The organism is Catenulispora sp. EB89 (assembly GCF_041261445.1).
Classification (GTDB): domain Bacteria; phylum Actinomycetota; class Actinomycetes; order Streptomycetales; family Catenulisporaceae; genus Catenulispora.
Genome location: NZ_JBGCCU010000028.1, coordinates 113352 through 159645, shown reverse-complemented (window position 1 = coordinate 159645; position 46294 = coordinate 113352). Strand labels below are relative to the sequence as shown.

Sequence of the window (46294 nt, the reverse complement as noted above, 5' to 3'; positions counted from 1 at the left end):
GCATGCAGTACCGACCCGGACTCCTGGCCGGACTCCTCGCCAAGACTGGACTTGATCCACTACCCCCGTAACACCCGCAGCGAGAACTCTCTAGCTAGCGCAATCTGGCCGACCTCCTGGGGCCCCGATCACCTCGGTGGCGCGGCTCGTCCCGGTGCCACGGTCTGGTCGGGTCTGGGGCCGCCGGCGAGTCGGTGAGGAGCGCGGTGCCGGTGGCGGAAGGAAGGTCTCCGGGCTGGCGGCGAGTCGGCGAGGAGCGCGGTGCCGGTCGCGGAAGGGAAGGCCTCGGGGCTGGCGGCGAGTCGGTGAGGAGCGCGGTGCCGGCGGCGGAAGGGAAAGTCTCCGGGCTCGCGGCAGCCTGAGGGGGATGCGGTACCGGTAGCGAGCGGGGATGGCGTCGGCGCGTGTGGTCGGCGGCGGATCGGAAGGGTTCTGGCGCCGGCGGCGGACTTAGTGGCCGGTAGCGGATAGTCGACCAGTAGATGGCCTCGTAGGTGCGCGCGGCACACCGTCGCTGGGGTGGGCGTGGGTGCCGGAGGCGATTAGGAGAGGTCCCAGGGTTGGCGGTGGTCGCCGGGACCGGGCCGCCGGGAGCGCTTTGGCGCTGGTTGGCGCTTTCTGGAGGAGCTGGCGGAGCAGGGCTGCGGCTCGCATAGGCTCGGGTTCGTGGCGAAGATCCTGATCACGGGTATGTCGGGTACCGGTAAGTCGACTGCTTTGGAGCGTCTTCGGTTGCGTGGGCATACGACTGTTGATACTGACTCGGAGGTTTGGAGTCGGTGGGTGCGGCTTCCTGATGGCTCCAGTGACTGGATCTGGCGGGAGCAGGCGATCCGCGAGTTGCTGAGTGGGCATCGGGATGGGCACCTGTTCGTTGCCGGGTGCAAGACGAATCAGGGCGGCTTCTATCCGTTGTTCGACCAGGTTGTTTTGTTCAGTGCGCCTGCGGATGTGATCTTGGCTCGTGTTGGTGCGCGGACCACCAATCCTTATGGCAAGCGGGACGATGAGCGCGATGCGATCCTCGGGCATCTGGAGACGGTCGAGCCGTTGTTGCGTGCGACGGCTACTGCCGAGATCGATACGACGGTGCCTGTCGAGCGTGTCGTGCAGCGGTTGGAGGAGCTAGCCGCTGAGCAGTAGGCGGGACTTAGTGTGTGAGCTATGGAGCTTCGCGGTGCTAATCCGTTGACGTGTCTGGGGCTTGCCGAGCTTCGGACTCGGACCAGCATGAAGTGGCGGAAGTATCCGGAGGATGTGCTGCCTTTGTGGGTGGCGGAGATGGATGTGCCGACGCCGGAGCCGGTTGCGGAGGCGCTGATTGGTGCTGTGCGGCGGGGGGATACCGGCTATCCGTTGGGGGACTCGTATGCGGAGGCTTTGGGGGAGTTCGCTGTGCGGCGGTGGGGGTGGGGTGGGGTTGTGCCGGGGCGGGCGGCTTTGGTGCCGGACGTGATGCTCGGGGTTGTGGAGATGTTGAGGTTGGTGACGGGGCCGGGGGATCCGGTGGTGGTGAACAGTCCCGTGTATCCGCCGTTCTTTGACTTCGTGGCGCATATGGACCGTGAGGTTGTTGAGGCGCCGTTGGGGGCGGATGGGCGGCTCGACTTCGGGGCGGTGGAGTCTGCGTTTGCGGCGATGGCTGCGCGGGGGCGGCGAGGGGCTTATCTGCTGTGCAATCCGCAGAATCCGACGGGTACGGTGCATACGCGCGAGGAGTTGGAGCGGGTTGCGGGGTTGGCGGCGGAGTTCGGGGTGCGGGTCGTCGCCGACGAGATTCATGCGCCACTGGTTGCGGCGGGGGAGAGGTTCACGCCGTACCTGAGTGTGGCGGGTGCCGAGGATGGGTTGTCGCTCATGTCGGCGTCGAAGGGGTGGAATCTGGCGGGGCTGAAGGCGGCCGTGGCGATTGCGGGGCCTGCGTCGGCGGCGGATTTGGCGCGGATGCCGGAGGAGGTCGGGCATGGGCCGAGTCATCTGGGCGTGATCGCGCACGTTGCGGCGCTGCGTGAGGGTGGGGAGTGGCTGGACGCGCTGCTTGCCGGGCTTGATGAGAACCGGGCGTTGCTGGGGCGGCTGTTGGCCGAGCACTTGCCGGGCGTCGCGTGGCGGCCGGGGGTGGGGACGTACTTGCAGTGGCTGGATTGTCGGGGCCTGGAGTTGGGTGACGATCCGGCGGGGGTCTTCCTCGAACGGGGGCGGGTGGCGGTGAACTCGGGGATTCCGTTCGGGACGGGTGGTGCGGGGCATGTGCGGATCAACATCGCGACGTCGCCGGCGATCTTGACGGAGGCGGTGGAGAGGATGGCAGCCGCGGTGAGTGGGGCCGAATGATGAAGCGGTTATTGCTGGGCTGCGTGCTGGAAGGCCTCGTAGGCGCTGGTGTCGAAGAGTACGAAGCGGACTTCGTCGACGTCGGTGGTCGCGGCGCGGACCGTGGCGATCGCGATGCGTGCGGCGTCGGCGATGGGCCAGCTGAAGATGCCCGTGGAGATGGCGGGGAAGGCGACGGTCTTTGCGCCGAGGGTGTCGGCGACGTGCAGTGAGTTCGTGTGGCAGGCGGCCAAGAGTGCGGAGCGGTCCTCGTCGCGGGAGTAGACCGGGCCGACGGTGTGGATGACCCAGCGTGCGGGGAGGCGGCCGGCGGTGGTGGCGACGGCTTCGCCGGTGGCCAGGCCGCGGCCGTAGTGGGACGCGCGTAGGGCACGGCACGCTTCGAGGATCTCCGGGCCGCCCGCACGGTGGATGGCTCCGTCGACTCCGCCGCCGCCGAGGAGGGAGGAGTTGGCCGCGTTCACGATCGCGTCCACGTTCTGCTGGGTGATGTCGCCGCGGAGCAGGGTGATGCGGGGAGTGGACATGGCGCGATGCTGCCAAGGGGGACCGGGGGTCGCAACCGGATAGCGGAAACTGGCCGGGCGGATGGGACGGGATGGGTCAGGCAGATGCTTCGCCAGCCGGCCCGCCGCGGAAGGTTGGTGATTGGCGGCGGACGTGTGGCTGCACGGCGGACCGACGAGCTGGCTATGAACCCACGGCCAGCCAACCGACTACAAGCTCAAAGAAGAAGAAACCCACATGCTGGCCGGGTGCTCGTTCCGAGCCACCCACAGGAAAGGCTGCTGATCCTGCTTCTCCGGATCAGCCCCCTCCTCCCAGGGGAAACGTCCCTCGCGGTCCGGCCACACCGCCTGCAGCATCGGCCACGGCGGGGTCTGGAAGAAGTCCAGTCCGGCGCCGAACATGGCCGGGTACCAGCTCGGGTGCACCGGGCGGGTGGCGACTTCGTAGCCTTCGATCACGTCCAGGCGGCGCTTCTCCGGGCCGAGTGCGCGGCCGTCGAGGACCTGTTGCGCGATCTTTGAGACCAGCGCCATCGAGTTCTCCACCGGCAGTCCTGCCATGCAGACGTCGTAGCCGCCGTGGGTGTGCCACATTCCGATCGAGTAGGCCCAGTCCGGCGTGTCATAGCCGGTCACGCCCATGGTGTGCCAGCCGTACTCGCGGACGTTGCGCGCGATCTCGCGGTCGCGGAGGTCCCACTGCGCCTCGTCGGCGATGGCGGGCTGGCACAGCAGGCAGCGGCACGGAGTCGGTTCTATGTCCACGTGCTGAAGGTTACCGGCTGTCAGGCCCTTGCGGGGTGGGGTCGGTACAGGGGCTGGAGTCGGGGGCGGAGGCGGGGTCTGGGTGGCCGGGGCCGAGGTTGCCGGGGCCGTCGATCAGGACCTGCAGGGCACGTTCCAGGACGCCGAACATGTCCGGTTCCGGGTCGGCGATCCAGCGCTGCTGGGCTGCCATCAGTGCCCCTATGACGCTGCCGGCCAGGACGCGGACCTCCAGTTCGTCGCGGGAGCGGTTCAGTCGTTCGGCGAAGAGGTCGGCGATCATGTCCGTGGTGGTGAACATGTGGTCCAGGGTGCGGGCCCGGACTTCGGGGATGGTGTACGCCAGGCGGGCCCGTTCGAGGGCTTCGGCCTGGTCCTCGGCGGGGATCTGGAGCATGGCTTCGTGGACGGAGGCGCGGAACGCCTCCAGGATCGGCAGCTCCGGCGGTTGGGCGCGGAACGTCGCCTCGAGCAGCGGGTCGTAGTCGTCCTGGAGGATCAGGTCCTCCTTGGTCGGGAAGTACCGGTACAGCGTGCTCGGCGAGACGTCGGCCGCTGCGGCGATCTGCTCCATGGTGGTGGCGCTGTAGCCCGCTTCGCGGAAGAGGCGGAGCGCGTGCCGCTGGATGGCGGCACGCGTCCGGGCTTTTTTGCGCTCCCGCAGTCCCGTCGGGGCTGCGACGGGAGCAGCTGCGGCCGGGGCTTGGTCAGTCTGCGGCATTGAGGAGATCACCCGTCGATTCTGCTGCCTCCGCCCGCTGCTGGGGCAGCCGGGCCTTGCGAGGAAGCTGGGTGGCGGCCAGGACGCCGACGACGGCGAAGCCCGCGCTGACCCACATCGTCATGCTCGTGGCGTGCACCAGGGCCGAGCGCACCGACTCCAGCAGCGAGGGCGAGTGCAGCTGCGCCGCCACCGCGACGCCGCCGCCGGCGCTGCGCGTGGCCGCGGCGGCCACCGGGGCCGGCAGGTGTGAGGCGGCCGGGGCCAGGTGGCTGCGGTACTGGCTGTTCAGGACCGTGCCCAGGATCGCCACCGCGCAGGTGCCGCCGATCTGGCGGATGGTCATCAGCAGCGCGGAGCCGACGCCGGCGCGTTCGGCGCTGAGCTCGTCCAGGGCCGCGTTCATGGTGATCGGCATCGCCAGGCCGACGCCGACGCCGCCGAGGGTGAGCCAGAAGGCGACGAAGCCGTAGCCGTCGTGGACGCCGGTCGAGGTGCCGATCATCAGGGCGACGGCCAGCAGGATGAACCCGGCGCCGATCAGCGGTCCGGAGCCGACCTTCTTCAGGAACGGCTGCCCGATCCGGACGCCGGCCATCAGGCCCGCGATCAGCGGCAGCAGCCGCAGGCCCGTGCCGAGCGCGTCGGCGCCCTCGACGGCCTGGTAGAACTGCGGCAGCGTGAACATCAGGCCGAACAGCGCGAAGCTGACGATCGTCGACAGGATCGTGCCCCAGGTGAAGCCGCGGGCGCGGAACAGCTCCAGGTCGATCAGCGTCTGCCTGGGGCTGCGCTGGAGCTGGACGAAGCCGGCCAGCACCACCAGGCCGCCGAGCAGCGGGACCAGTGCCTGCGCCGAGGCCCAGCCGGTGTCCCCGGCCTTGATCAGGCCGTAGGTGATGGCGGCCAGGCCGACCGCGGAGGCGGCCAGGCCCGGCAGGTCGATGCGCGGCTTGCGCTCCGCGCGGGACTCCGGGACCAGCCACACCACCGCGGCCAGGGCGATCACCACGACCGGCAGGTTGATCAGGAAGACCGAGCCCCACCAGTAGTGGTCCAGCAGCCAGCCGCCCAGGATCGGGCCGAGCGGGATGCCGAGCATGTTGGCGGTGGCCCAGATGCCCATGGCGCGCGGCCGCTCCTCGGGCGTGAAGATCACGGTCAGCACGCTCATGCTCAGCGGGATCAGCATCGCCGCGCCCACGCCGAGCACCGCGCGCCAGACGATCAGCTCGCCGGCCGAGGAGGCGAAGGCGCAGAAGCCGGAGGCCACGCCGAACGCGGTCAGCGCGATCACCAGCATCCGCTTGCGGCCGAACCGGTCGCCGAGCAGGCCGCCGGGCAGCAGCGCGATGGCCATGGCCAGGTTGTAGGAGTTCGCGAACCACTGGAGCTGGCTGGTCGAGGCCTTGAGCGAGGTGGACAGCGTCGGCAGCGCGACGTTGAGCACCGTCAGGTCCAGGCCCACGACCAGCAGGCTCAGCGCCAGGCCGCCGAGCGCCCACCATTTGCGGCGCTCCGCCCCCGACGGCGGCCTCGCCTCCCCCTGCGCCGACTCGATCATGATAGCCCCCTTCTCTTGAGAGTAACCTCGAAATGGAAGTTACTCTCAGAATCTGCCGGGGGCAAGATGGCGCGCGGTCAGCCGCCGAAGAACTCCAGGGCCGAGGCGAGTGGCTTGCGGGCCAGGTCGGGGACTTCGCAGTCGGCGGTCGGGTAGCCGACGGGGAAGAGGATGTAGGGACGCTCCGTGGAGGGGCGCTGCAAGATGTCGGTGAGGAACGCCATGGGGTTGGGCGTGTGGGTCAGCGTCGCCAGGCCCATGGTGTGCAGGGCGGCGATGAACAGGCCACAGGCGATGCCGACGCTTTCGTTGACGTAGTAGTTCTTGCGCAGCCGGCCGTCCGGCATCGGCGTGCTCTTCTCGGCGAAGGCCACGACGATCCAGGGGACGATGTCGAGGTAGGACTTGTCGGAGTCCGTCTCCAGCGGGCCGAGGGCTTCGCGCCAGGCTTCGGGGAGGCGGCCGCCTTCGTAGTTGATGCGCTCTTCTTGTTCGGCCGCTTCGCGGATGCGGTGGCGGAGCGTGGGGTCGCCGACGGCGACGAACTTCCAGGGCTGCTGGTGGGCGCCGGAGGGCGCGGTGTTGGCGGCGGCCACGGCCAGTTCGATCATCTCGGCGGGGACCGGGTCGGAGGAGAAGAAACGGACGCTGCGGCGGGCGTGCAGGTGTTCGTGGAACTGCGTGCCGCGTCGTATGGCCTCGGCCTGGTCGAGGCGTTCGGGGCTGTACGGCAGGAACGGATGCGTGTGGCTCCGTGTGCTGGCTGTCATGCTGCTCAGGGTAGGCGCGGGGTGTGGCTGGAATCACGTGGTCCGGCGGGCTCTGATTGAGGAACGGCGGTCCTGAGTGAGGTACAGCTGAGGCTATGAACGATGTCGAAGCCGGCGGGACCGAGCCGCCGCTGCACGTGTTCCGTACCCGGGTCTGGTTCGACGAGCTCGACAAGGTCGGAGTTCTGCACAACGCGCGCTATGCGGTGCACGCCGAGCGGGCCCTGAGTACCTGGTACGAGAGCGTTCCGGAGCTGATCGAGGGTCCGGACATGCGGCACCTGGTGAAGGCCTACGAGATCGAGTTCCGGGTTCCGGTCGCCGAGGTCGGCGAGCTGGACGTGGAGCTGCGGGTGGTGAAGATCGGGACGACGAGCTGCGTGTACGAGTTCCGGTTCGTCGGGGACGGCGGGGTGGTGCACGCGGTCGGACGGCGGACGATCGTGCGGACCGGGGCGGATCGGCGGCCGGTGCCGTGGTCAGACGGGTTCCGGCGGATTCACGAGCGCGGAGTTGAGTAGGAGAGTAGAGCGCAGAGTCGAGCTTCAGCCGCGGTGCAGGACGCGGATGCGTGACGGGTCGGCCGGGTCGCGGTCCACGACCTGCACCGGCGGCCAGGCCCACTGCCAGACGCTGATGCCCGGCGCGCGGGAGAACTGGATGCGGCCGCGCGTGCCCTCGACGGAGACGTGCGGGAAGGCTGCTGCGATGCTCTTCCGGTCGGAGCCGTGCGAGCGCAGGATCTCGGCAAGGACGGCGACGGTGTCGTAGCCCTCGAAGGCGACGAACGAGGGTGGTCCGGCCAGCCGCTCGCGGAGTGCGGCGTCGACGCGTTCGCCCAACGGAGTGAAGCGCTCGGGCAGGTAGCTCAGGAACGGGATCGCGGTGCCGTCGGCGCCGAGCTGTTCGGCCCACTCGGTGAACTCCGGCTGGCCTGCGGGAGCGCCGATGAGGACGTCGGCCAGGCGCGGGTCGGCGCGGACCGCCTTGACGATCGGCACGGCCGGGTCCGGTGTGGCGACGAGCAGCAGGAGGGCCGTCGCGCCGTGGTCCACGAGCGCATCGCAGACCGCGGCGAAGCCGGTGGTGATGTCGATCTCGACGAGGTCGGCGCCGCGTGACGCCAGGTGCTCGCGCAGGATGCGGGTGCCGGATTGCCAGTAGACGGTCGGCTGGGCCGCGACGGCGACGCGGGTGTGGCCGGCGGCGAGGAGGAAGTCGGCGTAGACCTGCCAGCAGTGGGACTGTGCCGGGGCGATGCGGGCGACCCAGTCGGTCGGCTGCTCGGTGAGAGTGTCGAGGACCGCTGAGGAGCAGAGGAACGGTACCGCGAGGGCGTCGGCGCGTGCGGCGGCGGAGCGTGCCACGACGCTGTGATACTCGCCGACTATGGCGGCCGCGCCGAGGTCGGTGAGCTCGTCGACGGCTGCCGCGGCTTTGGCGGGATCGGCGGCGGTGTCGCGGACCAGCAGCTCGATGGGGATGCCGCTGTCGCCGGCGGCCAGTTCGAGGCCGGTGAGCAGGTGCCGGCCCGCCTCCACCCAACCGGGCCGGGACAAGGGGACCAGGGCGCCGACGCGGACGGGTGCGTTCATGGGCTGATCGTATTCGCGGTCGGGTGGTCGGATCCAAGGCCACTGGCCCGGCAATGGCCTGATGGCCTGATGGCCCGATGACCCCATGGCCCGATGGCTCGCGGCGCTTCGAGGCAGAGCACGGCAAAACAAACAGTGCCGCCGCCGATCCGAAGATCAGCGGCGGCACCGTGTCGCACGCGTCGTATCAGCGCTCAGCTCAGCGAGTAAGGCGCCAGCTCCGAAGGCAGTTCCGAAGCCGAAGCCCGGTCCAGCAGGAACAGGCTCCGCCCGCGTCCGCGCGCCCCGGCGGCCGGGATCTGTACCGGTCCGGCGCCGGACAGCGCCAGATGGGTGACCTTCGCCTTCTCCGCGCCGGCCGCGACCACCCAGACCTCGGCGGCGGCCTGGATCGAGGGCAGGGTCAGCGAGACCCGCAGCGGCGGCGGTTTCGGCGAGTTGTGCACGCCGACGGTGCTGCGCTTGTCCTCGTACAGGGCCGGGTGGCCCGGGAAGAGGGAGGCGATGTGGCCGTCCGGGCCCATGCCGAGCATCAGGACGTCGAAGGCCGGGACGTCGTCGCCCTCGCGGGCGAAGTCGGCCAGGGTCGACGCGTACTGCTCCGCCGCCTCCTCCGGGGTGAAGCCCGCCTTGTCGGCGGCGGCCATCGCGTGGATGTTCGCCTCCGGCAGCAGGCCCTCGGCGACCAGGCCGTCCAGCAGCGCCTCGCGGGCCTGGGTCTCGTTGCGCTCCGGGTCGCCGCTGGGCAGGAACCGCTCGTCGCCCCACCACAGCTGGACCCGGGACCAGTCCACGGCGCCGCGCGCCGGGGAGGCCGCGACCGCCGCCAGGGTCTTGATGCCGACGGTGCCGCCGGTCAGGACGACGTGCGCGGCGCCGCGGAGCGCCTGCACGTCGACCAGCCGGGTGATCAGCCGCGCCGCCACAGCCTGCGCCAGGACCTCGGCGTCGCGGTGGACGATGACCTCCGGAGTGGCGCTCATGGCGCGTCGTCCAGCGGCTTGTCGATCGCCTCGTTCTGCAGCTGCTCCTCGCGCTCGACCGACTCCTTGGGCAGCTCGCCCAGCGGACCCTTGTCGGGCTCGGCGGTCATCGTGATCGTCGACTTCTTCGGCGGGGTCGGCTGCATCTTGTCGATCGCCGCCGCGTCGTGCTCGGTGACGTGCCGCAGCACCTCCTCGTACGTCTCGTCGACGTCCAGGCGGCGCAGCTCCTCGGTGAGCAGGTCGGCCAGCTCGCGGCGCTTGAGCGCGACGTGCCGGTCCGGCTGGTCGGGCATGGAGAGCACGGCCAGCATCCCGTCGGGGCGGGTCAGGCTGATCTCGCCCTTGTCGGTGCCCAGGTGCACGCCGGTGATGCCGGGACCGGTGTCCGTGGACAGCGTCACCGGCACGCCCAGGCGCCAGCCCAGCCAGACCGCCAGCAGCGTCGAGGACGCGTTGTCGACCTCGGCGGTGACCTTGACGGTCTTCACCGTGGACGGCATCTGGTCCAGCGCCGCGGCCAGCATGGAGCGCCACGGGGTGCAGCGGGTCCAGGCCAGGTCGGTGTCGCCGGGGGAGTAGCCGCGCAGCCGGTCCGCGACCGGGACCGGGGTGTGGGTGCCGGAGGCGTCGGTGATCCGGCGCATCGCCAGCTTGCCCAGCGCGGACTCGGCCGGGTCCGTCGGCGACTCCGAGGGCCACCAGGTGACCACCGGGGTGTCCGGCAGCAGCAGCGGCAGCACGACGGCGTCGGCGTGCGAGGCCAGCTCGCCGTTGAGCCGCATCACCACGGCCTCGCCCGGGCCCATCTCGTCGCCGACCCGCACCTCGGCGTCCAGCCCGGAGAAGGGCTGCTCCGGGTGCGGTATCACGACCAGGATGCGCGAGGGGTGCGCGCGCGAGGCCTCGCGCGCGGCCCGCAGGGCGTAGTAGTGGTGCCGCTCGTCGGTCTCGATCACCAGGGTCAGGACCGCGCCGGTGGTGGCCGCCCCGGCCTCCTTGCGGATGTCGATCAGGGCGTTGGCGATCTTCGCCGAGGTGGTGGAATCCAGGTGCTTGATCATGGCCGCCGCCAGCTCCGTCCGTCCTTCGCGAGCATCTCGTCCGCCTTGGCCGGACCCCAGGTGCCCGAGGTGTACTGCTCCGGCTTGCCGTGTTCGGTCCAGTACGCCTCGATCGGGTCCAGGACCTCCCAGCCCAGCTCGACCTCCGCCACCCGCGGGAACAGCGGGGCGTCGCCGAGCAGGACGTCCAGGATCAGCCGCTCGTAGGCCTCCGGGGAGGACTCGGTGAACGCCTCGCCGTAAGCGAAGTCCATGTTCACGTCGCGCACCTCCATGGAGGTGCCCGGGACCTTGGAGCCGAAGCGGACCGTCACACCCTCGTCCGGCTGCACCCGGATCACCAGGGCGTTCTGCCCCAGCTCCTCGGTCTGGGTCGGGGTGAAGGGCAGGAACGGCGAGCGCTTGAACACCACCGCGATCTCGGTGACGCGGCGGCCCAGGCGCTTGCCGGTGCGCAGGTAGAACGGCACGCCGGCCCAGCGGCGGGTGTTCACCTCCAGCTTCACCGCGGCGTAGGTGTCGGTGGTGGAGTCCGGCGAGATGCCGTCCTCCTCCAGGTACCCGACCACCTTCTCGCCGCCCTGCCAGCCGGCCGCGTACTGCCCGCGGACCGTGTAGGTGTCCAGGTCGTCCGGGAGCCGGATGGCCGAGAGCACCTTGGTCTTCTCCGCGGCGATGGCGTCGGCGTCGAAGGACACCGGCTCCTCCATCGCGGTCAGCGCCAGCAGCTGCAGCAGGTGGTTCTGGATGACGTCGCGCGCCGCGCCGATGCCGTCGTAGTACCCGGCCCGGCCGCCGATGCCGATGTCCTCGGCCATCGTGATCTGGACGTGGTCCACGTGGTCCCGGCTCCAGATCGGCTCGAACATCTCGTTGGCGAACCGCAGCGCCAGGATGTTCTGGACCGTCTCCTTGCCCAGGTAGTGGTCGATCCGGAAGACCGACTTGGGCGGGAACACCGAGTCCACGATGGCGTTCAGCTCGCGGGCCGAGGTCAGGTCGTGGCCGAACGGCTTCTCGATGATGACCCGGCGCCAGGAGCCCTCCGGGCCCTGGTCCAGGCCGACCTCGTGCAGCTGCTCGACCACGCCGGGGAAGAACTTCGGCGGGACCGACAGGTAGAACGCGTGGTTGCCGTTGGTGCCGCGCTCGGCGTCCAGCTTGTCGATGGTGTCCTTGAGCTCCTGGAAGGCCTGCTTGTCGCCGAACTCGCCGGAGACGAAGCGGAAGCCCTCGGAGAGCTGGCGCCAGACCTCTTCGCGGTACGGGGTCCGCGCGTGCTCCTTGACCGCCAGGTGGACCTCTTCGGCGAAGTCCTGGTCGGCCCAGTCCCGGCGGGCGAACCCGACCAGGGCGAAGCCCGGGGGCAGCAGCCCCCGGTTCGCCAGGTCGTAGATCGCCGGCATCAGCTTCTTGCGGGACAGGTCGCCGGTGACGCCGAACATCACCAGGCCGCAGGGCCCGGCGATGCGCGGCAGGCGGCGGTCGGCGGCGTCGCGCAGCGGGTTCGCCGTGCCGTCGGCGGCCTGCTCGTGCGAGAGCAGCGCCTTCTCGGCCTGGGAGAGCTGGTAGCCCTGGTGGCTGTTGCCCTTGTCACTCACCGGAGCTTGTCCAATTCGCCCTGGACCGAGTCGAGGAGTTCCTTCCAGGAGACCTCGAACTTGTCGACGCCCTCGTCCTCCAGCAGCTGGACGACGTCGTCGTAGGAGACGCCGGCCGCGGCCAGGTCCTCAAGGACCTTGTGGGACTCGGCGTAGTGCGCGCGGATCGAGTCCTCGGACGGCTTGCCGTGGTCGGCCTCGGCGTCCAGCGTCGCCTCCGGCATGGTGTTCACCACGCCGCGGGTGATCAGGTCGTCCACGTACATGGTGTCCACGTACGCCGGGTCCTTCACACCGGTGGAGGCCCACAGCGGACGCTGCGGCTTGGCGCCGGCGGCGGCCAGCGCGGTCCAGCGGTCCGAGGAGAAGACCTCCTCGTAGGCCTCGAAGGCCAGGCGGGCGTTCGCGACGCCGGCCTTGCCCTTGAGCTCGGTCTTCCCGAGCTTCTCGAGGCGCTTGTCGATCTCGGTGTCGACCCGGCTCACGAAGAACGACGCGACCGAGGCGATCTTGCCCAGGTCGTGGCCGTTCGCCTTGGCCTGCTCGATCCCGGCCAGGAAGGCCTCCATCACCGCGCGGTAGCGCTCCAGCGAGAAGATCAGCGTCACGTTCACGCTGATGCCGGCGCCGAGCACCGCGGTGATGGCCGGCAGGCCCTCGCGGGTCGCCGGGATCTTGATGAACAGGTTCTCCCGGTCCACCAGCCACCACAGCTGCTTGGCCTCGGCCACGGTCGGCGCGGTCTGGTGCGCCAGCCGCGGGTCGACCTCGATCGAGACCCGGCCGTCCTGCAGGTCGGAGGCGTCGTAGGCGGGGCGCAGCACGTCGGCCGCGGCCCGCACGTCGGCGGTGGTGATCATGCGGATCGCCTCGTCGACGGTGACCCCGCGCACCGCGAGGTCCGTGAGCTGCTCGGTGTAGACCTCGGAACCGACGATGGCCTTCTGGAAGATCGTCGGGTTGGTGGTCACGCCGACCACGTTCTTCTCGGCCATCAGCGAGGCCAGGTTGCCGGACTGCAGGCGCGCGCGGGACAGGTCGTCCAGCCAGATCGCGACTCCGGCTCCGGACAGCGTGTCCAGATTCTTGTTCGTCATCTCGTCTTCTCCCTCTTCACTCAAAAATCAAGCGCCTGCGGCGGCCAGGGATTCCCGGGCCGCGGCCTCGACGGCCTCGGCCGTGATGCCGAACTCGCGGTACAGGGTCTTGTAGTCCGCGGAGGCACCGAAGTGCTCCAGCGAGACGCTGCGGCCGGCGTCGCCGACGTACTGCGCCCAGCCGGCACCGACGCCCGCCTCGACCGAGACGCGGGCCTTCACGGCGGTCGGCAGGACCGACTCCTTGTAGGCGGCGTCCTGCTCTTCAAACCACTCGGTGGAGGGCATCGAGACCACGCGGGTCGGGATGCCGTCGGCCTCCAGCGCCTCGCGGGCCTGGATCGCCAGCTGCACCTCCGAGCCGGTGCCGATCAGGATCACCTTCGGCGCGCCGCCGCTGGCCTCGGCCAAGACGTAGCCGCCCTTGGCGGTGCCCTCGATCGCGTCCAGCGAGGAGTTCAGCGCCTCGTGGTCGTAGGTCGGGATGCCCTGGCGGGTCAGCGCGATGCCGACCGGGCCGTGGTCGTCGGTGCCGGTGTGCTTCTCCATCAGGGCCTTCCAGGCGCCGACGGTCTCGTTGGCGTCGCCCGGGCGGACCACGGTCATGCCCGGGATCAGCCGCAGCGCGGCGACGTGCTCGACCGGCTGGTGGGTCGGGCCGTCCTCGCCCAGGCCGATCGAGTCGTGCGTCCAGACGTAGGTGACCGGCAGCTTCATCAGCGCGGCCAGGCGCACGGCCGGGCGCATGTAGTCGGAGAACACCAGGAAGGTGCCGCCGAACGGCAGGGTGTTGCCGTGCACCGCGATGCCGTTGAGGATCGAGCCCATCGCGTGCTCGCGGATGCCGAAGTGCAGGATGCGGCCGTAGGGGCTGGACTCGCCGAACTCGGTCTCGCCGTAGACCGCGGGCAGGAACGACTTGCCGCCCTTGATCGTGGTCAGGTTCGACTCCGCGAGGTCGGCCGAGCCGCCCCACAGCTCCGGCACCGACTCGGCGATCGCCTGGATGACGGCCTCCGACGCCTTGCGGGTCGGGACGTCCTTGCCCGGCTCGAAGGTCGGGAGCTTCTCGGCCCAGCCGGCCGGCAGCTCGCGCTTGGCGATGCGGTCGAACTCGCTGGCGCGCTCCGGGCTCTTGCCGCGCCAGGCGGCGAACTCGGCGTCCCAGGCCTTGTGCTCGGCCGCGCCGCGCTCGCCGACCTTCCGGACGTGCGCCAGGACGTCGGCCGGGACGTCGAAGGTCTTGTCCGGGTCCATGCCCATGACCTTCTTGGTGGCCGCGACCTCGGCCTCGCCGAGCGCGGCGCCGTGCGCCTTGCCGGAGTTCTGCAGGTTCGGGGCCGGCCAGCCGATGATGGTGCGCAGCCGGATGATCGAGGGGCGCTCGGTCTCCGCCTCGGCCGCCAGCAGGGCCTGGTGCAGTTCCTCGACGTTCTCGTGGTACTCGCCGCCGGCCAGCCAGTCCACGTGCTGCACGTGCCAGCCGTAGGCCTCGTAGCGGTGCAGCACGTCCTCGCCGAAGGCCACCTTGGTGTCGCCCTCGATGGAGATGTGGTTGTCGTCGTAGACCACCACGAGGTTGCCGAGCTTCTGGTGGCCGGCGATCGAGGAGGCCTCGGAGGTGACGCCCTCCTCCAGGTCGCCGTCGGAGGCGAAGACGTAGATCTTGTGGTCGAACGGAGAGGTGCCGGCCGCGGCGTCCGGGTCGAACAGGCCCCGCTCGTAGCGCGCCGCCATCGCCATGCCGACCGCGTTGGACAGGCCCTGGCCCAGCGGGCCGGTGGTGATCTCGATGCCCTTGGTGTGGCCGTACTCCGGGTGGCCGGGGGTGAGCGAGCCCCACTGGCGGAAGTGCTTGAGGTCCTCCAGCTCCAGGCCGAGGCCCGCGTAGTACAGCTGGATGTACTGGGTGAGCGAGGAGTGGCCGCAGGAGAGCACGAAACGGTCCCGGCCGACCCAGAGCGGGTCGGCCGGGTCGAAGCGAAGGTGCCGCTGGAAGAGCAGGTAGGCCGCCGGGGCCAGGGACATCGCGGTACCGGGGTGGCCGTTACCGGTGTTCTGGACCGCGTCCATGGCCAGGGCTCGGACGGTGTCCACAGCGCGCTTGTCCAAGTCGGTCCACTCGAACGGGGTTGCGGTGCTTGCGGTGCTCACCGGAAGCGCTCCTTCGCAGTTCACGCGCCGAGGCCCCACGCTCGGGTACAGCCGGTGGGACCCCTGCGCAACATGATTCAGATCTCGTTTCGCCAGCCTACTCGGACCTCAGAGGCATCGCGTTCCCAGTCAGCAGGTGGACGCGTACGCCCGGGCTAACCCTTAGTGAACAGCAGTGGTGGAGTCCTCATATACCTGCGCGGCGTATTTGATCTACGACGGTTGGACGACTCAATGCGCGATAAGGCGACCCGGCGCAAAAGCTGCGAGGGGGACGGTTTAAAGTTGCGTGTTGTCCGAATCAGGTATCCATGGAGGACGGGCTTTTGACCACGGTCGAGACTCCCCCGGCCACGGCTCCGTCCCGGACCGTCACTCCCTCTGTGGAGCCGGTGGGGGCAGACCGCGGCGGGCACACGATGGCGGTCGTCAAGGCCTACGTCGCCCTGACCAAGCCGCGCATCATCGAGCTGCTGCTGGTCACCACCATCCCGGTGATGTTCCTGGCGCTGCGCCACGTGCCGGCGCTGTGGCCGGTGATCGCCGTGACGATCGGCGGCTACCTGTCCGCCGGCAGCGCCAACGCGCTGAACTGCTACGTGGACCGCGACATCGACGCCGAGATGCGCCGCACCCGGCGCCGCCCGGTGCCGGCCGCGTCGGTGACGCCGCGGGACGCTCTGGTGTTCGGGCTCGTGCTCGGCGTGGTGTCCACGCTCTGGCTCGGGTTCGCGGTGAACTGGCTCTCCTCGGGCCTGGCGCTCGCGGCGAACGCTTTCTACGTGCTCGTCTACACGATGGTGCTCAAGCGGCGCACGCCGCAGAACATCGTCTGGGGCGGCGCGGCCGGCTGCTTCCCGGCGCTGATCGGCTGGACCGCGGCGACGGACCGGCTGGCGTGGGCGCCGGTGGTGCTGTTCATGGTCGTGTTCCTGTGGACGCCGCCGCACTTCTGGGCGCTGGCCATCCGCTACCGCGAGGACTACGCGGCGGCGAACGTGCCGATGCTGCCGGTGGTGGCCCCGGCCCGCGAGGTGACCAGGCAGATCGTCTGGTACTCCTACGCGACCGTGGCCTGCTCGCTGCTGCTGTGGCCGATCGGGCACACCGGCCTGGTCTACCCGATCGCGGCGGCCGTGCTCGGCGTGGTGTTCCTGGTCGAGGCGCACCGCCTGGACCTGCGGGCGCGCTCGGGCAAGGACGGCGCGGCGCTGCTGCCGATGCGCCTGTTCCACTTCTCGAACATGTATCTGGCGCTGCTGTTCGTGGCCGCCGCGGTGAGCCCTCTCGTTCACTGAGGGTTCGCTGAGGCACCTGTACCCTTTCCAGGGTGTATCGGCTCACCAACACCACGCAGCACTACGCCTGGGGATCGCCCAGCGCCATCAGCGAACTGCTAGGCCGCGAGCCCTCCGGGCAGCCGGAGGCCGAGCTGTGGATGGGCGCGCACCCGACGGCGCCGTCCCGGATCGACGGCGGTGAGGCCACGCTGCTCGACTTCGTCTCCGCCGACCCGGTGGGGATGCTCGGCCCGCAGGTCGCCGCCAGGTTCAAGAACCGGCTGCCGTTCCTGCTCAAGGTGCTGTCGTCGGCGAAGGCGCTGTCCATCCAGACGCATCCCACGCGCGCGCAGGCCGAGGCCGGCTACGCCGCCGAGCAGGAGCGCGGGCTGGCGGCCGGCGACCCGAACCGCAACTACGCGGACGACTGGCCCAAGCCGGAGATCCTGATGGCGCTCACCGCCTTCGAGGCGCTGGCCGGCTGCCGCACCGCCGAGGACGCCGAGCGCGTGCTCGCCGAGCTGGTCGAGCTGGGCGCCGAGGCGCTGGACCCGGTGCGGGCGGCGCTTGCGGACCGGCCGGAGCCGGCCACCGTGGCCGCCGCCATCGGCCGGCTGCTGGAGTGGCCCGCGGACACCCGCGAGGAGCTGGTGGCGAGCGTCGTCGAGGCCTGTCGGGTCGGGGCGGACAAGGGCGGCGAGCTCGCGGAGGACTTCGCGGCGGTGCTGCGCGTCGCCGAGGACTTCCCGGGCGACATCGGCCTGGTGGCGATGCTGCTGATGAAGCGGGTCGTGCTCAAGCCCGGCGAGGCCGTCTTCCTGGAGGCCGGCGGGCTGCACGCGTACCTGCACGGCACCGGGATCGAGCTGCTCGCCAACTCCGACAACGTGCTGCGCGCCGGGCTGACGCCGAAGCACATCGACGTCGCCGAGCTGCTGCGGGTGATGGACGCCTCGGTGCCGGTCCCGGTGCGGCACGGCACGGCGATCGGCGTGGGGGTCGAGGAGTTCGACACGCCGGCGCCGGAGTTCCGGCTCTACCGCGCGACGCTGGACACCGGCACCACGCTGCGCGTGGAGATCCCCGGCACCGGCCCGCGGATCGTGCTGGCGCTGTCCGGCGAGGTCGAGCTGCGCGGGACCCGGGGGGCGCTGACGCTCACCCAGGGCGAATCGTGCTTCGTGCCGGCGCGGGAGGGGCGGGTCGAGGCTTCGGGGATCGCCGATCTCGTGGTGGCGGCGCCGGGGGTTTAGGGAAAAGTCTCCCGCCCCGAGCAACCCCGCGCTCAGCCCGACCCCTCAAGGACCGGTGACAGAAGATTGAGCCGGTCGGAGGGGACAGCGGATGGCGCGGGGAGATAGGGCGGCCGTCGAGGAGGAACTGGAACAGTTCGTCCGGGGACGGTATCTGGCGTTGCGCCGAACGGCGTACCTGCTGTGCGGGGACTGGCACCGGGCTGAGGACCTTGTTCAGGGAACGCTGATCAAGGTGGTGGTGGCCGCGCGGCGGCGTCGCGTGGAGAGCCTGGACGCCTACTCGCGGCAGGTGCTGCTCCGGCTTTTCCTCGATGAGAACCGCCGACTGTGGCGGCGTCGGGAGAAGTCGTGGGCGGAGCCTGTGGAAGTCGCCGACGGCGCCGACCGCGTCCGCGGGGACAGCGACCTCAAGCTCACGGTGCTCTCCGCGCTCCGTGGCCTCCCGCCCCGGCAGCGGGCGACGGTGGTGCTCCGCTACTGGGAGGACCGCAGCGTCGAGGAGACCGCGGCCCTGCTCGGCATCTCGCAGGGGACGGTGAAGAGCCAGAGCGCCAGGGCCCTGGCCTCGCTGCGCGTGGTGCTCCAGGACGACCGGCTCGGACTCGGCATCGGCTCGGAAGGAGCCACAGCGTGAACGAGAACGAGATCAGGGATGTGCTCGGCGAGGGGATCGGTGCGGAACCGCCGATCGCCGGAGGCCCGGCGGCGGTGTTCGCCGGGGCGCGGGCGCGGGTGGTGCGGACCCGGGCCGTCACCGGCGCGCTGAGCGTGGTGGCGGTGCTCGGTGTCGCGGCCGGGGCGGTGGCGCTCGGCGGGGGATCGGGGGGTGCGGCGAAGGGGAACCGGGACGTGCCGCCCGGGGTGGCCGTGTCGACGCCGAGTGCGAAGCCGTCGAAGGCGCAGCCGGCCACATCCACGCCGACGACGGCCGGTAAGAACGGGGCGTACTACAAGCGCGGCACCGCCAACCCCGCGCCGGTCCCGGGGCCGGGCCGGGTCCTGATGGACGGGCGCTCAGCCGGCGAGATCGTCAAGGGCCTGCTGCCGGCGGGGCTCGTCACGGCGAACCTCGCCGGCCAGGACAGCTACAACCCGGCCCAGCTGGGGGTGCGGGTCGCCATGTCGATGTCGCTCGACGACGGCAGCGGCCGGCTGACCACGGTGTGGGGCGACCTGAACGAGAACCAGCGGTTCCAGTTCGCCGACACGAACTGCGCGACGGAGGAGGCGATCGACTCGAACGTCGACGACTGCCGGTCGTTCCCGCAGCCGGACGGCAGCGTCATTCTCACCTATCTGCGCAGTGACGCCACTGCGGACCCGAGCGGGCCGACCAAGGGCTCGATCTCGAACGCCGCGGTGCGGGCGTTCCCGGACGGTACGGCGGTCGAGCTGTCGGCGGCCAACTACTTCATCCCGCCGAACGGCTCGCAGGCCGGCAGTTCGCCGATCGACCCGACGCGGCAGGAACCCCTGCTGACGCAGGACCAGCTCAAGGCGGTCCTGATGGACGGCCGGTGGGGGCTGACGGTCTCGGCCGAGTTCGCCCAGCAGGCCCGGCGTGACCTGGTGCCTTACGTCGACGAGACCCAGAAGAACTAGCGCGGGAGGAACAAGAGTGCCCGGCCCGCGAGCATCGGGCCGGGCACGTTTGTATGTGTATCAGGCGGCGGAGGCCGCGGCGGTGGCGGCCGGCACGGCCTTGCGCTCCCGCATCGCCAGCAGCACCCGCCACGTCCCGGCCCAGACGATCGCCGCGCCGAACATGTGGATGCCGACCAGCAGCACCGGCAGGTGCGTGAAGTACTGGACGTAGCCGATCACGCCCTGCGCCATCAGGAGCAGGAACAGGTCGCGCACCGCGGTCAGGACGCGGGGGCCGGCGCCGGTCGCCTTCAGCCCGAACCACAGCGCCACGGTCAGGCCCACGACCAGGAAGACCAGGTCGGCGTGCAGCTGCGTGGCGTTGGCGGGGCTGAGCGGGAAGCGCTTGTTGCCCGGGTCGCCGAGCTTGGCGCCGGAGTGCGGGCCGCTGCCGGTGACGATGGTGCCGGCGATGAGCAGCGCGCCGACGCCGGCGGTCAGGACGTAGCCGAGTTGGCGCAGGACGGGCTGCACGGTCGGCGTCGGCGCGGCGTCGTTGGGCTCGCGGCTGCGGACCCACAGGACGTAGGACAGCGCGACCATGCCGAGCGAGACCAGCATGTGCAGGGAGACCCAGATCGGGGCCAGGTGCGTGCGCACCGAGATGCCGCCGATGACCGCCTGCACCACGACGCCGACGAAGAGCGTCCAGGACAACTTGTTCAGCACCGCGCGGCGCGGGTGCCAGCGCATGCACGCGATGATCGCGGCGCCGACCGCCACCGACACCGCGAAGGTCAGCATGCGGTTGGTGAACTCCACGACGCCGTACGCGCCGAGCCGGCTGGTCGGGACCAGGCTGCCGTCGGTGCAGGTGGGCCAGGTCGGGCAGCCCAGGCCGGAGTCGGTGAGGCGGACCGCGCCGCCGGTGACGATGATGCCGATGTTGGCGACCAGGGCCGCGAAGCAGGTCCAGGTGAGGATCGCCGGGGTGGTGCGCCAGGCGATGGCGCGGGCCAGGAGGTTGGCGGGGGCCTTGAGGTTGGCGGGGGCCGGGCTGGCGGGGCGCGCGGCGGCGGCGGCGGCGGTCGCGAGGTCCGTCGCGAGGTCGGCCGGGGCTGCGGCGGTGCTCAGGGTGCCGGTCGTGCCGGTCGTGCCGGTCGTGCCGGTCGTGCCGGACGTGGCGGCGGCAGAGTCGGCGCTGGCACGCTCGGCCTGAGCCGGCACCGTCGCCTCGCCGGCCGGAGCCGCGCTGCCTGCCGCCTCCACCTGGTCGTCGCTGAGCGTGCTGCCGGCCGGGGCGTCCCCGGCGGTCTGCGTCATCGTCCTGCTACTCCCACTTGAAGGTGCGGGCGGCCACCGCGATCGCGGCCACGGCCCACGCGGCGAGGATACCGACGTTCGCCCAGGGCAGCGTGGCGCCGTGCTGGAGCACGTCGCGCAGGCCGTTGGTGAGGGCGCTGATCGGGAGGGCGTCGAGCACGTGGCGGACGCCCGACGGGAACTTGGACAGCGGGATGATCACGCCGCCGCCGGCCAGCAGCAGCAGGAACACGAAGTTCGCCAGGCCCAGCGTGGCCTCGGCGCGCAGCGTGCCGGCCATCAGCATGGCCAGGCCGGCGAAGGTGCCGGTGGCCAGGACGATCAGGACCGCCACCGCCAGCGGGTTGCCGTGCGGCTTCCAGCCCATGGCCAGGGCGATCGCCGAGAGCAGCGCGATCTGGATCACCTCGACGCACAGCACGCACAGCGCCTTGGCCACGATCAGCCCCCAGCGCGGCAGTGGGGTGGCGCCCATGCGCTTGAGCACGCCGTAGCGGCGCTCGAAGCCGGTGGCGATCGCGAGTCCGGTGAACGCCGTCGACAGCACCGCCGCGCCGAACAGGCCCGGGGCGTAGAAGTCGATGCGCTTGCCCGGGCCGGTGGTCGCGACCAGCGACTCCCCGGAGAACAGGACCATCATCAGGGCCGGGATCACTATGGTCAGCAGCAGCTGCTCGGGGTTGCGGAGCATCAGGCGGACCTCGTGCGCGGCCTGCGCGAGGATCATGCGGGGGGCCGGGGCGGCGCCCGGCTTCGGCGTGAAGCTCAGGGCCGCGGCCCGGCGGGCGCCGTTCAGGGCGCCGGTGTCGTCGGCCGTGTCGTCGGCGGAGGCGGTGGTCGTCAACGGAGGTCCCGTCCGGTGAGATCGAGGAAGACGTCTTCGAGGGTACGGCGTCCCACGCTCAGTCCCTGCGGCATCACGTCCTTGGCGGCGCACCACGCGGTCACCTTCGCCAGTGCGGTGGGGGTGATGTCCCCGGCCACGGTGTAGCCGCCGGGCGGCTGCTCGACGGCGGTCAGGCCGGCTGGCAGCGTGGCCAGCAGCCCGGCCAGGTCCAGGCCGGGGGGTGCGGTGAAGCGGATCGCGGTGTCCGCGGTGCCGTTCGCGGCGGCCAGCGCCGCCGGGGTGTCGTGCGCGATCACCCGGCCGGAGTCCACGATCGCCACCGTGTCGGCCAGCCGTTCGGCCTCGTCCAGCAGATGCGTGGTGAGCACCACGGTGACGCCGTCGCGCCGCAGCTGCTCGATCAGCTCCCAGGTGGCGTGCCGGGCCTGCACGTCCAGGCCGGCCGTGGGCTCGTCCAGGAACACCAGCTCCGGCCGCCCGACCACGGCCAGCGCCAGCGAGAGCCGCTGCTGCTGGCCGCCGGACAGCCGCCGGAAGGTGGTGCGGCCGGCCGAGCCCAGGCCCAGGCGCTCGATCAGCGCGTCGGTGTCCAGGGGGTTCGCGTAGAGCTTCGCGGTGTGCTTCAGCATCTCCGCGGCGCGCACGCTGGGATAGATGCCGCCGGACTGCAGCATCACGCCGATCCGCGGCCGCAGCCGCTCGCCCTCGGCGATCGGGTCCAGCCCGAGCACGCGGACGGTGCCGCCGTCGGGACGGCGGTACCCCTCGCAGCACTCGATCGTGGAGGTCTTGCCGGCCCCGTTCGGGCCGAGCACGGCGGTGATGGTCCCGGTCTGCACGCGCAGGTCCAGGCCGTCCACCGCGGTCTTGGCGCCGTACCTCTTGACCAGGCCGGTCACTTCTACGGCTGGTTGTCCCATAGCGGTGATTCTACGAAGCCGACCTCTGGTCCTTCGTGCCGGGTCTTGCTGTTATGTGCGCCACACGCTCTCAGGTCCCGGACGGCTTGATCGGGTTGGACGTCGGCAGGTCGAGCTCCACGACCTCGAACTCCTCCAGCGCGATCAGCTGGACACCCTCCTTCATCTGCTCGAACGCCGCCTTCCGGATGGCGGCCTGCGGGCCGCGCGAGGCCGCGAGCGCGTCCGGGTCGCTGAAAAGGGTGCTGACGCCGGCCATGCCGCGGGCCCGGTCCAGGAGCAGACTGGCGCCCTGGAAGCCGTCGAGGGACTGCAGCCGGGGCAGGCCGATCTCCTTGAAGGCCTCGACGAGCCGGTCGGCCTGGTCCGGGGCGAACGCCATGCGCTGGAGCCGGAAGCCGCCGCTGTCCGCCGAGGCCGGCCGGGTGTAGGCCGCGGCCTCCAGGTTCGTGGTGGTGATCGTCGAGACGAACCGCGCCAGCATGTCCGTGCGCCGGTCGCGGAGCTGCGCGTCGCTGTCCTTGAGGGCCTGTTCGGTCTCCCACCAGGAGCCGGTGAGGATCTTGCCCAGCGCCCGGTCGGCGAAGATCCCGATGCCGTCGAAGCCGGGCTGCTCGGCCATCATCCCCGGGACGGCCTTGGCGATCACGTCCAGGGCCGGGCCGACGTCCGCCGGGTCGCAGGTGATGTAAAGGCTGCGGACGAACATGATCGTCCTCCCATCGTCTTCGCTAATAGCGCAGTCCAGGCCGGGTTCGCACGCAAGCGGGCGTGGGCTGTTCGTGGGAGATCACCGGCTGTTACTGAACCGGTTCATGGAGATCGCTGAACCGGTTCATGGCCGGTGGTCGCTGTAAGGGGCGCGCGTGCTCTCCCGCACCGTGAGCCGGGGCGTGGCGCTCTGCACGTCGCGCACCGAGCCCGGCTCGTCGATCGCGGCCAGCAGCATCGCCGCGACCTGGCCGCCGAGCGCGAACGTGTCGCGGTGCAGCGCGGTGATCCCCGGGTGCACGATGCGGGTGAGCAGGGAGTCCTCGAAGGAGACCACTGACAGGCCGGCCGGCACGGCCACCCCCATCTCGGCCGCCACCGCGAGCCCGGCGACCGCCATGACGTCGGAGTCGAAGATCAGGGCGCTGGGCCGCTCCGGGCTGCTCAGCAGCGCGCGGGTGGCCGAGGCGCCCTGGGCGTCGCTGAAGTCGGTGGGGACCGAGACCGCGTCCACCAGGTGCAGGCGGCGGGCCGCGTCCTTCAGCGCCCGGATGCGGCGGCGGGTGTGGTGGAACGCCTCGTCGCCGGCGACGTGCGCGATGCGCCGGTGGCCCAGCGCGGCCAGGTAGTCCACCAGGGACAGCATCGCCTCGCGGTCGTCGGCCCACAGGCTGGGCAGCGTGCCGTGGCCGCCGGGGCCGCCGATCACCACCGCCGGGACGTCCAGTTCCTCCAGCACCGGCACACGCTTGTCCCGGTGCTGGAGGTCGACCAGCACGAAGCCGTCCACATGCCGCTCGGAGGTCCAGCGCCGGTAGACCTCGATCTCGGCCGCGGTGTCCTCGACGATCATCAGGTGCAGCGCCACCGAGCGCGCGGACAGTCCGGCCTGGAGCCCGGCCAGCAGCAGGCCGAAGAACGGCTCGGCGCCGATGGTCTGCGCGGGGCGCGCCACCACCAGCCCGACCGCGTCCGCGCGGGCGCCGCCGAGGGCGCGCGCCGCCTTGTGCGGCCGCCAGTTCATCTCCGAGGCCACCCGAAGGATGCGTTCGCGGGTGGCGGGGCTTACGCCGGGGCGGTCGTTCAGCGCGAACGACACGGCGCTCTTCGACACCCCGGCACGGCGGGCGATGTCGTCGATCGTGGGCCTGGTCACGGTTCCCCCATAAACTCTGCGGCGCGTAGCGCCTCCGTAACGGGCGGTGGTGGGAGACGGGTGGGCCCCTTCCCCGGTGGGGGTCCCCCTTGACACCCCGGATGACGCAGAGCATAGTCCCATTCCACTAGAGCGGTTTAGTAAAACTCTCGTGAACGAGAGAGCACTCCCTGAACGAGCCCCCAGACCGAACCCCTCACACGGAAAGCCGGGAGTCATGAGCATGCGCAGGACCACAGCGGTATCCGCCATAGCCGTCGCCGCGACGCTGCTGGCCGGCTGCGGCGTCGGAAGCAAGTCCTCGTCCGCGGACGCGAACAAGACCGTCGCCACCACGGCCGCGCTCTCGGGCAGCATCACCTTCCAGACCTGGTCGTTGAAGAACGACAAGTTCACGCCGTTCTTCACCAAGCTGATCGCCGACTTCAAGGCCGCGCACCCGGGCACCGACATCAACTGGATCGACCAGCCCGGCGACGGCTACCCGACCAAGGTCGCCAGCCAGGTCTCCACCGGCAGCCTGCCCGACGTGATCAACCTGCCGCCGGACATCGCGCACGCCGTGGCCAAGACCGGCAACCTGCTGGACCTGAAGCAGAACGTCCCGACGCTGCAGACGGACTGGGTCAAGAGCGGCCTGAACGCCTACAACTACCAGGACATCTCCAGCGGCTCCCAGTACTTCGGCTTCCCGTGGTACCTCGGCACGGACGTCAGCTACTGGAACAAGACGATGATGGCCAAGGACGGCCTGGACGCCACCAACCCGCCGAAGACCTTCGACGACCTGGTCGCGCAGGCGAAGACCATGCACGACAAGTCCGGCGGCAAGGACTACCTGATGTCGCGCGCCCCGGGGCTGTCCGACATCGCCAACACCGGCACCAAGCTGCTCACCGCCGACGGCACGAAGTTCGCCTTCAACACCGCGCCGGCCGAGGCGATGCTGGACAAGTACACCGCCGCCTACAAGGCCGGGTACCTGCCCTCGAACGTCCTGGACAACAGCTACGAGGGCAACTCCACGCTGTTCAGCAAGCAGCAGGTCGCCTGGACCACCGGCGGCGGCAACCTGATCACCAGCCTGCAGCAGGACAACCCGACGCTGGCCCCGAACGTGCTCCCGTCCCCGGCGCTGGACACCGCGCCGCTGTACGTGCAGGGCCTGTCGGTCGCCAGCAAGAGCAAGAACCTCCCGCTGGCCCTGGCCTTCGCCGAGTTCGTGACCGACGACGCCAACCAGCAGGCCTTCATCAAGCTGGCGCCGGGCTTCCTGCCGGGTTCCTCGGCCTCGGCCAACAACCCGCAGTACAGCAAGAGCGACGGCACGCCGCAAGGCGACGCCGCGGTGATCGCGTACAAGGACATGCAGACCGCGGTGAACTTCACCCCGCCGATCTGGACCGACGCGATGAACACGATCCTGAACCAGGAGATCGCCAAGGCGATGACCGGCAAGGAGAGCTCCAAGCAGGCCCTGGACAACACGGTGAACCAGGCGAACGCGCTGCTCACGCAGTGACGTGTGTCCCGTAGGCCTGAGTAGGAAGCAGCGAGGAAACCGATGAGGTCCCACCGGTTCTACACCCCATGGCTGTTGATGCTGCCGGCGCTGGTATGGCTCGCGCTGTTCAGCGTCTGGCCGGCGATCAACACCGTCACGTTGTCGTTCACCAACGTGCACCAGCTCACCGGTGGGCACTTCATCGGTCTCAAGAACTACTGGCTCCTGTGGCACGACCCGCACATCCGGGACGCGGTGCTCAACACCATCGTCTTCATGGTGATCTGCGTCCCGCTGCTCACCCTGCTTCCGCTGCTGCTGGCGATGCTGGTGCAGCGGAACATCCGAGGCATCGCCTTCTTCCGGACCGCGTTCTACTTCCCGGTCATCGCCTCGGCGGTGACCGTGGCCCTGATCTGGAAGTGGATGCTGGACGACCGCGGTCTGTTCAACAACCTGCTGCAGACCATGGGATTCGTCCACAAGACGGTCCCGTTCCTCACCGACCGGTGGCTGCTGCTGCTCAGCGCGATCGCGCTGACGGTGTGGAAGGGCCTGGGCTACTACATGCTCCTGTACATGTCCGCGCTGGGCAGCGTGCGGCGGGAGCTGCACGAGGCCGCCGCCGTGGACGGCGCCGGATCGGTGCGCCGGTTCTGGAGCGTCACGGTCCCCGGGGTGCGCGGCACCATGATCCTGATCTCGGTGCTGATCGCGGTGAACGCCATGCGGGTGTTCAGCGAGCTCTACATCCTCGGCGGCGCCACCGGCGGGGTCGGGGGCCAGGACGTGTCGATCGTGATGCTGGTGCAGCAGGCCGCCTCCGGCAGCGACGGCCGCCTCGGCTACGCCAGCGCGATCAGCGTGTTCCTGTTCTTCCTCACCGCCATCCCGCTGTTGTTCCTGACCCGCCTGAACAAGAACAGCCAGGAGGAGTCGTGACCGCGACCACCGCCGAGGACAGCCGCGAGCAGCAGAAGCGGCAGAAGCGGGCCGCGCGCGGCACAGCCGCCGTCCGGCATCCGGAGCGCAAGGGGCGCTCGCCCATCTTCGACGCCCCGACGCCGCACGGGCTGGTCCTGCGCTACACCGCGCTGGTCATCGTGCTGCTGATCTCCGTCGGCCCGATGCTGTGGGAGCTGTCGACCTCGCTGAAGAGCAAGGCCGAGGACGTCTACACGCAGAACATCCAGCTGCTGCCGCACCACCCGACGCTCGGCAACTACGGCGAGGTGCAGAACACCATCCCGGTGTGGCACTTCGCGCTGAACTCGCTGACCGTGGCCGCCATCAACGTCACGGGCAACGTCATCGGCGCCACGCTGGCCGGCTACGTGCTGGCCCGGCTCAAGTTCAAGGGCCGCAAGCTGCTGCTCGGGGTGTTCGTGGCGACGCTGATCCTGCCGGCCGAGGTGACGATCATCTCCAAGTTCCAGATGATCACCAGCATGGGCCTGGGCGACTCGATCCTCGGGGTCTGCCTGCCGGACATGATCGCCATGACCAACGTGCTGCTCATGCGCAACGCGTTCATGGCGCTGCCCAAGGAGATCGAGGAGGCCGCGATCATCGACGGCGCCAACGTCCTGCAGCGGATGCGCTACGTCGGCCTGCCGTCGGTCAAGGGCACGCTGAGCGTGATCTCGATCTTCGCCTTCATCGGGGCCTGGGACGACTTCCTGTGGCCGCTGCTGGTGTTGCAGAGCCCGAACAAGCTCACGCTGACCGTCGGCCTGTCCTATCTGAACGGCCAGTGGTCGCATGATCCGCGCACCATCGCCGCCGGAACCATGATGGCGCTGCTGCCGATCCTCGCGCTCTTCCTGATCTTGCAAAGGTACTTCTTCCGAGGCGTCGCGGAGGGCGCCATCAAGGGGTGACGCCCTCCAGGTCCCACGACATCTGATCGCCACCGCACGCCCCGCACACACGAGGACCCGCTCCGGCCATGACCGCAGTTCCGCCCCGTCCGCCGTCCCCGCAGCCGCCGACCGCAGGCACCCAGCCGACGCACCCACAAGCCGCACCCCGCTTCGGCGTCAACTACACCCCCAGCGTCGGCTGGTTCCACCACTGGCTCGACTTCGACCTGGACGAGGTGCGCGCCGACCTGGACTCGATCGCCGGGCTCGGCCTGGACCACGTGCGGGTCTTCCCGCTGTGGCCGGTGTTCCAGCCCAACCGGACGCTGATCCGGCCGCGCGCGGTCGAGCAGCTGGTGGCGCTCGCCGACGCCGCCGGCGAGCGCGGGCTGGACGTCAACGTCGACGGCCTGCAGGGCCACCTGTCCAGCTTCGACTTCCAGCCGGCCTGGGTCAGCACCTGGCACCGCCGGAACATGTTCACCGACCCCGACGTGGTCGCCGGCGAGGCCGAGTACCTGCGCACGCTGGCCTCCGCGCTGGCCGACCGCCCGAACTTCATCGGCATGACGCTCGGCAACGAGACCAACCAGTTCTCCGGCGACCCGCATCCGGATCCGGACCGCATCACCCCGGCGCAGGCCGCGGCCTGGCTGGACCGCCTGCTCGCGGCCTGTGAGGAGGGCGCGCCGGGCAAGCTGCACCTGCACTGTTCCTACGACGCCGCCTGGTACCTCGACGACCACCCCTTCACCCCGGGGCACGCCGCGCGCCAGGGCGCCGCGACCGCGATCCACTCCTGGGTCTTCAACGGCACGCAGCAGCGCTACGGCACGGACTCCACGGCCGTGGCGCACCACGCCGAGTACATGATCGAGCTGTCCAAGGCCTGGGCCACCGAGGCGCACCGGCCGGTGTGGCTGCAGGAGGTCGGCGCTCCGCAGCCGCACATCCCGGCCGACAAAGCCGCCGATTTCACCCGGGCCACGGTAGCGAACGCGCTTGACTGCCCGGACCTGTGGGGCGTCACGTGGTGGTGTTCACACGACGTGAGCAAGGACCTGGCCGACTTCCCCGAGCTCGAGTACCGCCTCGGGCTGCTCACCAACTCCCGCGAGCCCAAGCCGGCCGGACTGGAGCTGGCGAAGATCGTCGGCGAGGTCCGGGAGCAGTGGGCCCCGCCCGCCCCGCGGGCCGTCGGCCTGGTCCTGGACCTGCCCGAGGAGGTCACGGCGCGGGCCACGTGCGGCCCCGGCGGACGCTACTACGAAGCCTTCATGCATTTATTAGCAGAAGGTGCACGGCCCACAGCTGTACTCGCCGGGTTGGCGGGGGATAAGAATCACTTGACTGCGCGCGGCATCACCGAGGTGCTGGCCGTCGAGGACGTTTGGAGCTAAAGCGATGCACGATAACCGGTCCTTGGTGGAACACCGTCTGAAGCGCGTCCTGGAGGAGCGCATCACCCCGGCGATCTACCCGGAGTCGGTGCCGTTGACGGGGTCGATCTGGGTGGCGCCCGGCGAGCCGGTGCCGGTGGCCGAAGGCCTCGCCGCGCCGCGCGAGCCGGTCGCGGTCGGCGACCGCTGGGGCGCGCCGTGGGGGACGAGCTGGCTGACGGTCGCCGGGACGGTCCCCGCCGCCTGGGCGGGCCGGACCGTCGAGGCGATCATCGACCTCGGATTCGACAAGAACATGCCCGGCTTCCAGTGCGAGGGGCTGGTCTACCGACCCGACGGCTCGCCGGTGAAGGGTCTGAACCCGCGCAACCAGTGGGTGCGCGTGGCGGACCGGGCGGCCGGCGGCGAGGACGTGCTGCTGCACGTCGAGGCGGCGTCGAACCCGGTGATCCTGGACTACCACCCCTTCCTGCCGACCCTGCTCGGCGACAAGGAGACGGCCGGCGACGAGCCGCAGTACCGGCTGGAGAAGCTGGAGCTGGCGGTCTTCGACGAGACGGTCTGGAACCTGGTCGCCGACCTGGAGGTGCTCGGCGAGCTGATGGCCGAGCTGCCGGAGGATTCCGCGCGGCGCTACGAGATCGTGCGGGCTGTCGAGCGCGCGCTGGACGCCGTCGACCTCCAGAACGTGAACGCCACCGCGGCTGCGGCGCGCGAGCAGTTGGCCGAGGTGCTGGCCAAGCCGGCCGTGCCCTCGGCGCACCGGATCTCCGCGGTCGGCCACGCGCACATCGACTCGGCGTGGCTGTGGCCGCTGCGCGAGACGGTCCGCAAGGTCGCGCGCACCACCGCGAACATGACCAACCTGCTGGACTCCGAGCCCGAGTTCATCTACACGATGTCCCAGGCCGCGCAGTACGACTTCATCAAGACCCACCGCCCCGAGGTCTACGAGAAGGTCAAGAAGGCGGTCGCGGACGGCCGCTTCGTGCCGGCCGGCGGCATGTGGGTGGAGTCGGACACGAACATGCCCGGCTCGGAGGCGATGGCCCGGCAGTTCGTGCACGGCAAGCGCTTCTTCCTGGACGAGTTCGGCGTCGAGAACGACGAGGCCTGGCTGCCGGACACCTTCGGCTTCGCCGGCGGCCTGCCGCAGATCATCAAGGCGGCGGGCTCGAAGTGGCTGCTGACCCAGAAGATCTCCTGGAGCCAGGTCAACAAGTTCCCGCACCACACCTTCCTGTGGGAGGGCATCGACGGCACCCGGATCTTCACGCACTTCCCGCCGATCGACACCTACAACTGCTCGATGAAGGGCAGCGAGATCGCGCACGCCGCGCGCAACTTCAAGGACAAGGGCCGCGCCTCGGTGTCGCTGGCCCCGACCGGCTGGGGCGACGGCGGCGGCGGGACCACGCGCGAGATGGTCGCCAAGGCCCGGCGGATGAAGGACCTGGAGGGGTCGGCGAAGGTCGCGTGGGAGAAGCCCGCCGACTTCTTCGCGAAGGCCGAGGCCGAGTACCAGAACCCGCCGGTGTGGGTGGGGGAGCTGTACCTGGAGCTGCACCGGGCCACGCTGACCAGCCAGGCCGGGACCAAGCAGGGGAACCGGCGCAGCGAGCACCTGCTGCGCGAGGCGGAGCTGTGGTCGGCGACGGCGGCGGTGCGGCACGGGGCCGAATACCCGTACGAGGCGCTGGACCAGATCTGGAAGACGGTGCTGCTGCACCAGTTCCACGACATCCTGCCGGGCTCGTCGATCGCGTGGGTGCACCGCGAGGCGGAGGCCACGTACGCCCGGCTCGGGAGGCAGCTGGAAGGGATCATCGGGGCGAGCCTGTCCCTGCTCGCCGGCGATGGGGATCCCGCCGACGTCGGTCCGGGCGAGGTGCTGTTCAACAGCGCCCCGCACGCGCAGGCCGGAGTGCCCGCGGGGTCCGCGCGCGCCGCGGTCACACCGTTCGGCACGCCCGGGGTGGCGCACGAGGCCGGCGCGGTCGAGGTCTCGCCGCGTGCCGAGGGCGGGTTCGTGATCGCCAACGGCCTGGTGCGGGTGGAGATCGACGGCCGCGGCCTGGTGGTCTCGGCGGTCGACCTGGAGCAAGGCCGCGAGACGATCCCGGCCGGCGCCGCGGCGAACCTGCTGCAGATCCACCCGGACTTCCCGAACATGTGGGACGCCTGGGACGTCGACGAGTTCTACCGCAACACGGTCACCGACCTGACCGATGTGGAGTCGGTGGAGGTCTCGGAGTCCGACCCGGCCCGGGCCTCGGTGCGGGTGGTGCGCGCCTTCGGGGCGTCGCGGGTGTCGCAGGAGCTCATCCTGACCGGCGGCTCGAAGCGGCTGGACATCGCCACCGAGGTCGACTGGCACGAGACCGAGAAGTTCCTGAAGCTGGCGTTCCCGCTGGACATCCACGCCGACCGCTACGCCTCCGAGACGCAGTTCGGCCACCTGTTCCGGCCGACGCACTCCAACACCTCGTGGGAGGCGGCGAAGTTCGAGGCCTGCAACCACCGGTTCGTGCACTTCGAGGAGCCGGGCTGGGGCGTGGCGCTGGTCAGCGCCTCCACCTACGGGCACGACGTGACCCGGACCGTCCGCGCGGACGGCGGCACCACCACGACCGCGCGCGTCTCGCTGCTGCGCGCGCCCCGGTTCCCTGACCCGGAGACCGACCAGGGCGTGCACCGCTTCCGGCACGCGCTCGTTCCGGGCGCCTCGATCGGCGACGCGGTGCGCGACGGCTACGCGCTGAGCCTGCCGGAGCGCCGGGTCGCGGGCTCGGCCGAGGTGGCCCCCCTGTTCACCATCGACAGCGACGCCGTCACCGCCTCCGCGATCAAGCTCGCGGACGACCGCAGCGGCGACGTGATCCTGCGCGTCTACGAATCGCACGGCGGCCGGGCCTCGGCGCGCGTCACGCCGGGCTTCGGTTTCTCGGGCTTTGAGATCTGCGATTTGCTTGAGCGGCCGATCACCCGAGAGGGTGTGAGCGTGGCCACAGACAACGATGGACTCCGTCTGGATCTGCGGCCGTTCCAGCTCGTGACGCTCCGCTTCGCCCGCACGACCGGTTCGGAGGCCTGAACCATGAACGTCCTTCCCACGTACGCCGCCGACCCGGAGCGCTACGACGACCGGATGCCCTATCGGCGCAGCGGGCTCAGCGGGCTGAAGCTGCCGCTGGTGTCGCTCGGGCTGTGGCACAACTTCGGGGACGGCAAGCCGATCGAGGACCAGCGCGCGGTGCTGCGCCGGGCCTTCGACCTCGGCGTGACGCACTTCGACCTGGCGAACAACTACGGGCCGCCCTACGGCTCGGCCGAGACCAACTTCGGGCACGTGTTCGCGCAGGACTTCCGGCCGTACCGGGACGAGCTGGTGATCTCCACCAAGGCCGGGTACGACATGTGGCCCGGGCCGTACGGCGAGTGGGGCTCGCGCAAGTACCTGCTGGCCTCGCTCGACCAGTCGCTGACCCGGATGGGCCTGGACTACGTCGACATCTTCTACTCGCACCGCTTCGACCCGGAGACTCCGCTGGAGGAGACGATGGGTGCGCTGGCCTCGGCGGTGCAGCAGGGGAAGGCGCTGTACGTCGGCATCTCCTCCTACAACTCCGAGCAGACCCGCGAGGCCGCGGCGCTGCTGCGCGGCATGGGCGTGCGGGCGCTGATCCATCAGCCCTCGTACTCGATCCTGAACCGCTGGATCGAGGAGGACTCGCTGCTGGACGCCACCGCCGAGACCGGGATGGGCTGCATCGCGTTCAGCCCGCTCCAGCAGGGGCTGCTCACCTCGCGCTACCTGGACGGGAACATCCCGGCCGGCTCGCGGGCGTCGATCGGCCGCTTCCTGTCCAAGGACAACCTCACGCCGGAGGTGCTGACCAAGCTGCGCGGCCTCAACGAGCTGGCCGGCAAGCGCGGGCAGAGCCTGGCGCAGATGGCCACGCAGTGGGTGGTCCGCGACCCGCGGATGACCTCGGCGCTGATCGGCGCCTCGTCGGTGGCGCAGCTGGAGGAGAACGTGGCCGCGGTGTCGGGGCCGGAGTTCACCGCCGAGGAACTCGCCGCCATCGACGAGCTGGCGCTCGGCTAGGGTTCGGCCGCCGAGACCTCAGCGGTTTTGCAAGCCGCCGCCGAGCCGGGGATCCTGAGCCCCCGGCTCGGCGGTTCGTCCGTCCAGCTGGGCAATCCGTCCAGCTGGGCAAAACGTTTTTCCGACCCACCGGAGGAAGTGTGTACGCGGCCATCGACATCGGCGGCACCAAGATCGCGGCAGGGCTGGTCGACGGCGCGGGCGAGCTGCTGGCCCGGCACGAGCGGCCGACTCCCGCCGCCGAGCCGATGACGGCGGTCGACGACCTCCTGGCGGCCCTGACGGCCGAGCCCGCGTGGGCCGAGGCCGTGGCCGTGGGCATCGGCAGCGCCGGACCCATCGACGCCGCCAAGGGCACCGTCAGCCCCCTGAACATTCACGCCTGGCGGGACTTCCCGCTCGCGGCGCGGGTCGCGGACCGCACCGGCCTGCCGGTCACCCTGGCCGGCGACGGCGTCGCCATGGCCGCCGGCGAGCACTGGCGCGGCGCCGCGAAGGGCCGCGAGAACGTGCTGTGCATGGTGGTCTCCACCGGCGTCGGCGGCGGCCTGATCCTGGGTGGCCGGCTGCGCCCGGGCCCGAGCGGCAACGCCGGCCACGTCGGCCACATGTGCGTGGAGCTGGACGGCCCGCCGTGCCCGTGCGGCGCCCGCGGCTGCGTCGAGGTCATCGCCAGCGGCACCGCGATCGCGGCGCGCGCGGTCAGCGAGGGCTGGCAGCGCCCCGGCGGCGGCGCCGCGTCGGAGGCCACGGCCGCCGAGGTCGCGGACTCCGCACGGGCCGGCGACCCGATCGCCCTGGCCTCGTTCGACCGCTCGGCCAAGGCACTCGCCGCGGCCATCGCGGGCACCGCCGCGCTGGTGGACATGGAGGCGGCGGTCATCGGCGGCGGTGTGGCGAAGTCGGGGGAGCTGCTGTTCGGGCCGCTGCGCGAGCACCTGAAGGAGTACGCGCGGCTGTCGTTCACGCGCGATGTGACGGTGCACCCGGCGGCGCTCGGTGGGGACGCGGGGCTGATCGGGGCGGCGGCTTTGGTGCGGGATGTAGAGGTCTGACGGCTGCCGCGCCGTTCGACTGCGCAATGGGGGATCGACAACCAGGTCGGCTGCTGCTTAGGATTCAGCGCCCGTCATTCCCTTCCGACCTGCGGAGACAAGAGAATCGTGAACTGCCCGGCTTGTGAGCTTGCGGCCCCTGCGGGTGCGGTCGAATGCTCTCGTTGCGGAGGTCGGCTGGTGCCGTCCCCCGCCGAGTTCGCGGCTCTGCATCCCGGGTACGGCCTGAATCCCGGGTACGGCGCGCCCTACCAGCAGCAGGCGCCGTCCCCGGTGAGCGACCTGGGGAGGGTCCTGACAGGGTTGCTGTTCGTCTTGGCCATCGGTCAGGCGGCGCTGGTCGCCCTCACCGGGACCAGCGGCGCCAGGCAATTGGTGACGGTTCTCAACCTGCTTCTCTTCACCGGGATAGCAGTGGTGTTCCTCGTTTGGTTCTACCGCGTCCGCAAGAACGCGGGCATGTGGGGGCCGCAGACCCGCTCGCAGGGCTGGACCATAGGCGGCTGGTTCTGCCCGGTGGTCAACGCGTGGTACCCGGTGCAGATCATGCGGGACGTCTGGCGGACCTCCGGTACCGACCTGGCCCAGCGCACCTCCGTGGCCCGGTGGACCGGTGCGTGGTGGACCTTCTGGCTCCTGGCCGCGGTCGCCGGCATTCACACCACCACGCTCCACAGCGTCGGTCCGGATGGGTCTACCGTGGTGACGCATCAGATCGCCGACTACTTGGACGGCACCTGGGCCAGCGCGTTGTGCCTCGGCATCGCCGCGCTCGCGTTGGAGCGCGTGGTCACCAAGATCACCGCGATGCAGACCGCGCGCGGGGTCGCGTGAATTTGGTCACATCCCCGTGACTTATTAGGTCTCCCTTACTTGGTACCGGGGAACGAATAAAGGCACACTGGTGTTGTGGAAAGTGTGCCGAACCCGAGCGTGAGTGCGTCGTCGTCCGCCGACGACGTTTCTGACGTGCACGTCGGCACGCGCAACCGGGTCGCCCGCAGCATCCTGGCCAACGGGCCCTCGACCGCGGTGGACCTCGGCAAGCGGCTCAAGATGACGCCCGCCGGCGTGCGGCGTCACCTGGATGCGCTGCTGGCCGAGAATCTCGTCGAGGCGCGGCAGCAGCGGACGTACGGGCAGCGGGGACGCGGCCGGCCGGCCAAGGTCTTCGCGCTCACCGATCGCGGCCGGAGCGTCTTCTACCAGGCGTACGACCAGCTGGCCGTCGACGCGCTGAAGTTCCTCGCCGAGAGTGCGGGGTCCGCGGCGGTCGAGGCGTTCGCGCGCAAGCGTGTGGCGGAGTTGGCCGACCGGTTCCGGGAGCGGATGGAATCCGTGCCCGCCGAGGAGCGGCCGGCGCTGCTGGCGAAGCTCCTCACCGAGGACGGCTACGCCGCGGGCCTGCGGGAGACCGGCAACGCGCCGGCCGCCGGCGAGCAGCTGTGCCAGCACCACTGCCCGGTGGCGCACGTCGCCGAGCAGTTCCCCCAGCTGTGCGAGGCGGAGACCGAGGTCTTCGCCGAACTGCTGGGCACCCACGTCCAACGACTCGCGACCATCGCCCACGGCGACGGCGTGTGCACGACTTTCATCCCGATGACCGTCTCAGCCACCGGGACCAGCAAGAGCACCGAGGTTTCCGGAAGGGTTCCGCTATGACCACCACCTCGCACGAGCAGCTCGAAGGCCTCGGCACCTACGAGTACGGCTGGGCCGACTCCGACGTCGCCGGGTCCACCGCGCGCCGCGGGCTGAACGAGGACGTCGTCCGCGACATCTCCGCGAAGAAGAACGAGCCGGAGTGGATGCTCGAGATGCGGCTGCGCGGTCTGCGGCTGTTCGAGAAGAAGCCCATGCCGGTGTGGGGCGCGGACCTCGGCGGGATCGACTTCGACAACATCAAGTACTTCGTGCGCTCCACCGAGAAGCAGGCGGAGTCCTGGGACGACCTGCCGGCGGACATCAAGAACACCTACGACAAGCTGGGCATCCCGGAGGCCGAGAAGCAGCGGCTGATCTCCGGTGTGGCGGCGCAGTACGAGTCCGAGGTCGTCTACCACCAGATCAACAAGGAGCTGGAGGAGCAGGGCGTCATCTTCCTGGACACGGACACCGCCCTGAAGGAGCACCCGGAGCTGTTCCGCGAGCACTTCGCGACCGTGATCCCCACCGGCGACAACAAGTTCTCCGCGCTGAACACCGCGGTGTGGTCCGGCGGGTCCTTCATCTACGTCCCCAAGGGCGTGCACGTCCAGATCCCGCTGCAGGCCTACTTCCGCATCAACACCGAGAACATGGGCCAGTTCGAGCGGACGCTGATCATCGCCGACGAGGACTCCTACGTCCACTACGTCGAGGGCTGCACCGCGCCGATCTACTCCTCGGACTCGCTGCACTCGGCGGTCGTGGAGATCGTGGTGAAGAAGAACGCCCGCGTGCGCTACACCACCATCCAGAACTGGTCGAACAACGTCTACAACCTGGTCACCAAGCGTGCCGCCGCGCAGGCCGGCGCCACCATGGAGTGGATCGACGGCAACATCGGCTCCAAGGTCACCATGAAGTACCCGGCCGTCTGGCTGCTCGGCGAGCACGCCAAGGGCGAGACGCTGTCCGTCGCCTTCGCCGGCGAGGGCCAGCACCAGGACGCCGGCGCCAAGATGGTGCACGCCGCCCCGCACACCTCCTCGACCATCATCTCCAAGTCGGTGGCCCGCGGCGGCGGCCGCACCTCCTACCGCGGCCTGGTCCAGGTGCAGGAGGGCGCGCACCACAGCAAGTCCACCGTGAAGTGCGACGCGCTGCTGGTCGACACCATCTCCCGCTCGGACACCTACCCCTACGTGGACGTCCGCGAGGACGACGTGTCCATGGGCCACGAGGCGACCGTGTCCAAGGTCAGCGAGGACCAGCTGTTCTACCTGATGAGCCGCGGGATGACCGAGGACGAGGCGATGGCGATGATCGTGCGCGGCTTCGTCGAGCCGATCGCCCGCGAGCTGCCGATGGAGTACGCGCTGGAGCTCAACCGGCTGATCGAGCTGCAGATGGAGGGCGCGGTCGGCTGACGCCGGCGGCCGCCCCGATCCCTGTTCAGCACAGACCTTTCACGAATCACTAGCCACGAGTACGGGACATCGATGTCTGATCCGCAGAACCAGGTCGGCGCCGTCACCGCCGCAGCCGTCACCGTGAACGAGCCCGGCGCGGGCAACCGCCTCGCCGGTCCGGGCACCGGCCGCGCCGTGAGCCAGCCGACCGACGCGCGCGTGGAGCGCCACACGTCCTTCGACCCCGCGGACTTCCCGGCCCTGACCGGCCGCGAGGAGGACTGGCGCTTCACCCCGCTGAAACGGTTGCGCGGGCTGCACGAGTCCCCGGCCGCCGACGGCAAGGTCGCGGTCGAGGTGGCGGCGAGCGAGCCGGTCGTGGTGGAGACCGTCGGCCGCGACGACGCCCGGCTCGGCCGGGCCGGCGCCCCGGTGGACCGCACCTCGGCGCTGGCGTGGGCCGGGTTCACCGAGGCCACCGTCATCACCATCCCGCAGGAGGCCGAGGTCGCCGAGCCGGTGCGCGTGACCTTCACCGGCACCGGCGGCACCGTGTTCGGCAACGTGCTGGTGGACGTCAAGCCGTTCGCCAAGGCCGTCGTGGTCTTGGACTACCAGGGCAGCGCGACCTACTCGGAGAACGTGCAGTTCCTGGTCGGCGACAGCGCCGACCTGACCGTCATCGCGCTGCAGGACTGGGCCGACGACGCCGTGCACCTGTCGCAGCAGCAGGCCCGGCTGGGCCGGGACGCGCGCCTGCAGTCCATCAACGTCAGCTTCGGCGGCGACCTGGTGCGGCTCACCCCGCGGGTGGCGTACACCGCGCCCGGCGGCGACGCCGAACTGCTCGGCGTGTACTTCGCCGACGCCGGCCAGCACCTGGAGGCCCGGCTGCTGGTCGACCACAGCGCCACGCACTGCAAGTCCCGCGTGACCTACAAGGGCGCGCTGCAGGGCAAGGACGCGCACACGGTCTGGGTCGGCGACGTGCTGATCCGCGCCGAGGCCGAGCAGACCGACACCTACGAGCTGAACCGCAACCTGGTCCTGACCGACGGGGCGCGCGCCGACTCGGTGCCGAACCTGGAGATCGAGACCGGCGAGATCGTCGGCGCCGGGCACGCCAGCGCGACCGGCCGCTTCGACGACGAGCAGCTGTTCTACCTGCAGGCCCGCGGGATCCGCGAGGACGAGGCCCGCCGCCTGGTGGTCCGCGGCTTCTTCGCCGACGTGATCGGCCGGATCGGCATCCCGGACGTCCAGGAGCGGCTGATGGCGAAGGTGGAGACCGAGCTCGCTGGAGCCGTCGCATGAGCCAGACCGAGACCTGGACGCGCGTGTGCGGCGTCTCGGAGGTGACCCCGGACCAGCCCAAGGCGGTCGTGGCCGGCGAGATCCCGATGGCCGTGGTGCTGCACGACGGCCAGTTCTACGCGATCCACGACGTCTGCTCGCACGCCAACGTGGCCCTGTCCGAGGGCGAGGTCGTGGACTGCGAGATCGAGTGCTGGCTGCACGGCTCGATGTTCGACCTGAAGACCGGCAAGCCCTCCAGCCTGCCGGCCACCGAGCCGGTGCCGGTGTACCCCGTGAAGATCGAAGGCGATGACCTGTACGTCGCCGTCAAGGAGGCGTAGAGAAGTCATGGCGACTTTGGAAATCAAGGACCTGCACGTCACCGTCGAGGGCGAGAACGGCCCGCGGGAGATCCTGCGCGGCGTCAACCTGACGGTCAAGGAGGGTGAGACGCACGCCATCATGGGCCCCAACGGCTCCGGCAAGTCCACCCTGGCCTACTCGATCGCCGGCCACCCGAAGTACACCATCACCTCGGGCACCGTCACCCTGGACGGCGAGGACGTCTTGGCGATGACCGTGGACGAGCGGGCCCGCGCCGGCATGTTCCTGGCCATGCAGTACCCGGTGGAGATCCCCGGCGTCACCGTCTCCAACTTCCTGCGCACCGCGGCCACCGCGATCCGCGGCGAGGCCCCGAAGCTGCGCACCTGGGTCAAGGAAGTCAACGGCGCCATGGAAGCCATCCAGATGGACAAGGCGATGGCCGAGCGCAATGTCAACGAGGGCTTCTCGGGAGGCGAGAAGAAGCGCCACGAGATCCTGCAGATGGAGCTCCTGAAGCCGAAGATCGCGATCCTCGACGAGACCGACTCCGGCCTGGACGTGGACGCGCTGAAGACCGTCTCCGAGGGTGTGAACCGGGTCCGCGAGTCCGGCGAGGTCGGCACGCTGCTGATCACGCACTACACGCGGATCCTGCGCTACATCAAGCCGGACTACGTCCACGTCTTCTCCGACGGCCGCATCGTGGAATCGGGTGGTCCGGAACTGGCGGACAAGCTGGAATCTGAGGGCTACGAAAGCTACGCCAAGGCTGGAGCCTGATCCTCATGGGCATTACCCCTCAGTTTCTTGATACGGATGCCATCCGCAAGGACTTCCCGATCCTGCAGCGCCTGGTGCACGGCGACAAGCCGCTCGTGTACCTGGACAACGCGGCGACCTCGCAGTCGCCGCAGCAGGTGATCGACACCATCGTCGAGTACTACTCGCTGCACAACGCCAACGTGCACCGCGGCATCCACGTGCTGGCCGAGGAGGCCACGGCGCTGTACGAGGGCGCCCGCGACAAGGTGGCGGCCTTCATCAACGCCCCGCGCGAGGAGGTCATCTTCACCAAGAACTCCTCTGAGGCGCTGAACCTGGTCGCCAACGTGCTCGGCTGGGCCAGCGAGCCTTACGGCATCCGCCCCGGCGACGAGATCGTCATCTCGGAGATGGAGCACCACTCCAACATCGTGCCGTGGCAGCTCACCGCGGAGCGGATCGGCGCGAAGCTGCGCTGGTTCGGGATCACCGACGAGGGCCGCCTGGACCTGTCGAACCTGAACGAGCTGATCACCGAGCGCACCAAGGTGGTCTCGCTGGTCCACGTCTCCAACATCCTGGGCACGGTCAACCCGGTCGAGACCATCGTCAAGCGCGCGCACGAGGTCGGCGCGCTGGTGGTCCTGGACGCCTCGCAGTCCGCGCCGCACCTGCCGCTGGACGTGCAGGCCCTGGGCGCCGACTTCGTCGCCTTCACCGGCCACAAGATGCTCGGCCCGACCGGCGTCGGCGTGCTGTGGGGCCGCCGGGACCTGCTGGAGGAGCTGCCGCCCTTCCTCGGCGGCGGCGAGATGATCCAGACCGTCACCATGGAGAAGTCCACGTACGCGGGCCTGCCGCACAAGTACGAGGCCGGCACCCCGCCGATCGCCGAGGTGATCGCGCTGGGCACCGCCGTGGACTACCTCAACGGCATCGGCATGGACAAGGTCGCCGCGCACGAGCACGCCATCACCGAGTACGCGCTCAAGCGCCTGCAGGAGGTCGAGGGTCTGCGGATCATCGGCCCGGCGACGAACGAGGACCGCGGCGCGGCCATCTCGTTCACGCTCGGCGACATCCACCCGCACGACGTCGGCCAGGTGCTGGACGAGCACGGCATCGCGGTGCGCGTCGGCCACCACTGCGCGCGGCCGGTCTGCGTGCGGTTCGGAATTCCTGCGACCACGCGGGCGTCCTTCTATCTGTACTCCACGCCGGCCGAGGTCGACGCCCTCGTCGAGGGCCTGGACCAGGTGAAGCGGTTCTTCGGAGTCTGAAAGCCGTAAGGGAGCAGGAGATGCAGCTGGAATCGATGTACCAGGAGATCATCCTGGACCACTACCGCCACCCGCACCACAAGGGTCTGCGCGAGCCGTTCGCGACCCAGGTGCACCACGTCAATCCGACGTGCGGTGACGAGGTGACCATGCGCGTCGACCTCAACGGCGACGTGATCAGCGACATCTCCTACGAGTCCCAGGGCTGCTCGATCAGTCAGGCCTCGGCGTCGGTGATGGCGGACCTGCTCATCGGCAAGTCCGTCGAGCAGGCGCGTGAGGTGCAGGAGACGTTCCTGCAGCTGATGCAGTCCAAGCTGGACGGTCCGGAGTTCGCCGAGGAGCACGAGGAGGTGCTGGAGGACGCCGTGGCGTTCGCCGGCGTCGCCAAGTACCCGGGGCGCGTGAAGTGCGCGCTGCTGTCGTGGATGGCGTGGAAGGACGCGACCGCGCAGGCGCTCGAAGCTAAAGAGAGTGGTGTTAACGCATGAGCACGACCGAACTGGCGCCCGTCGAGGACGTCACCGAGGCGCTGCGCGACGTGGTCGACCCGGAGCTCGGGATCAACGTCGTTGATCTGGGCCTGGTCTACGGGCTCACGGTCGACGACGCCAACATCGCCGTCGTCGACATGACGCTCACCTCGGCGGCCTGTCCGCTGCAGGACGTCATCGAGGACCAGATGCGCATGGCCCTGGACGGCCTGGTCGCGGACTTCCGGGTGAACTGGGTGTGGATGCCGCCGTGGGGTCCGGACAAGATCACCGACGACGGCCGCGAGCAGCTGCGGGCCCTCGGCTTCAACGTCTGATATCAGCGGACTGCGTTAACGGCTGGTAAAAACTGGCCGCCCGATTCTTCTGGAATCGGGCGGCTTTTTCCGTGTATCGCAGGCCTTTCCTCCGCTGCCTTCTGCGGATGCATGTGCATTCGCAGGCGCGGAAGGCTTGCGTAAACGACGGTACGTGTGGGTAGGTTGGTACCTGTTACAAGTAACGGGATGGTCAAGACCCGCGTACAAAGGGGGAGCCTGTGTCCGGGATCCGGAAGGCGACTGACAAGGGCCGTGAGTCGTGCCTGCTCGCCGTGCACCTCATTCTCCAGCGGCCCGACGACGAGCGTGTCCTCCTGGGGCTGCGCAAGGGTCCCGTGTGGGGTTCCGGCCGCTGGCACGTGCCCTCCGGCCACGTCGAGCCCGGCGAGGACGCCGTGCAGGCCCTGGTGCGCGAGGCGCGCGAGGAACTCGGCGTGCGCATAGACCCGGGTGACCTCGAACACGCGGTGACGGTCCACCACCGCGAGGCCGACGGCGAGCCGCGCATGCAGCTCTTCTTCGCGGCCAGCCGCTGGTCCGGCGGCCCGGTGAACGCCGAGCCCACCAAGTGCGAGAAGCTCGGCTGGTTCACGGTCGACGACCTGCCCTCGGCCACGGTCGGCTACACGCGCACGGCGCTGAGCTCGTGGCACGCGGGACGCTCGTTCGCGGTCTGCTGGCGGGACAGCAAGCGCGTGGACCGCGGTCTGGGTTCGCGCCTGATCGCGGGTCTGCAGGCGATCTGAGTCACATATCGCCTGATCCACAGGCGATTCGTTTCAGCGCAGCACGAAAACGCGTTCCGGAGTGGTGTCGTACGCACCGTAAAATGGTGCGTTGTGATCACCGCAACCGACGTCGAGCTCCGGGCCGGCAGCCGCATCCTGATCGAGAAGGCCTCCTTCCGAGTGGGTCCCGGCGACCGCATCGGCCTGGTCGGCCGCAACGGCGCCGGCAAGACCACGCTCACCAAGACCCTGGCCGGTGAGACCATCCCGGCCGCCGGCACCATCAGCCGCTCCGGTCCCGTCGGCTATCTCCCGCAGGACCCCCGCACCGGCGACCTCGACGTGATCGCCCGCGACCGCATCCTCTCCGCCCGCGGCCTGGACGACATCCTGCGCCGCATGCGCGAGAACGAGAAGCGCATGGCCTCCGTCGACCCGGCCACCCATGACAAGGCGATGCGCCGCTACGCACGGCTGGAGGACGAGTTCATCGCCGCCGGCGGCTACGCCGCCGAATCCGAGGCCGCGACCATCGCCTCCGCGCTGGGCCTGCCGGACCGCGTGATGAACCAGCCCCTGCACACGCTCTCCGGCGGTCAGCGCCGGCGCGTCGAGCTGTCCCGGATCCTGTTCGGGGACAACGAGGTCCTGCTCCTGGACGAGCCGACCAACCACCTCGACGCCGACTCGATCGTGTGGCTGCGCGAGTTCCTGAAGACCTACAAGGGCGGCTTCATCGTCATCTCCCACGACGTGAACCTGGTCGAATCCTGTGTCAACAAGGTCTTCCACCTCGACGCCAACCGCGCCGCCATCGACTACTACAACATGGGCTGGAAGCTCTACCTCAAGCAGCGCGAGGACGACGAGCGCCGCCGCAAGCGCGAGCGCGCCAACGTCGAGAAGAAGGCCGCGGTCCTGAACGCGCAGGCGGACAAGATGCGCGCCTCGGCGACCAAGACCGTGGCGGCGCAGAACATGGCCCGCCGCGCCAACCGCATGCTGGCCGGGCTGGAGGAGGTCCGCCAGTCGGACAAGGTGGCCAAGCTCCGCTTCCCGACCCCGGCGCCCTGCGGCAAGACCCCGATCATGGCGACCGGCCTGTCCAAGTCCTACGGCTCGCTGGAGGTCTTCACCGACGTCGACCTGGCCGTGGACCGCGGTTCCAAGGTGGTCATCCTCGGCCTGAACGGCGCCGGCAAGACCACGCTGCTGCGGCTGCTCGGCGGCGTGGAGAAGCCGGACACCGGCCAGGTCGAGGAGGGGCACGGCCTCAAGCTCGGCTACTACGCGCAGGAGCACGAGACCCTGGACCCGGAGCGCACGGTCCTGGAGAACATGCGCAGCGCGGCGCCGGACCTGGACCTGATCGCCGTGCGCAAGACGCTGGGGTCGTTCCTGTTCTCCGGCGACGACGTCGACAAGCCGGCCGGCGTGCTGTCCGGTGGCGAGAAGACCCGGCTGGCGCTGGCCACGCTGGTGGTCTCGACGGCGAACGTGCTGCTGCTCGACGAGCCCACCAACAACCTGGACCCGGCCTCGCGCGCGGAGATCCTCGGCGCGCTCGGGACGTATGAGGGCGCTGTGATCATGGTGACCCACGATGAGGGCGCGGTGCAGGCGCTGAACCCGGAGCGGGTGATCCTGCTGCCGGACGGCGACGAGGACTTGTGGAGCGAGCAGTACCTGGATCTGGTGTCGCTGGCTTAGGGGTCGGCCGCGGCGCGGTGGCTTAGTACGGCCGCGGTTTGGCGCTGTGTTTCAGCACGGTGTCGTGGCGCAGCGCTGGGTCGTGGCTCAGTACCGTGTCGTGGCTCAGTACCGTGTCGTGGCTCAGCGCAGCGCCACGGCGAATTCGGTGTCCGGCCCGGCCCCCTGGCTGGCCGGGTTGAAGATCAGCAGGGCGCGCACACCCCCGGCCGGCTCACGGTTCTGATCCGCGGCCCAGGCGAACAGCGCCAGGACGGCGGCTTCGGCCTGGGCCGCGCCGCCCGCCGCCCCGGGGGCGTCCGCGCGGATGAACGCCTCCTGATGCGCGGGCTCGGTGCGGAGCGTGAGGTCGGGGAACCCGGCCGCGATCTCCTCGGCCCGGTCATCGGGGACCGGCCAGCACCACTCGACCGGGCCGTCGCTGTCCCCGCTCACCTCTCCGTGGAAGATGGTGAAGGGCGCGCCGGCGATCCCCTCGATCCGGGGGACGCCGCCCCGGGCCAGGCGGTGGATGAACAGCTCCCGGCCCAGCGGGATCAGCTCCTCCTCGTGCGCCCTGCGCATGACGCTGAGCATGCGGCGGGCGGGGATGTCGCGGACGGTGACCTCGTGCATGGCGGACTTCCTTCCGAGAAGACGGTCGACGAGGTGGCCGACCAGGACCCGCTGTGCGGCGTGCTCGGCTTCGACCCCGGTCCAGTAGGCGCGGATCTGCTCGGCGGCCCCGGCCGGATCCAGCGCCAGCATGTCCCGGATCCGGGCCAGCGGGACGCCGATCCGGCGCAGCAGGGCCACCACGCGGGCCTGGTCCAGCTGCGCGACCGCGTACCAGCGGTATCCGGTCTCGGCGTCGACGCGGTCCGGGACCAGCAGGCCGAGTTCGTCGTACAGGCGCAGCGCCTTGGCCGACAGCCGCGACAGTCGTGAGAACTCGCCGATGCTCACCCGGCTCGCTCCGCTGGCCCCGTTCATGGTCGGCTCCCTCGTTCCGGGCGGGATGCCCGGTCGGGACCACTATGCGGCTTCCCCGAAGGGGAAGGTCAACACCTGACCGACCCTCTGGCGCTGGCCCGGGCGATATTCGCCATGCCCCGCCAGGGCGGGACCTTTCGCCCGCCCGGCGCCCACCACCACCCGTTATGGGGACCCTTCGGGTCGCAATATTTCTTCGAGGGCTGATTCATCCCGAGATCAGGATCACCGGATAACCGGACAAAACAGCATGATCTACTAGTCGGATCGGGGGACGTGACATTGATGTTATGGGCAACATCGCCGAATCGGTGGCCAAGAGCGCTGCGAGGGGTGATCATGTGTACCTAGAGCGCACATCCACTCCAGGAGGCACGTGTGGCCGAGACTCTCAAGAAGGGCAGCCGGGTGACCGGCGACGCGCGGTCGCAGCTCGCGACCGACCTCAAGACGAAGTACGAGGCGGGCGAGTCCATTCGCGCCCTCGCCCAGTCCACCGGGCGTTCGTACGGGTTCGTGCACCGGATGCTCAGCGAATCCGGTGTGACGCTTCGGGGCCGGGGCGGCGCGACGCGCGGCAAGGCGAAGACCGCCTGACCAGGTCGTATGGGCCGGGCGGAGGTCGGGCAGCCGACCGGTGACGAAGGGGCGGGGTGCGTGATGGGCACCCCGCCCTCTTCTGTGTCCGCGCCGTCCTTCTTCCTCGCTCCAGGCCGAGTCCGGACGCGGCGGACACCTCTATTGTCGGGCACTCCGCTGGCGCAACAAGTTACCCGCGAGTAGTCTCGCTCTTCGGCACCGTCCGCACGGATTCGGGAGAGCGCATGAGCTGGGAAGACACCGCACGTCAGGCCGCTGAGGCGGGCATCGACGTGCTGCTGGAGGGTGAGGCCGCGACGGTCACCCTGAACCGGCCGGACAAGCGCAACTCGCAGACCCCTGAGTTCTGGGCCGCGCTGGCCGCGATCGGTGCCGCGCTGCCGGGCACTGTGCGCGTCGTGGTGCTGCGTTCCGAGGGCAAGTCCTTCTCCGCGGGCCTGGATCGCTCGATGTTCGAGAACTTCGCCACCTTCGCCGCCGCCTCCGACGAGGAGGTGGACCGCACCATCGAGGGGTATCAGGAGGCGTTCACCTGGTGGCGCCGTACCGACCTGGTCACCGTGGCCGCGGTCCAGGGGCACGCCATCGG

General features: G+C 70.1%; 44 protein-coding genes (1 of these 44 running past the window's edge). 27 read left to right on the top strand and 17 right to left on the bottom strand.

The window, feature by feature from the left end:
- Window positions 1–666 precede the first annotated feature (666 nt).
- Both ABH920_RS41100 and ABH920_RS41095 read left to right on the top strand, forming a co-directional pair.
- Window positions 667–1143, top strand: a complete 477-nt coding sequence (locus ABH920_RS41100) for an AAA family ATPase (RefSeq protein WP_370354731.1) — start codon at window positions 667–669, stop codon at window positions 1141–1143.
- An 87-nt stretch (window positions 1144–1230) separates the two neighbouring features.
- Window positions 1231–2334: a MalY/PatB family protein gene (locus ABH920_RS41095; RefSeq protein ID WP_370354730.1), complete on the top strand. Its 1104-nt coding sequence runs from the start codon at window positions 1231–1233 to the stop codon at window positions 2332–2334.
- Window positions 2335–2342: 8 nt separating this feature from the next.
- On the opposite strand, the gene ABH920_RS41090 is transcribed toward ABH920_RS41095, so the two are convergent.
- From ABH920_RS41090 to ABH920_RS41070, 5 genes are all read right to left on the bottom strand, one after another.
- Window positions 2343–2861, bottom strand: a complete 519-nt coding sequence (locus ABH920_RS41090) for an O-acetyl-ADP-ribose deacetylase (RefSeq protein ID WP_370354729.1) — start codon at window positions 2859–2861, stop codon at window positions 2343–2345.
- Between the two features lie 189 nt (window positions 2862–3050).
- Entirely contained in the window at window positions 3051–3608 is a 558-nt protein-coding gene (locus ABH920_RS41085) for a DUF4262 domain-containing protein (RefSeq protein WP_370354728.1), read from the bottom strand.
- 10 nt (window positions 3609–3618) lie between these two features.
- Window positions 3619–4329, bottom strand: a complete 711-nt coding sequence (locus tag ABH920_RS41080; protein ID WP_370354727.1) for a TetR/AcrR family transcriptional regulator — start codon at window positions 4327–4329, stop codon at window positions 3619–3621.
- Window positions 4316–5893, bottom strand: a complete 1578-nt coding sequence (locus ABH920_RS41075; RefSeq protein WP_370354726.1) for a DHA2 family efflux MFS transporter permease subunit — start codon at window positions 5891–5893, stop codon at window positions 4316–4318. Before ABH920_RS41075 ends, ABH920_RS41080 begins: the two co-directional genes overlap by 14 nt.
- A gap of 77 nt (window positions 5894–5970) precedes the next feature.
- Window positions 5971–6663, bottom strand: coding sequence for a nitroreductase family protein (locus tag ABH920_RS41070; RefSeq protein WP_370354725.1), 693 nt, complete (start codon window positions 6661–6663; stop codon window positions 5971–5973).
- A gap of 95 nt (window positions 6664–6758) precedes the next feature.
- On the opposite strand from ABH920_RS41070, the gene ABH920_RS41065 reads away from it, so the two are divergent.
- Complete coding sequence (locus ABH920_RS41065) at window positions 6759–7184, top strand: acyl-CoA thioesterase (RefSeq protein WP_370354724.1); 426 nt, start codon at window positions 6759–6761, stop codon at window positions 7182–7184.
- Window positions 7185–7208: 24 nt separating this feature from the next.
- Here ABH920_RS41065 and ABH920_RS41060 read toward each other — a convergent pair whose 3' ends face one another.
- The 6 genes from ABH920_RS41060 to tkt all read right to left on the bottom strand — a co-directional run bounded on the left by ABH920_RS41060 (window position 7209) and on the right by tkt (window position 15157).
- Entirely contained in the window at window positions 7209–8258 is a 1050-nt protein-coding gene (locus ABH920_RS41060; protein WP_370354723.1) for an ABC transporter substrate-binding protein, read from the bottom strand.
- 194 nt (window positions 8259–8452) lie between these two features.
- Complete coding sequence (gene pgl / locus ABH920_RS41055) at window positions 8453–9241, bottom strand: 6-phosphogluconolactonase (protein WP_370354722.1); 789 nt, start codon at window positions 9239–9241, stop codon at window positions 8453–8455.
- Window positions 9238–10305 (bottom strand): glucose-6-phosphate dehydrogenase assembly protein OpcA, encoded by a 1068-nt coding sequence (locus ABH920_RS41050; RefSeq protein WP_370354721.1) that lies wholly within the window; start codon window positions 10303–10305, stop codon window positions 9238–9240. Before ABH920_RS41050 ends, pgl begins: the two co-directional genes overlap by 4 nt.
- A complete protein-coding gene (gene zwf / locus ABH920_RS41045; RefSeq protein ID WP_370354735.1) occupies window positions 10302–11849 on the bottom strand; it encodes a glucose-6-phosphate dehydrogenase in 1548 nt (515 codons plus the stop codon). Before zwf ends, ABH920_RS41050 begins: the two co-directional genes overlap by 4 nt.
- A 53-nt stretch (window positions 11850–11902) precedes the next feature.
- Window positions 11903–13003, bottom strand: a complete 1101-nt coding sequence (gene tal / locus ABH920_RS41040; RefSeq protein ID WP_370354720.1) for a transaldolase — start codon at window positions 13001–13003, stop codon at window positions 11903–11905.
- Window positions 13004–13030: 27 nt separating this feature from the next.
- Entirely contained in the window at window positions 13031–15157 is a 2127-nt protein-coding gene (gene tkt / locus ABH920_RS41035) for a transketolase (protein ID WP_370354719.1), read from the bottom strand.
- Window positions 15158–15468: 311 nt separating this feature from the next.
- On the opposite strand from tkt, the gene ABH920_RS41030 reads away from it, so the two are divergent.
- The 4 genes from ABH920_RS41030 to ABH920_RS41015 all read left to right on the top strand — a co-directional run bounded on the left by ABH920_RS41030 (window position 15469) and on the right by ABH920_RS41015 (window position 19295).
- A complete protein-coding gene (locus ABH920_RS41030) occupies window positions 15469–16455 on the top strand; it encodes a heme o synthase (protein WP_370354718.1) in 987 nt (328 codons plus the stop codon).
- Between the two features lie 32 nt (window positions 16456–16487).
- Window positions 16488–17690, top strand: a complete 1203-nt coding sequence (gene manA, locus ABH920_RS41025; protein WP_370354717.1) for a mannose-6-phosphate isomerase, class I — start codon at window positions 16488–16490, stop codon at window positions 17688–17690.
- A 91-nt stretch (window positions 17691–17781) separates the two neighbouring features.
- The gene (locus ABH920_RS41020; RefSeq protein ID WP_370354716.1) at window positions 17782–18327 is read left to right on the top strand and encodes a SigE family RNA polymerase sigma factor; all 546 of its coding nucleotides are present in this window, start codon (window positions 17782–17784) and stop codon (window positions 18325–18327) included.
- Window positions 18324–19295, top strand: coding sequence for a hypothetical protein (locus ABH920_RS41015; protein WP_370354715.1), 972 nt, complete (start codon window positions 18324–18326; stop codon window positions 19293–19295). The genes ABH920_RS41020 and ABH920_RS41015 overlap by 4 nt, the downstream gene beginning before the upstream one ends.
- Before the next feature lie 60 nt (window positions 19296–19355).
- On the opposite strand, the gene ABH920_RS41010 is transcribed toward ABH920_RS41015, so the two are convergent.
- The 5 genes from ABH920_RS41010 to ABH920_RS40990 all read right to left on the bottom strand — a co-directional run bounded on the left by ABH920_RS41010 (window position 19356) and on the right by ABH920_RS40990 (window position 24234).
- Complete coding sequence (locus ABH920_RS41010) at window positions 19356–20600, bottom strand: heme A synthase (protein ID WP_370354714.1); 1245 nt, start codon at window positions 20598–20600, stop codon at window positions 19356–19358.
- Between the two features lie 7 nt (window positions 20601–20607).
- Window positions 20608–21327 carry an ABC transporter permease gene (locus ABH920_RS41005; protein WP_194915966.1) on the bottom strand — a complete coding sequence of 240 codons (720 nt, stop codon included), beginning with the start codon at window positions 21325–21327 and terminating at the stop codon, window positions 20608–20610.
- Window positions 21328–21440: 113 nt separating this feature from the next.
- Complete coding sequence (locus ABH920_RS41000; protein ID WP_370354713.1) at window positions 21441–22367, bottom strand: ABC transporter ATP-binding protein; 927 nt, start codon at window positions 22365–22367, stop codon at window positions 21441–21443.
- A gap of 70 nt (window positions 22368–22437) precedes the next feature.
- Window positions 22438–23076 (bottom strand): hypothetical protein, encoded by a 639-nt coding sequence (locus ABH920_RS40995; RefSeq protein WP_370354712.1) that lies wholly within the window; start codon window positions 23074–23076, stop codon window positions 22438–22440.
- A 126-nt stretch (window positions 23077–23202) separates the two neighbouring features.
- Window positions 23203–24234, bottom strand: coding sequence for a LacI family DNA-binding transcriptional regulator (locus tag ABH920_RS40990; RefSeq protein ID WP_370354711.1), 1032 nt, complete (start codon window positions 24232–24234; stop codon window positions 23203–23205).
- 223 nt (window positions 24235–24457) lie between these two features.
- Here ABH920_RS40990 and ABH920_RS40985 point away from each other — a divergent pair, with 223 nt between their 5' ends.
- From ABH920_RS40985 to ABH920_RS40900, 18 genes are all read left to right on the top strand, one after another.
- Window positions 24458–25756 (top strand): ABC transporter substrate-binding protein, encoded by a 1299-nt coding sequence (locus ABH920_RS40985; protein ID WP_370354710.1) that lies wholly within the window; start codon window positions 24458–24460, stop codon window positions 25754–25756.
- A gap of 42 nt (window positions 25757–25798) precedes the next feature.
- The gene (locus ABH920_RS40980) at window positions 25799–26680 is read left to right on the top strand and encodes a carbohydrate ABC transporter permease (RefSeq protein WP_370354709.1); all 882 of its coding nucleotides are present in this window, start codon (window positions 25799–25801) and stop codon (window positions 26678–26680) included.
- Window positions 26677–27618, top strand: coding sequence for a carbohydrate ABC transporter permease (locus ABH920_RS40975; RefSeq protein WP_370354708.1), 942 nt, complete (start codon window positions 26677–26679; stop codon window positions 27616–27618). The genes ABH920_RS40980 and ABH920_RS40975 overlap by 4 nt, the downstream gene beginning before the upstream one ends.
- Window positions 27619–27686: 68 nt before the next feature.
- Window positions 27687–29000 (top strand): glycosyl hydrolase, encoded by a 1314-nt coding sequence (locus ABH920_RS40970; RefSeq protein ID WP_370354707.1) that lies wholly within the window; start codon window positions 27687–27689, stop codon window positions 28998–29000.
- A gap of 4 nt (window positions 29001–29004) precedes the next feature.
- A complete protein-coding gene (locus ABH920_RS40965; RefSeq protein ID WP_370354706.1) occupies window positions 29005–32094 on the top strand; it encodes an alpha-mannosidase in 3090 nt (1029 codons plus the stop codon).
- 3 nt (window positions 32095–32097) lie between these two features.
- A complete protein-coding gene (gene mgrA / locus ABH920_RS40960; RefSeq protein ID WP_370354705.1) occupies window positions 32098–33108 on the top strand; it encodes an L-glyceraldehyde 3-phosphate reductase in 1011 nt (336 codons plus the stop codon).
- 140 nt (window positions 33109–33248) lie between these two features.
- Window positions 33249–34163: an ROK family protein gene (locus ABH920_RS40955; RefSeq protein WP_370354704.1), complete on the top strand. Its 915-nt coding sequence runs from the start codon at window positions 33249–33251 to the stop codon at window positions 34161–34163.
- Between the two features lie 180 nt (window positions 34164–34343).
- Window positions 34344–34997, top strand: coding sequence for a DUF4328 domain-containing protein (locus tag ABH920_RS40950; RefSeq protein ID WP_370354703.1), 654 nt, complete (start codon window positions 34344–34346; stop codon window positions 34995–34997).
- A 75-nt stretch (window positions 34998–35072) separates the two neighbouring features.
- A complete protein-coding gene (locus tag ABH920_RS40945) occupies window positions 35073–35825 on the top strand; it encodes a helix-turn-helix transcriptional regulator (protein ID WP_370354702.1) in 753 nt (250 codons plus the stop codon).
- Window positions 35822–37234: a Fe-S cluster assembly protein SufB gene (sufB, locus tag ABH920_RS40940; protein WP_370354701.1), complete on the top strand. Its 1413-nt coding sequence runs from the start codon at window positions 35822–35824 to the stop codon at window positions 37232–37234. Before ABH920_RS40945 ends, sufB begins: the two co-directional genes overlap by 4 nt.
- 72 nt (window positions 37235–37306) lie before the next feature.
- Window positions 37307–38530, top strand: coding sequence for a Fe-S cluster assembly protein SufD (sufD, locus tag ABH920_RS40935; RefSeq protein WP_370354700.1), 1224 nt, complete (start codon window positions 37307–37309; stop codon window positions 38528–38530).
- Window positions 38527–38853 carry a non-heme iron oxygenase ferredoxin subunit gene (locus tag ABH920_RS40930; protein ID WP_370354699.1) on the top strand — a complete coding sequence of 109 codons (327 nt, stop codon included), beginning with the start codon at window positions 38527–38529 and terminating at the stop codon, window positions 38851–38853. The genes sufD and ABH920_RS40930 overlap by 4 nt, the downstream gene beginning before the upstream one ends.
- Before the next feature lie 7 nt (window positions 38854–38860).
- Window positions 38861–39619: a Fe-S cluster assembly ATPase SufC gene (sufC, locus tag ABH920_RS40925; protein ID WP_194897643.1), complete on the top strand. Its 759-nt coding sequence runs from the start codon at window positions 38861–38863 to the stop codon at window positions 39617–39619.
- Window positions 39620–39624: 5 nt separating this feature from the next.
- Window positions 39625–40881 carry a cysteine desulfurase gene (locus ABH920_RS40920; protein WP_370354698.1) on the top strand — a complete coding sequence of 419 codons (1257 nt, stop codon included), beginning with the start codon at window positions 39625–39627 and terminating at the stop codon, window positions 40879–40881.
- 20 nt (window positions 40882–40901) lie between these two features.
- Window positions 40902–41372 carry a Fe-S cluster assembly sulfur transfer protein SufU gene (gene sufU, locus ABH920_RS40915; protein ID WP_370354697.1) on the top strand — a complete coding sequence of 157 codons (471 nt, stop codon included), beginning with the start codon at window positions 40902–40904 and terminating at the stop codon, window positions 41370–41372.
- Window positions 41369–41692, top strand: a complete 324-nt coding sequence (locus tag ABH920_RS40910) for a metal-sulfur cluster assembly factor (RefSeq protein ID WP_012786480.1) — start codon at window positions 41369–41371, stop codon at window positions 41690–41692. Before sufU ends, ABH920_RS40910 begins: the two co-directional genes overlap by 4 nt.
- A gap of 221 nt (window positions 41693–41913) precedes the next feature.
- A complete protein-coding gene (locus tag ABH920_RS40905; RefSeq protein WP_370354696.1) occupies window positions 41914–42441 on the top strand; it encodes an NUDIX domain-containing protein in 528 nt (175 codons plus the stop codon).
- Window positions 42442–42534: 93 nt separating this feature from the next.
- Window positions 42535–44133, top strand: a complete 1599-nt coding sequence (locus ABH920_RS40900) for an ABC-F family ATP-binding cassette domain-containing protein (protein WP_370354695.1) — start codon at window positions 42535–42537, stop codon at window positions 44131–44133.
- A 123-nt stretch (window positions 44134–44256) separates the two neighbouring features.
- Here ABH920_RS40900 and ABH920_RS40895 read toward each other — a convergent pair whose 3' ends face one another.
- On the bottom strand, window positions 44257–45105 hold the full coding sequence (locus tag ABH920_RS40895) for a MerR family transcriptional regulator (RefSeq protein WP_370354694.1): 849 nt from the start codon (window positions 45103–45105) through the stop codon (window positions 44257–44259).
- 378 nt (window positions 45106–45483) lie between these two features.
- Between ABH920_RS40895 and ABH920_RS40890 the strand changes: the two genes are divergently transcribed.
- Complete coding sequence (locus tag ABH920_RS40890) at window positions 45484–45702, top strand: helix-turn-helix domain-containing protein (protein WP_194921883.1); 219 nt, start codon at window positions 45484–45486, stop codon at window positions 45700–45702.
- A 227-nt stretch (window positions 45703–45929) separates the two neighbouring features.
- Window positions 45930–46294 carry the beginning of an enoyl-CoA hydratase/isomerase family protein gene (locus ABH920_RS40885; RefSeq protein WP_370354693.1) on the top strand. The gene runs 412 nt beyond the window's last position, so only the first 365 of its 777 coding nucleotides appear in the window; it begins with the start codon at window positions 45930–45932; its stop codon lies beyond the right edge, outside the window.

What these genes read in the sequence shown, in the direction of transcription:
- ABH920_RS41095 (WP_370354730.1), top strand. Translation starts at nt 1,231, where the DNA reads ATGAAGTGGCGGAAGTATCCGGAGGATGTGCTGCCTTTGTGGGTGGCG.
- ABH920_RS41090 (WP_370354729.1), bottom strand. Translation starts at nt 2,861, where the DNA reads ATGTCCACTCCCCGCATCACCCTGCTCCGCGGCGACATCACCCAGCAG.
- ABH920_RS41080 (WP_370354727.1), bottom strand. Translation starts at nt 4,329, where the DNA reads ATGCCGCAGACTGACCAAGCCCCGGCCGCAGCTGCTCCCGTCGCAGCC.
- ABH920_RS41075 (WP_370354726.1), bottom strand. Translation starts at nt 5,893, where the DNA reads ATGATCGAGTCGGCGCAGGGGGAGGCGAGGCCGCCGTCGGGGGCGGAG.
- ABH920_RS41070 (WP_370354725.1), bottom strand. Translation starts at nt 6,663, where the DNA reads ATGACAGCCAGCACACGGAGCCACACGCATCCGTTCCTGCCGTACAGC.
- ABH920_RS41065 (WP_370354724.1), top strand. Translation starts at nt 6,759, where the DNA reads ATGAACGATGTCGAAGCCGGCGGGACCGAGCCGCCGCTGCACGTGTTC.
- ABH920_RS41060 (WP_370354723.1), bottom strand. Translation starts at nt 8,258, where the DNA reads ATGAACGCACCCGTCCGCGTCGGCGCCCTGGTCCCCTTGTCCCGGCCC.
- pgl (WP_370354722.1), bottom strand. Translation starts at nt 9,241, where the DNA reads ATGAGCGCCACTCCGGAGGTCATCGTCCACCGCGACGCCGAGGTCCTG.
- ABH920_RS41050 (WP_370354721.1), bottom strand. Translation starts at nt 10,305, where the DNA reads ATGATCAAGCACCTGGATTCCACCACCTCGGCGAAGATCGCCAACGCC.
- tal (WP_370354720.1), bottom strand. Translation starts at nt 13,003, where the DNA reads ATGACGAACAAGAATCTGGACACGCTGTCCGGAGCCGGAGTCGCGATC.
- ABH920_RS41030 (WP_370354718.1), top strand. Translation starts at nt 15,469, where the DNA reads ATGGAGGACGGGCTTTTGACCACGGTCGAGACTCCCCCGGCCACGGCT.
- ABH920_RS41020 (WP_370354716.1), top strand. Translation starts at nt 17,782, where the DNA reads ATGGCGCGGGGAGATAGGGCGGCCGTCGAGGAGGAACTGGAACAGTTC.
- ABH920_RS41010 (WP_370354714.1), bottom strand. Translation starts at nt 20,600, where the DNA reads ATGACGCAGACCGCCGGGGACGCCCCGGCCGGCAGCACGCTCAGCGAC.
- ABH920_RS41005 (WP_194915966.1), bottom strand. Translation starts at nt 21,327, where the DNA reads ATGATCCTCGCGCAGGCCGCGCACGAGGTCCGCCTGATGCTCCGCAAC.
- ABH920_RS41000 (WP_370354713.1), bottom strand. Translation starts at nt 22,367, where the DNA reads ATGGGACAACCAGCCGTAGAAGTGACCGGCCTGGTCAAGAGGTACGGC.
- ABH920_RS40995 (WP_370354712.1), bottom strand. Translation starts at nt 23,076, where the DNA reads ATGTTCGTCCGCAGCCTTTACATCACCTGCGACCCGGCGGACGTCGGC.
- ABH920_RS40985 (WP_370354710.1), top strand. Translation starts at nt 24,458, where the DNA reads ATGCGCAGGACCACAGCGGTATCCGCCATAGCCGTCGCCGCGACGCTG.
- ABH920_RS40980 (WP_370354709.1), top strand. Translation starts at nt 25,799, where the DNA reads ATGAGGTCCCACCGGTTCTACACCCCATGGCTGTTGATGCTGCCGGCG.
- ABH920_RS40970 (WP_370354707.1), top strand. Translation starts at nt 27,687, where the DNA reads ATGACCGCAGTTCCGCCCCGTCCGCCGTCCCCGCAGCCGCCGACCGCA.
- ABH920_RS40965 (WP_370354706.1), top strand. Translation starts at nt 29,005, where the DNA reads ATGCACGATAACCGGTCCTTGGTGGAACACCGTCTGAAGCGCGTCCTG.
- mgrA (WP_370354705.1), top strand. Translation starts at nt 32,098, where the DNA reads ATGAACGTCCTTCCCACGTACGCCGCCGACCCGGAGCGCTACGACGAC.
- sufB (WP_370354701.1), top strand. Translation starts at nt 35,822, where the DNA reads ATGACCACCACCTCGCACGAGCAGCTCGAAGGCCTCGGCACCTACGAG.
- sufD (WP_370354700.1), top strand. Translation starts at nt 37,307, where the DNA reads ATGTCTGATCCGCAGAACCAGGTCGGCGCCGTCACCGCCGCAGCCGTC.
- ABH920_RS40930 (WP_370354699.1), top strand. Translation starts at nt 38,527, where the DNA reads ATGAGCCAGACCGAGACCTGGACGCGCGTGTGCGGCGTCTCGGAGGTG.
- sufC (WP_194897643.1), top strand. Translation starts at nt 38,861, where the DNA reads ATGGCGACTTTGGAAATCAAGGACCTGCACGTCACCGTCGAGGGCGAG.
- ABH920_RS40920 (WP_370354698.1), top strand. Translation starts at nt 39,625, where the DNA reads ATGGGCATTACCCCTCAGTTTCTTGATACGGATGCCATCCGCAAGGAC.
- sufU (WP_370354697.1), top strand. Translation starts at nt 40,902, where the DNA reads ATGCAGCTGGAATCGATGTACCAGGAGATCATCCTGGACCACTACCGC.
- ABH920_RS40910 (WP_012786480.1), top strand. Translation starts at nt 41,369, where the DNA reads ATGAGCACGACCGAACTGGCGCCCGTCGAGGACGTCACCGAGGCGCTG.
- ABH920_RS40895 (WP_370354694.1), bottom strand. Translation starts at nt 45,105, where the DNA reads ATGAACGGGGCCAGCGGAGCGAGCCGGGTGAGCATCGGCGAGTTCTCA.